General features: G+C 66.9%; 50 protein-coding genes and 1 tRNA gene (2 of these 51 cut by a window edge). 26 read left to right on the top strand and 25 right to left on the bottom strand.

Features of this window, described 5'->3' with window-relative positions; genetic code table 11:
- The 5 genes from phoU to BLQ77_RS17775 form a co-directional block, all read right to left on the bottom strand.
- On the bottom strand, nt 1-625 hold the 5' portion of the coding sequence (phoU, locus tag BLQ77_RS17795; RefSeq protein ID WP_089961638.1) for a phosphate signaling complex protein PhoU. Its footprint begins 110 nt before the window's first position; 625 of the gene's 735 nt are visible here — the first part of the coding sequence; its start codon is at nt 623-625; the stop codon falls past the left edge of the window.
- 5 nt (nt 626-630) lie between these two features.
- The gene (gene pstB, locus BLQ77_RS17790; protein ID WP_089961636.1) at nt 631-1,428 is read right to left on the bottom strand and encodes a phosphate ABC transporter ATP-binding protein PstB; all 798 of its coding nucleotides are present in this window, start codon (nt 1,426-1,428) and stop codon (nt 631-633) included.
- 35 nt (nt 1,429-1,463) lie between these two features.
- Nucleotides 1,464-2,816, bottom strand: coding sequence for a phosphate ABC transporter permease PstA (pstA, locus tag BLQ77_RS17785; protein WP_089961634.1), 1,353 nt, complete (start codon nt 2,814-2,816; stop codon nt 1,464-1,466).
- Entirely contained in the window at nt 2,816-4,270 is a 1,455-nt protein-coding gene (gene pstC, locus BLQ77_RS17780; protein WP_008885653.1) for a phosphate ABC transporter permease subunit PstC, read from the bottom strand. Before pstC ends, pstA begins: the two co-directional genes overlap by 1 nt.
- 89 nt (nt 4,271-4,359) lie before the next feature.
- The gene (locus BLQ77_RS17775) at nt 4,360-5,400 is read right to left on the bottom strand and encodes a substrate-binding domain-containing protein (RefSeq protein WP_008885405.1); all 1,041 of its coding nucleotides are present in this window, start codon (nt 5,398-5,400) and stop codon (nt 4,360-4,362) included.
- 216 nt (nt 5,401-5,616) lie between these two features.
- Here BLQ77_RS17775 and BLQ77_RS17770 point away from each other — a divergent pair, with 216 nt between their 5' ends.
- Nucleotides 5,617-6,408, top strand: coding sequence for a hypothetical protein (locus BLQ77_RS17770; RefSeq protein WP_089961632.1), 792 nt, complete (start codon nt 5,617-5,619; stop codon nt 6,406-6,408).
- Here BLQ77_RS17770 and BLQ77_RS17765 read toward each other — a convergent pair.
- From BLQ77_RS17765 to BLQ77_RS17750, 4 genes are all read right to left on the bottom strand, one after another.
- Nucleotides 6,323-7,363: an ATP-binding protein gene (locus tag BLQ77_RS17765; RefSeq protein ID WP_008884465.1), complete on the bottom strand. Its 1,041-nt coding sequence runs from the start codon at nt 7,361-7,363 to the stop codon at nt 6,323-6,325. The genes BLQ77_RS17770 and BLQ77_RS17765 overlap by 86 nt on opposite strands.
- A gap of 213 nt (nt 7,364-7,576) precedes the next feature.
- Nucleotides 7,577-8,098 (bottom strand): gamma carbonic anhydrase family protein, encoded by a 522-nt coding sequence (locus BLQ77_RS17760; RefSeq protein WP_008886091.1) that lies wholly within the window; start codon nt 8,096-8,098, stop codon nt 7,577-7,579.
- On the bottom strand, nt 8,098-8,736 hold the full coding sequence (gene gmk / locus BLQ77_RS17755) for a guanylate kinase (RefSeq protein WP_008886142.1): 639 nt from the start codon (nt 8,734-8,736) through the stop codon (nt 8,098-8,100). Before gmk ends, BLQ77_RS17760 begins: the two co-directional genes overlap by 1 nt.
- A gap of 4 nt (nt 8,737-8,740) precedes the next feature.
- The gene (locus BLQ77_RS17750; protein ID WP_311135903.1) at nt 8,741-9,619 is read right to left on the bottom strand and encodes a YicC/YloC family endoribonuclease; all 879 of its coding nucleotides are present in this window, start codon (nt 9,617-9,619) and stop codon (nt 8,741-8,743) included.
- Nucleotides 9,620-9,876: 257 nt separating this feature from the next.
- Here BLQ77_RS17750 and BLQ77_RS17745 point away from each other — a divergent pair, with 257 nt between their 5' ends.
- Nucleotides 9,877-10,584, top strand: coding sequence for a PAS domain-containing protein (locus BLQ77_RS17745; RefSeq protein WP_089961626.1), 708 nt, complete (start codon nt 9,877-9,879; stop codon nt 10,582-10,584).
- Between the two features lie 179 nt (nt 10,585-10,763).
- Here BLQ77_RS17745 and BLQ77_RS17740 read toward each other — a convergent pair whose 3' ends face one another.
- Entirely contained in the window at nt 10,764-11,663 is a 900-nt protein-coding gene (locus tag BLQ77_RS17740; protein ID WP_089961623.1) for a UTP--glucose-1-phosphate uridylyltransferase, read from the bottom strand.
- 472 nt (nt 11,664-12,135) lie between these two features.
- Between BLQ77_RS17740 and BLQ77_RS17735 the strand changes: the two genes are divergently transcribed.
- From BLQ77_RS17735 to ggpS, 3 genes are read left to right on the top strand one after another with little or no spacing between them, the layout of a single operon-like run.
- Entirely contained in the window at nt 12,136-13,224 is a 1,089-nt protein-coding gene (locus BLQ77_RS17735; protein WP_089961663.1) for an NAD(P)H-dependent glycerol-3-phosphate dehydrogenase, read from the top strand.
- On the top strand, nt 13,221-13,997 hold the full coding sequence (locus BLQ77_RS17730) for an HAD-IIB family hydrolase (protein WP_089961621.1): 777 nt from the start codon (nt 13,221-13,223) through the stop codon (nt 13,995-13,997). The genes BLQ77_RS17735 and BLQ77_RS17730 overlap by 4 nt, the downstream gene beginning before the upstream one ends.
- A gap of 3 nt (nt 13,998-14,000) precedes the next feature.
- The gene (gene ggpS, locus BLQ77_RS17725; RefSeq protein ID WP_008885062.1) at nt 14,001-15,512 is read left to right on the top strand and encodes a glucosylglycerol-phosphate synthase; all 1,512 of its coding nucleotides are present in this window, start codon (nt 14,001-14,003) and stop codon (nt 15,510-15,512) included.
- Between the two features lie 94 nt (nt 15,513-15,606).
- Here ggpS and BLQ77_RS17720 read toward each other — a convergent pair whose 3' ends face one another.
- Both BLQ77_RS17720 and BLQ77_RS17715 read right to left on the bottom strand, forming a co-directional pair.
- The gene (locus BLQ77_RS17720; RefSeq protein ID WP_089961618.1) at nt 15,607-16,041 is read right to left on the bottom strand and encodes a DUF4174 domain-containing protein; all 435 of its coding nucleotides are present in this window, start codon (nt 16,039-16,041) and stop codon (nt 15,607-15,609) included.
- Nucleotides 16,042-16,222: 181 nt separating this feature from the next.
- Entirely contained in the window at nt 16,223-17,599 is a 1,377-nt protein-coding gene (locus BLQ77_RS17715) for a class II 3-deoxy-7-phosphoheptulonate synthase (RefSeq protein WP_008884200.1), read from the bottom strand.
- A 206-nt stretch (nt 17,600-17,805) separates the two neighbouring features.
- Between BLQ77_RS17715 and BLQ77_RS17710 the strand changes: the two genes are divergently transcribed.
- Nucleotides 17,806-18,804 carry a GlxA family transcriptional regulator gene (locus tag BLQ77_RS17710; RefSeq protein ID WP_008886066.1) on the top strand — a complete coding sequence of 333 codons (999 nt, stop codon included), beginning with the start codon at nt 17,806-17,808 and terminating at the stop codon, nt 18,802-18,804.
- Between the two features lie 23 nt (nt 18,805-18,827).
- Here the strand turns inward: BLQ77_RS17710 and BLQ77_RS17705 are convergent, their stop codons facing one another.
- Complete coding sequence (locus tag BLQ77_RS17705; protein WP_089961615.1) at nt 18,828-19,919, bottom strand: PQQ-dependent sugar dehydrogenase; 1,092 nt, start codon at nt 19,917-19,919, stop codon at nt 18,828-18,830.
- 151 nt (nt 19,920-20,070) lie between these two features.
- On the opposite strand from BLQ77_RS17705, the gene BLQ77_RS17700 reads away from it, so the two are divergent.
- The 7 genes from BLQ77_RS17700 (at nt 20,071) to BLQ77_RS17670 (ending at nt 26,156) form a co-directional block, all read left to right on the top strand.
- Nucleotides 20,071-21,258 carry an ABC transporter substrate-binding protein gene (locus tag BLQ77_RS17700; protein WP_008884027.1) on the top strand — a complete coding sequence of 396 codons (1,188 nt, stop codon included), beginning with the start codon at nt 20,071-20,073 and terminating at the stop codon, nt 21,256-21,258.
- A gap of 97 nt (nt 21,259-21,355) precedes the next feature.
- Nucleotides 21,356-22,147, top strand: a complete 792-nt coding sequence (locus BLQ77_RS17695; RefSeq protein WP_089961612.1) for an ABC transporter ATP-binding protein — start codon at nt 21,356-21,358, stop codon at nt 22,145-22,147.
- 88 nt (nt 22,148-22,235) lie between these two features.
- Complete coding sequence (locus tag BLQ77_RS17690) at nt 22,236-23,060, top strand: ABC transporter ATP-binding protein (protein ID WP_089961609.1); 825 nt, start codon at nt 22,236-22,238, stop codon at nt 23,058-23,060.
- A gap of 94 nt (nt 23,061-23,154) precedes the next feature.
- Nucleotides 23,155-24,165, top strand: coding sequence for a branched-chain amino acid ABC transporter permease (locus BLQ77_RS17685; protein WP_008883932.1), 1,011 nt, complete (start codon nt 23,155-23,157; stop codon nt 24,163-24,165).
- Entirely contained in the window at nt 24,162-25,451 is a 1,290-nt protein-coding gene (locus BLQ77_RS17680; RefSeq protein WP_089961605.1) for a branched-chain amino acid ABC transporter permease, read from the top strand. The genes BLQ77_RS17685 and BLQ77_RS17680 overlap by 4 nt, the downstream gene beginning before the upstream one ends.
- Before the next feature lie 125 nt (nt 25,452-25,576).
- Nucleotides 25,577-25,807 (top strand): hypothetical protein, encoded by a 231-nt coding sequence (locus BLQ77_RS17675; protein WP_008885574.1) that lies wholly within the window; start codon nt 25,577-25,579, stop codon nt 25,805-25,807.
- Nucleotides 25,808-25,970: 163 nt separating this feature from the next.
- Nucleotides 25,971-26,156, top strand: a complete 186-nt coding sequence (locus tag BLQ77_RS17670; RefSeq protein ID WP_089961602.1) for a PNPOx family protein — start codon at nt 25,971-25,973, stop codon at nt 26,154-26,156.
- Between the two features lie 23 nt (nt 26,157-26,179).
- On the opposite strand, the gene BLQ77_RS17665 is transcribed toward BLQ77_RS17670, so the two are convergent.
- Nucleotides 26,180-26,800 carry a helix-turn-helix domain-containing protein gene (locus tag BLQ77_RS17665; RefSeq protein ID WP_040384015.1) on the bottom strand — a complete coding sequence of 207 codons (621 nt, stop codon included), beginning with the start codon at nt 26,798-26,800 and terminating at the stop codon, nt 26,180-26,182.
- A 64-nt stretch (nt 26,801-26,864) separates the two neighbouring features.
- On the opposite strand from BLQ77_RS17665, the gene BLQ77_RS17660 reads away from it, so the two are divergent.
- Entirely contained in the window at nt 26,865-28,376 is a 1,512-nt protein-coding gene (locus BLQ77_RS17660; protein WP_089961599.1) for a class I adenylate-forming enzyme family protein, read from the top strand.
- A gap of 200 nt (nt 28,377-28,576) precedes the next feature.
- Here BLQ77_RS17660 and BLQ77_RS17655 read toward each other — a convergent pair whose 3' ends face one another.
- From BLQ77_RS17655 to pdxH, 5 genes are all read right to left on the bottom strand, one after another.
- Complete coding sequence (locus tag BLQ77_RS17655; protein ID WP_089961597.1) at nt 28,577-32,218, bottom strand: vitamin B12-dependent ribonucleotide reductase; 3,642 nt, start codon at nt 32,216-32,218, stop codon at nt 28,577-28,579.
- Nucleotides 32,219-32,750: 532 nt separating this feature from the next.
- Nucleotides 32,751-32,827 (bottom strand) — tRNA-Pro (locus BLQ77_RS17650).
- 45 nt (nt 32,828-32,872) lie between these two features.
- Nucleotides 32,873-33,349: a DUF192 domain-containing protein gene (locus BLQ77_RS17645; protein ID WP_089961594.1), complete on the bottom strand. Its 477-nt coding sequence runs from the start codon at nt 33,347-33,349 to the stop codon at nt 32,873-32,875.
- Nucleotides 33,322-33,864, bottom strand: coding sequence for a cold-shock protein (locus BLQ77_RS17640; protein ID WP_008886245.1), 543 nt, complete (start codon nt 33,862-33,864; stop codon nt 33,322-33,324). The genes BLQ77_RS17645 and BLQ77_RS17640 overlap by 28 nt, the downstream gene beginning before the upstream one ends.
- A 107-nt stretch (nt 33,865-33,971) precedes the next feature.
- Entirely contained in the window at nt 33,972-34,580 is a 609-nt protein-coding gene (gene pdxH / locus BLQ77_RS17635; RefSeq protein WP_278184708.1) for a pyridoxamine 5'-phosphate oxidase, read from the bottom strand.
- 99 nt (nt 34,581-34,679) lie between these two features.
- Here pdxH and fabI point away from each other — a divergent pair, with 99 nt between their 5' ends.
- Together fabI and gpt are read left to right on the top strand one after the other, a co-directional pair.
- Nucleotides 34,680-35,486: an enoyl-ACP reductase FabI gene (gene fabI, locus BLQ77_RS17630; protein WP_008884069.1), complete on the top strand. Its 807-nt coding sequence runs from the start codon at nt 34,680-34,682 to the stop codon at nt 35,484-35,486.
- A gap of 14 nt (nt 35,487-35,500) precedes the next feature.
- Nucleotides 35,501-36,001 carry a xanthine phosphoribosyltransferase gene (gene gpt, locus BLQ77_RS17625; RefSeq protein ID WP_008884845.1) on the top strand — a complete coding sequence of 167 codons (501 nt, stop codon included), beginning with the start codon at nt 35,501-35,503 and terminating at the stop codon, nt 35,999-36,001.
- A 64-nt stretch (nt 36,002-36,065) separates the two neighbouring features.
- On the opposite strand, the gene BLQ77_RS17620 is transcribed toward gpt, so the two are convergent.
- Nucleotides 36,066-36,935 (bottom strand): SDR family oxidoreductase, encoded by an 870-nt coding sequence (locus BLQ77_RS17620; RefSeq protein ID WP_089961590.1) that lies wholly within the window; start codon nt 36,933-36,935, stop codon nt 36,066-36,068.
- A gap of 96 nt (nt 36,936-37,031) precedes the next feature.
- Between BLQ77_RS17620 and BLQ77_RS17615 the strand changes: the two genes are divergently transcribed.
- The 4 genes from BLQ77_RS17615 (at nt 37,032) to trpE (ending at nt 42,178) form a co-directional block, all read left to right on the top strand.
- Nucleotides 37,032-37,454: a winged helix-turn-helix transcriptional regulator gene (locus BLQ77_RS17615; RefSeq protein ID WP_008883677.1), complete on the top strand. Its 423-nt coding sequence runs from the start codon at nt 37,032-37,034 to the stop codon at nt 37,452-37,454.
- A 117-nt stretch (nt 37,455-37,571) separates the two neighbouring features.
- Nucleotides 37,572-38,774 (top strand): aminotransferase, encoded by a 1,203-nt coding sequence (locus tag BLQ77_RS17610; RefSeq protein ID WP_089961588.1) that lies wholly within the window; start codon nt 37,572-37,574, stop codon nt 38,772-38,774.
- 36 nt (nt 38,775-38,810) lie between these two features.
- Nucleotides 38,811-40,658 carry a peptidyl-prolyl cis-trans isomerase gene (locus BLQ77_RS17605; RefSeq protein ID WP_089961585.1) on the top strand — a complete coding sequence of 616 codons (1,848 nt, stop codon included), beginning with the start codon at nt 38,811-38,813 and terminating at the stop codon, nt 40,656-40,658.
- A gap of 5 nt (nt 40,659-40,663) precedes the next feature.
- On the top strand, nt 40,664-42,178 hold the full coding sequence (trpE, locus tag BLQ77_RS17600) for an anthranilate synthase component I (RefSeq protein ID WP_089961583.1): 1,515 nt from the start codon (nt 40,664-40,666) through the stop codon (nt 42,176-42,178).
- Between the two features lie 201 nt (nt 42,179-42,379).
- On the opposite strand, the gene BLQ77_RS17595 is transcribed toward trpE, so the two are convergent.
- The 5 genes from BLQ77_RS17595 to fabD all read right to left on the bottom strand — a co-directional run bounded on the left by BLQ77_RS17595 (nt 42,380) and on the right by fabD (nt 49,654).
- Entirely contained in the window at nt 42,380-44,485 is a 2,106-nt protein-coding gene (locus tag BLQ77_RS17595; protein ID WP_089961579.1) for an Ig-like domain-containing protein, read from the bottom strand.
- 734 nt (nt 44,486-45,219) lie between these two features.
- Complete coding sequence (locus tag BLQ77_RS17590; protein ID WP_089961577.1) at nt 45,220-46,953, bottom strand: sugar phosphorylase; 1,734 nt, start codon at nt 46,951-46,953, stop codon at nt 45,220-45,222.
- 448 nt (nt 46,954-47,401) lie between these two features.
- On the bottom strand, nt 47,402-47,635 hold the full coding sequence (locus BLQ77_RS17585) for an acyl carrier protein (RefSeq protein WP_007800270.1): 234 nt from the start codon (nt 47,633-47,635) through the stop codon (nt 47,402-47,404).
- Between the two features lie 228 nt (nt 47,636-47,863).
- Nucleotides 47,864-48,601 carry a 3-oxoacyl-ACP reductase FabG gene (gene fabG, locus BLQ77_RS17580; protein WP_089961573.1) on the bottom strand — a complete coding sequence of 246 codons (738 nt, stop codon included), beginning with the start codon at nt 48,599-48,601 and terminating at the stop codon, nt 47,864-47,866.
- 108 nt (nt 48,602-48,709) lie between these two features.
- Nucleotides 48,710-49,654: an ACP S-malonyltransferase gene (gene fabD / locus BLQ77_RS17575; protein WP_008885324.1), complete on the bottom strand. Its 945-nt coding sequence runs from the start codon at nt 49,652-49,654 to the stop codon at nt 48,710-48,712.
- Between the two features lie 175 nt (nt 49,655-49,829).
- On the opposite strand from fabD, the gene BLQ77_RS17570 reads away from it, so the two are divergent.
- The 6 genes from BLQ77_RS17570 to alr all read left to right on the top strand — a co-directional run.
- Entirely contained in the window at nt 49,830-51,029 is a 1,200-nt protein-coding gene (locus tag BLQ77_RS17570) for a bifunctional cytochrome b/YceI family protein (protein ID WP_089961569.1), read from the top strand.
- Between the two features lie 142 nt (nt 51,030-51,171).
- A complete protein-coding gene (pyrC, locus tag BLQ77_RS17565) occupies nt 51,172-52,206 on the top strand; it encodes a dihydroorotase (RefSeq protein WP_040384369.1) in 1,035 nt (344 codons plus the stop codon).
- 195 nt (nt 52,207-52,401) lie between these two features.
- On the top strand, nt 52,402-52,803 hold the full coding sequence (locus BLQ77_RS17560) for a hypothetical protein (RefSeq protein WP_089961566.1): 402 nt from the start codon (nt 52,402-52,404) through the stop codon (nt 52,801-52,803).
- Between the two features lie 159 nt (nt 52,804-52,962).
- Complete coding sequence (locus BLQ77_RS17555) at nt 52,963-53,640, top strand: orotate phosphoribosyltransferase (RefSeq protein ID WP_089961563.1); 678 nt, start codon at nt 52,963-52,965, stop codon at nt 53,638-53,640.
- A 224-nt stretch (nt 53,641-53,864) separates the two neighbouring features.
- Complete coding sequence (locus BLQ77_RS17550; protein ID WP_040384014.1) at nt 53,865-55,349, top strand: replicative DNA helicase; 1,485 nt, start codon at nt 53,865-53,867, stop codon at nt 55,347-55,349.
- An 81-nt stretch (nt 55,350-55,430) separates the two neighbouring features.
- A protein-coding gene (alr, locus tag BLQ77_RS17545) for an alanine racemase (RefSeq protein ID WP_089961561.1) crosses the window boundary here: on the top strand, nt 55,431-55,925 show its 5' portion. Its footprint extends 543 nt past the window's final position; the window shows 495 of its 1,038 coding nt (coding positions 1-495); its start codon is at nt 55,431-55,433; the stop codon falls past the right edge of the window.

Genomic DNA, 55,925 nt, shown 5'->3' with positions numbered 1-55,925 from the left:
CGATCGAGGTCACGTGGTCGCCCATGCGCTCGATGTTCTTGGCGATGAAATGCAGGTGCATGCACGAGGTGATGTTGCGCGGATCCTCGAGCATGAAGGTCAGGAACTCGCGGAACAGCGTGTTGTACATCTGGTCCACGTCGGCGTCGCGCTCGATCACGTCGCGGGCCAGCGCCTCGTCGCGCTTGATGTAGGCGTCGAGCGCGTCCTTCAGCATCATCTCGACGTCGCGGGCCATGCGGCGCAGCGCCGAGGTCGAGCCGTTGATCGGCGCCATCTGGGCCAGCACGCCGGTGCGCTTGGCGAGGTTCTTGCTGAGGTCGCCGATGCGCTCGAGGTTGCCCGACATGCGCATCACCGCAAGCACGACGCGCAGGTCCGAGGCGATCGGCTGGCGCAGCGCGATGAGGCGCGCGACCTCCTCGTTCAGGGCCTCGTCCATCGCATCGATGGCGCTGTCGCCGAGGCGCACGCGCTCGGCCAGCTCCTCGTCGCGGGCCTCGAGCGCCTTGGCGGCGTCGTGGATCGCGACCTCGACGAGACCGCCCATCTTGAGGATCTGGGCCTGGACGCCCTCGAGATCCCTGTCAAACGCCGAGGCGATGTGTTGCTTCAGTTCGCTCATGACGATTATCCGATCCGGCCAGTGATGTAGGATTCCGTGCGCGGGTCCACGGGGTTGGTGAAGATCTGGCTGGTCTCGCCGTACTCGACGAGGTTGCCGAGGTGGAAGAAGGCCGTCTTCTGGCTCACGCGTGCGGCCTGCTGCATCGAGTGCGTCACGATCACCACGCTGTAGTTCTCGCGCAGTTCGTCGATCAGTTCCTCGACCTGGGCGGTGGCGATGGGGTCGAGCGCCGAGCAGGGCTCGTCCATCAGCAGCACCTCGGGCTCGGTGGCCACGGCGCGGGCGATGCACAGACGCTGCTGCTGACCACCCGAGAGGCCGGTGCCCGGCGAGTCCAGGCGGTCCTTCACCTCGTTCCAGATGGCGCCGCGGCGCAGGGCCCTCTCGACGATCTCATCGAGCTCGGCCTTGTTGCGGGCGAGACCGTGGATGCGCGGGCCGTAGGCCACGTTGTCGTAGATCGACTTGGGGAACGGGTTCGGCTTCTGGAACACCATGCCCACCTTGGCGCGCAGCTGCACCGGGTCGACGCGCTTGTCGTAGATGTCCTCGCCGTCGAGCGCGATGAGCCCCTCGACGCGGCAGCTGTCGATGGTGTCGTTCATCCGGTTGAGGCAGCGCAGGAAGGTCGACTTTCCGCAGCCCGACGGGCCGATGAACGCGGTCACGGTCTTGTCGAGGATGTCGACCGAGACGTCCTTGATGGCGTGGGTCTCGCCGTAATAGACCTGAACGTCCTTCGCCGAGATCTTGTTTTCGTTGACGTCCACGGCGGCCTTCCTCATCGGTGCGTCGTACATCGGTACATTCCCTTTAGCGTTTGTCGCGTCCATCGTCACCATCTCCGCTCGAACTTGCGGCGCAGGACAATGGCGATCACGTTCATGATGAGCAGGAACACCAGCAGGATGATGATCCCGCCCCAGGCGCGCTCGTAATAGGCGGGGTCGGCCCGCTTGGCCCATTCGTAGATCTGGGCCGGCATCGCCGAGTTCGGCGACATGAAGCCCGAGACCAGGCCGTCGGGATAGTTGGTCGCGATGTAGCCGACCATGCCGATCAGCAGCAGCGGCGCGGTTTCGCCGAGCGCCTGCGCGAGGCCGATGATGGTCCCGGTCAGGATCCCCGGCATGGCGAGCGGCAGCACGTGGTGGAACACCGCCTGCATCTTCGAGGCGCCCACGCCCAGTGCCGCGTCACGGATCGACGGCGGCACCGCCTTGAGCGAGGCACGGGTCGAGATGATGATCGTCGGCAGGGTCATCAGCGTCAGCACGAGGCCGCCGACGATGGGCGCCGACTGCGGCAGGTGCGCGAACTGGATGAAGGCCGCGAGGCCGAGGATGCCGAAGACGATCGACGGCACCGCCGCGAGGTTCGAGATGTTCACCTCAATGAAGTCGGTGAACTTGTTCTGCGACGCGAATTCCTCGAGGTAGATCGACGCGGCGACGCCGATGGGCAGCGCCAGGAACAGCACCACCAGCATCATGAAGAACGAGCCCAACATCGAGACGCCCAGACCGGCCTGCTCGGCGCGGCTCTCCGAGGCATCCGAGCCGAAGATGAACTCGGCGTTGAAGCTCTTGTGCAGGGCGCCGCTCTCGCGGAGCGCGTCGGTCAGGTCGAGGTGGCCCGCATCGATGTTGCGGTCCTCGGCGATGCTCTCGCGGGTCACGCGGCCCTTGAGGTAGCCGTCGACGCGGCTCGAGGCGAGAATCTCGAACTCCACCGTGTCGCCGATGCGGTCGGGGTGGGCGAGCGTCCAGTCACGCACCTTGGCCGCAGCCGAGGCCGAGATCAGCGCCTTCATGTCGCCCGCGTCCTCGTAGTCGGTCTCGATGCCGGCGTCGCGCACCAGCTGGTAGAGACCGGTCTGGATCAGCGGCGTGTAGCCGAAGGTCGAGACCTTGGCGAGGTCGGCCGGGTCGCGGTTGCCGTTCTTGTCGAGCGTCGCCGGGTCCAGGTAGACGGGCACCTGGATGAAGGTCTGCTGGAAGGCACCGATGCCGTTGCTGATGATCGCGCTCAGCAGCACGACCAGGAAGAACAGACCTGCGCCGATGGCGGCGAGCCCGTAGATGCGGAAGCGTTTCTCGGAGGCGTTGCGGCGCTTGGTCCGCGCATCCGATGCGGTGAGCGAGCCGTGGCGTTTCGGGCTCTCGCCGGTAAAGGTCGCGTCGGTCATCAGTCGTACTGCTCCCGGTATTTGCGCACGATGTAGAGTGCGAAGATGTTGAGCCCCAGCGTCATGACGAATAGCGTCATGCCGAGGGCGAAGGCCACCAGCGCCTCGGGCGAGGCGAAGTCCGCGTCACCGGTCAGCTGCGACACGATCTTGGCGGTCACGGTGGTCATGGCGTCGAAGGGGTTGAGCGAGAGCCGGGCCGCGGCCCCTGCCCCCATCACAACGATCATCGTCTCGCCGATGGCGCGGCTGGCAGCGAGCAGGATGGCGCCGACGATGCCCGGAAGCGCCGCAGGCAGGATCACCTGCTTGATGGTCTCGGAATGTGTCGCACCAAGGCCGTAGGAGCCATCGCGCAGCGACTGCGGCACCGCGTTGATGATGTCGTCCGACAGCGAGCTGACGAAGGGGATGAGCATGATGCCCATGACCACGCCCGCGGTCATCACGGCGGTGCCCGCCTGCATCCAGCCCAGCCCGTCGCGGCCGAAGACCGTGAGAAGCAGCGGACCGACGGTGAGCAGCGCGAAGAGACCGTAGACGATGGTCGGGATGCCCGCGAGCACCTCGAGCAGCGGCTTGGCCCAGGCCCGCATCCGGGGACTGGCGTATTCCGACAGGTAGACCGCCGCGAAGAGCCCGATCGGCACCGCCACGATGAGCGCGATGATCGAGATGTAGAACGTGCCCCAGAGCAGCGGCCAGATGCCAAGCTCGGATCCGCCGCCGAAGGACGGCGACCATGTGAAGGAGCCGAAGAACTTCGAGACCGAGTAGAGGTCGAAGAAGCGCACGGTATTGCCGATCAGCGACAGCACGATGCCGATGGTGGTCAGGATCGCGATCGAGGCGGCGGCCAGCAGCAGGATGCGCACCCCACCCTCGACCGCGTTGCGGGCGCGGAACTCGAGAGTGGTCTCGCGAACGGCCCAGGCAAGGCCGCCGAGCGCCAGCGCCAGCACCACGACGGTCATCCACAGGTTGCCGGTGTGGTTCATCCCGCGATAGGCCTGCGCCGCCTCCAGCACCTGCGGGCTGACGTTCGAGCCAAGCGCCACGCCGGCGTTGGCCAGCAGGTCGCGCACGTCGGTGGACTCGGTCCGGATCGAGCTTGCGGAGTCGGCGGTCATCAGGCCGCGGCTGACGGCAAGGTCGAGCCCGTCGGCCACGCGGCGCACGTCCGACATCACCAGCCCGAGGGTCGAGCCCTCGGGAATGGCGGCCTCGTCGATCATGCCGGTGACCTTGCCGTCCACCACGAAGGGCTGAACGAGAAGCCAGATCACGAGCGCGAGGAAGGCCGGCACCATCACCTTCATGGCGACGTTCCAGCCGTAATAGTTCGGCAGAGAGTGCGGGCGCGCCCCGCCGGCGGTGGTCACGCGCATGCGGCCGGCGATGAAGCCAAGCACGGCCAGCACGAGCACGATCAGGATGAGCCAGACAACAGGCATGACGCCCCCCAGGTCGTTTCGGAAAATGTCCTAAAAGCAGCGTTGGGGCGGCGCGGAACGCCGCCCCTCGGCAATCGGAGAAATTCCGATTACATGTTCGAGCCCATGGTCTCTTCTTCCGACACCTGCGCCTGGGTGGCGGCCAGCTCGGGGTCGGACACGAGGCCGTAGTTGGCGAGCGGGCCGGACGGGCCTGCGATCTCGTCGGAGACGAAGAATTCAGCGAATTCCTTCAGGCCGGGGATCACGCCGATGTGGGCCTTCTTGATGTAGAAGAACAGCGGACGCGACACCGGGTACTCGCCTTCGGCGATCGTCTCGGTGGTCGGCTGGACGCCCGACATGGTCGCCACTTTCAGCTTGTCGGTGTTGTTCTCGTAGAACGCGAGGCCGAAGACGCCGACGCCGTTGGCGTTCGAGTCGATGCGGGCCAGGGTCTCGGTGTAGTCGCCGTCGATGTCGACCGACTTGCCGTCGGTGCGGACCGCCATGCAGGCGCCCTCGGCGTCGTCTTCCGACATCCCGCCGTCGATCATGGCCTGCATCGCGCCGGTGTCTTCACAGCCCTGCAGCAGGACCTTCTCTTCAAAGACTTCGCGGGTGCCGTGCTTGGTGCCCGGGATGAAGGCGGCGATTTCGACGTCCGGAAGCTCGGAGTTGAACTCGGCCCAGGTGTTGTAGGGGTTCGGCTTCATTTCGCCGTCGACGAGCACCTGCTCGGCGAGCGCGTTATAAAGGTCGGCCGGCTCGAACGCGGTGAACTCGGGGCCGGTCTTCTGCGACGCGAAGACGATGCCGTCATAGCCGATGCGGACCTGGATGATGTCGGTCACGCCGGCGTCGGCACAGGCTGCGATTTCCTTTTCGCGGATGGCGCGCGATGCGTTCGCGATGTCGATGGTGTTCTCACCGACACCTTCGCAGAAGCGCTTCAGGCCAGCCGACGAACCGCCGGATTCGACCACCGGGGTCGGGAAGTCGAAGTTCTCGCCGAAGGCCTCGGCGACGATCGACGCATAGGGCAGAACGGTCGACGAGCCGGCGATCTGGACGTTGTCGCGGGCAGCTGCGGCGGAGGCCGAGACGGCGGCAATGGCCAGTGCCGATGCGGCGAGTTTCACGGATTGCATAGGAATGCTCCTGTCACTGGTTTCTGGCTCCTTCCCCTTCCGGAGCCTCGCCGCAGCCCTAGGCCCGACGCGCAATGCTTTTGTGACACCCGCGTAACAGTTTGATGACAGCAGCCAGAGAAAGTAAGATGACACCATCTAGAGGAGAATACCTATCCATCCCACAATTCACAGGCGCGAAAACCGCGCCACACCGCGTCAGGGGGACAGCCAGCGATGAGAGGCCTCAAGCAACGGCAATTCCTGAAGGATCCACGATATCGCTCGGTCATCTGGATCGACCCGACTCAGGTTCGCCTGCAACTGGGCTCCAAGTGGCCCGTCGGGAGAGAGCGGCTCAACCGACTCGAGAGATTTGTCCCGGGCGCGCTGCTTGGCCCGCTGAGAGCCCCGATCAAGCACGCGGAACCCTTCGCGATTCCCGCCCACCACTTCAGTGCCGCGATGCTCGTGCGCGAGACCCAGCGTTACCGGCGCATCGCCGATGCGCTCGACCACGCCGACGCGCTGCAGGACAGCCTCTGGTTCCACCAGATGCGCACCCAGCTCCGCGACACCGGCGCAGCCTATTACAAGACCCGCGCGCTCCGCAGCGAGGCCGAGATCCTCGCCTTCCTGCGCGAGGACCTGCTCGGGCTGGTCGAGAGCATGCGTGAGAACGGCTTCGACGGCTCGCGGACGGGCTATGAATCCACCGCGGTGATCATGGCGGACGGGAGCCTCTGCAAGACCGGCTCGGGCAACCATCGCTTCTGCATCGCCAAGCTCATCGGCCTCGACCGCTTTCCGCTACAGGTGGTGGGCGCACACGAGGGCTGGGTGAAGACGCACCTGCCGCCCTCGCCCACGGTCGAGGACGTGCTGGCGCTGCTGCCCGCGGTCGAGGCGCACAACAGCGCCCCGGCCCCGGCTGGCGACCACGTCACACCCGCGCCGGAAGCACCACACGGAACTGCGCGCCCGCGCCGGGCCGGCTCTCGATCCGCAAACGGCCACGGTGCCGGTTGATGATGTGCTTGACGATGGCGAGGCCAAGCCCGGTCCCGCCCATCTCGCGCGAGCGGTGGTTGTCGACCCGGTAGAAGCGCTCGGTCAGGCGCGGGATGTGCAGCGGATCGAAGCCCGGACCGGTATCCGAGACGGTGATCACCACCGCGTCGCCGCGCAGCCGCGAATGATACTCGGGACCGCTCACCGAGACCTTCACCTCGGCGCCACGGCCCGAGTATTTCACCCCGTTCTCGACGAGGTTCACCACCACCTGCCGCAGCTGGTCGGGATCGCCCGGCACCTCGAGCGCGCCCTCGGGCAGTTCGAACGCCAGCTCGACTCCGGCCTCTTCGGCCAGCGGGGCCAGCCCGCTCAGCACCGAGCGCACCATCGACGGCAGATCCACCGGCTCGGTCGGGCGCACCCGCTCGTCGGCCTCGACACGGCTGAGCGACAGCAGGTCGCCCACCAGCCGCTCCATCCGGCCGGCCTCGGCCTCCATGATGCCGAGGAAGCGGTCGCGCGCCAGCGCATCCTCGCGCGCCGGGCCCTTGAGCGTCTCGATGAAGCCAAGCAGCGCGGTCAGCGGCGTGCGCAGCTCGTGGCTGACGTTGGCCACGAAGTCGCGGCGCATCTGGCCCACCTGCTCGAGATGGGTCACGTCCTGGAATGTCAGCAGCACGCCCGGCCCGTTGCCCAGCGGCACCGCGCGGCAGGAGACCTCGAAAGTGGTGTCCTGGCGGTCGTCGCTGGTCAGGTAGCGCGTGAGCCGCGGCGCACCGTCACGGAAGGTGCCCTCGATGGCGTCCAGGAGCGTCGGCTGGCGCAGCGCGGTGATGAAGTGGCGCCCCTCGATGCCCTCGCCCAGAAGCGCCTGCGCCTCGGAGTTGGCGGCAGCGATGCGCTCGTCCCATCGGATCAGCACCGAGGGCAGCGGCACGGCCGCGACGATGTCGCGGGCGTCGGCCTTCATCGGCCCGGTCTCGTGGCGACGCTGGATGACGAGCAGCCGCCGCCCGGCGCGCCCCCCTTGCGGCCTGTCGGTTCGAGTGCTGTCATCTGGCTCGTTCCTCCGTGCCTTCTCCGGGGCGGCGCTTGCCGGTTTGGCGGACGGAGACTCCGTCTCCGCCCTCCCGGATCCGCCGGCCAAAGAAGGGACGCTCCGCAACGATTTCATGACGCTTTCTTATTTTGCCACCAACCCGGCCGCGAAACGTCGTGCATTGGCCTGATAGCCGAGCGCGGACTTTCTCAGCCCCTCGATCGCCGCCTCGTCGAGAGCGCGCACCACCTTGCCCGGCACGCCCATCACGAGGCTGCCGTCGGGAATCTCCTTGCCTTCGGTGATCAGCGCACCGGCCCCGATCAGGCAGTTGCGGCCGATCTTGGCGCCGTTGAGGATCGTGGCGCCCATGCCGATCAACGAGTTTTCCCCGATGGTGCAGCCGTGCAGCATGACCTTGTGGCCGATGGTGCAGCCCGGCCCGATGACCAGCGGATAGCCCATGTCGGTGTGGCACACGACGTTCTCCTGAACGTTGCTGCCGGCGCCGACGCGGATCTCTTCATTGTCGCCGCGCAGGGTGCTGCCAAACCAGACCGAGGCGGCCTCTTCCAGCACCACCTTGCCGATCAGGTTGGCATCGGGCGCCACCCAGGCGCTGTCGTCTATGGTCGGTTCGATTCCGTCCAGGGCATAAAGCGTCATTATTCCGTCTCCTCGAATTCGGCCTGCAATCCACGCACGTGGTCCAGAAGCCCAGGCTGCTGCGTGCGCCGCAGCCGCGCCGCAGTCACGATGCTCTTGAGCCGGGCCTCGGTCTCGTCGAGATCCTCGTTCACCAGCACGAAGTCGTATGACCCCCAGTGCGAGATCTCGTCCCAGCTCTTCTGCATGCGTCGGGTGATGACGTCGTCGCCGTCCTGTCCGCGCGCGATCAGCCGGCGCTTGAGTTCAGCGATGGAGGGCGGCAGCAGGAAGATCGACAGCGTGTGGAGCGCCAGCTCGGAATTCGTCATCTGCTGGGCGCCCTGCCAGTCGATGTCGAAGAGCACGTCCTTGCCGTCGATGATGGCGTCCCGCACCGGACCCTTGGGCGAGCCGTAGAAATTTCCGAAGACGTGGGCGTGCTCCAGCATCTCGCCGTTGTTCACCGCCTTCTTGAAGGCGGTCTCGGACATGAAGTGGTAGTCCTGCCCGTCGACCTCACCCGGGCGCGGCGCCCGGGTGGTGGCCGAGACCGAGAAGATGATCGAGGGATCCCACGCCCGCATCCGCTTGGCCAGCGTCGATTTGCCCGCACCCGAGGGCGAGGAAAGGATGATGAGAAGACCGCGTCGGTTCATCGGTTTACTCCACGTTCTGGACCTGCTCGCGCATCTGGTCGATCACCGTCTTGAGGGCCAGACCGATCTGCGTCAACGCCGAAGACCCCGATTTCGAGCAAAGCGTGTTGGCTTCCCGATTGAATTCCTGCATCAGGAAGTCGAGCTTGCGACCCACAGCGCCCTTGTCGCGCATGAGATCCCGCGCCGCCGCCACGTGGGCGGTCAGCCGGTCGAGCTCTTCCGTCACGTCCGATTTCACCGCGATCAGCGCCAGCTCCTGCGCCACCCGCGTGGCGTCGGCGCCGTCGGAGTTCTCGAGGACGCGTGCCAGAGCCGCGCGCAGCTTCTCGGATTGTTCCTCGCGCCGCGCCTCCACCGCTTCGGCGGCCCGGGTCACCAGTTCCTCGATCTGCGTGAGCTGGCCCTCGAGCACGCCGCTCAGCGCCTGGCCCTCGCGGCCGCGCATCTCGGTGAACTCGGCCAGCGCCGCCTCGAAGCTCTCCATCAGCCGTGCGCGCAGGGCGGTCACGTCGCGGCTGGCCTGCCCGGTGGCCATGACCCCCCGCAGCGCCACGATCTGCGCCGCCGTCGCCGGGGCAAGCACCAGCCCGCGGCGCCCCGCCTCGGCCTCGATCCGGCCCATGGCCTCGAGCACGCGGGCGAGCGCCGCCTCGTCGAGCTCTGCCGCCGCCTCGTCGTCGCCGCCGGAGATCCGCAGCGACACCTGCACGTTGCCCCGCGCCAGCCGCTTGCCCGCCGCCGCGCGCACCAGGGGCTCGAGCCCCTCGACCCAATCCGGCAGCCGCAGCCGAAGCTCGAGTCCCTTGCCGTTCACCCCGCGCAGATCCCAGGTCCAGCGGAGCCCCTCCGCCTCGTCGCTGCGCGACGCAAATCCGGTCATGGATTGCCGCATTTCCGCCTCCGTGTCTTAAGACCGGGCGTTTTTCTTCAAACAGCCCGATTTTCAAGGCCCTACAGTCTGGGCTCTGGCATGGCAAGCGTCGGGATATCCCGGGATCTGTTAACCTTTGAGCCACAATTGGGGCGAAATCCCGTCGCATTTGAGATAACTTCAGACTCAAGGCGATGATAAAGGCTAGCAAGTTGGAACGGGGGCTCCGACCGCGCAGCGCGACGCAAGACCAAGGAGTGCGCGAGATGTTCGGTAAGGGCGGTAACGGACGGGACGTGGTGTCGATGACCGATCGTGACAAACAGAAGCGGCTGGCACCGCTGCGGCTGCTCGAGAGCTACTGGCAGGGATTGGCCGGTCACAGCGGCGAGGTGCCGCTGCGCAGCCAGATCGACCCGCGCGGGATCGAGAGCGTTCTCGAATACGCCTTCCTCGCCGAGCGCATCGCCCCGACGCTGGCCAAGCTGCGGGTTTCCGGCACCCACCTGAACGAGCTCATGGGCATGGAGACCGGCGGCATGCCGCTCTCGGCGCTGTTCACCCCCGAGGCGCGCGAACAGCTCGGTGTCGCCGTGGGTCAGGTGTTCTCTGACGGGGCCATGGTGAAGATGGAGCTGCGCGCCGAGGAAGGCTTTGGCAAGGGCGCGCTCGAGGCGCATCTGCTGATGCTGCCGCTGCGCTCGGACATGGGCGACATGACGCGGATGATCGGCGTGCTGGTCAGCAACGGCAAGATCGGCCGCACCCCGCGCCGTTTCACCGTCGTCTCGGTCGACGCCCGCCCCGCGCTCAACATGATCCCCGTCGACCCGGTGGCCGAGTACATCGACACGCCCCCGAAGAAGCGCCCGAGCGAACTCGCCGAGCCCGCGGCAAGTTTCGATCACGGCAGCAAGAAGGACGGCAAGCCGCGCAGGCCGCCGCACCTGAGGCTGATCGTCTCGAACGACTGATCCGCATACATCATGAGATATAGGCAGGTCTCGCCCACCGGGCCGGGCCAACAGGAACCTGCGGCGTCCTTACAGGCCGTGGGCTCCTGATCGAGCACGCCCCGCACGGTGAAACCAGCGGGGCGTTTTTTCGTCCAGTGCTCCGCCGGTTGGACGGCGGAGCGGATCTGCTCAGAAGCTCACTCTGCCGCCATCGGCAGGCTCGTCTCTTCCTGCAGCACCGGGTGGAATTCCTCGCGGCTGCCGGCATAGGCGAGGGTCGCGCGCAGCATACCGGCCTTCGATCCGCAGTCGAAGCGCTGGCCGCTGAAGCGGAAGCCGCAGAGGCCCACGCGCTCGATGCCCTTGGCGATGGCGTCGGTCAGCTGGATCTCACCGCCCAGCCCCGGCTCCTGGTTGCGCAGGTCGTCGAAGATCGATGCGTCGAGCACGTAGCGGCCGACAACCGCGTGCAGCGACGGCGCCTTGTCGGCATCGGGCTTCTCGACCATGCCCGAGGCATTCACGCACTGGCCCTCGGGCTCGCCGATCGGGTCGAGCACGCCATAGGCGCTGACCTCGTCGCGGCCCACTTCCATGGTGGCGACCATGTGGCCCGCATCGCCGGCCTCGTAGGCCTCAATCATTTCCGAGATACAGCCCTTCTGCCCCATGATCAGGTCGTCGGGCAGGATGATGGCGACCGGCCCCGGCAGCACCTCATCGGCGGCGCAGAGCACCGCGTGGCCCAGACCAAGCGCTTCGGGCTGCATGACGAAATGCGCCTGTTCCTCGGCCGGGTTGATGGCGAAGCTGTCGAGCGTATCGGCGATGCCATGCTTGCCCTTCTCGCGCAGCTTGGCGCAGAGTTCTTCATCCTGGTGGACGTAGCGCTCGATGGCCGACTTGGAGGGGTGCGAGACGAAGACCATGCGCTCGATGCCGGCCTCGCGGGCCTCGTCGATGGCGAACTGCAGCAGCGGGCGATCCAGCACCGGCAGCAACTCCTTGGGGGTTGCCTTGGTTGCGGGAAGGAAGCGCGTTCCGAGCCCTGCCACCGGGAAGATCGCGGTGCGCACTTTCTGGCTGGTCTTGGTCACGTCGGTATCTCCTTGAACCTGTGGATGCCGCCGCACTGCGGCAATTGCGTAAGAGCTTATGCCCTTTCTGCCGAACGTCAAAACAACGCGAGCCTCCGGTTAAGGTTCCGGCGAGATTTCTCTTATTACAAGGCGGCTCTCAAAAGCCCCGGAATTCAATAACTTGCAAAGAGCGGCATTGCGCCGACCTGAAAAACCGTTGTTTTATGGTGAAATCGCCCATGCGGCGCCCGGCAATCGCTCATAGGCGGTAAAATGCCGCCCAAAAATCAGGCAATCCCTGTCCGGCCCTCGCTTGCGCAGAAAAATCGCCCCCAGATCTTGGGTTCCGGGAACCCAAAGCCTACCCTTGCGTTATCTGCGTAGCACAACAGGAGTGAGCCACATTGGCCTGCCATCCCGTGACGGGTGGCACAGGCACATCGTTATGGACGGACTGACATTTGACATCCCGCCATCGCGCGCGGCCGGCATGAGCCCGAGACGCGCTGAACCTTACACTCGCCTGGCCGTGATCGGCATGGGCAGCTGGGGCACCGCCCTCGCCGCCGTTGCCGCCTCCGCCGGATGCGAAGCGCGCCTCTGGGGCCGCCGCGAGACGCTCGCCGCCGCCATTGCCGAGACGCGGCAGAACCCCGACCACCTGCCGGGGATCGACCTTCCGGCAGGGCTCTACCCCACTTCGGATCTGGCAGAGGCGCTCGACGGCGCCGAGGCCGTCCTGATCGTTACCCCGTCGCACACGCTTCGCGACATGACCCGGGCGATGAAGCCGCACCTGCCCGACGGCGTGCCCATCGCGCTCTGCTGCAAGGGCATCGAGCGCGGCACCGGGTTCCTGCTGAGCCACGTGGTCGAAGAAGAGCTTCCCGGCCACCCGGTCGGCGCCCTCTCCGGCCCGACCTTCGCCCGCGAGACCGCGCTGGGCCATCCCACCGCCGCCACCGTGGCCTTCCCCTTCCGCCATCATGACCGCATCGTCCCCGAGCGCGCCCCCGCGGCGCGGCTTGCGCTGACCATGCAGACGCAGGCCTTCCGGCCCTACGTCTCGGACGACCTTGTCGGTGTCGAGGTCGGCGGCGCGGTGAAGAACGTCATCGCCATCGCCTGTGGCATGATGACCGGCGCGGGCTTCGCCGAGAATACCCGCGCGGCGCTGATCACCCGGGGCATGGACGAGATGAAGCACCTCGCCGAGGCGCTGGGCGGCAAGCGCGAGACCGTGACCGGTCTTGCCGGCGCGGGCGATCTCACGCTCACCTGCTCGTCCACCACGTCACGCAACATGTCGCTGGGCACGCAGCTCGGTCAGGGCATCGCGCGCGAGGCCTGCTTCGACGGCAAACCCACCGTGGTCGAGGGCGAAACCAACGCCATTTCGGTGGTCGACCTGGCGCGCCGCGTCGGGGTCGAGATGCCGATCTGTGAGGCGGTCCACGCCATCCTGCACGAGGGCGCGCCGCTCACCGAAACCTTCCAGGCGCTGTGGTCCCGTCCCATCGAGGGCGAGCCGCGCGCGCTCGACATCATCCTGCACCCCCACGAGGGAGACCCCGCATGAGCTTCGATCACCCCCACAACCGCGACATCGCCAGCTGCCGCTTCGTTCTGGCGACGGACCTCGACGGCACCTTCCTCGGCGGCTCCGAGGAGGACCGCGCCCGGCTCTACGACTGGATCGAGGCGAACCGCGACACCATCGGCCTGATCTTCGTCACCGGCCGCGACCCCAAGTTCATCGGCGAGCTTTGCGACGGCGGCGTGCCGTGGCCCGAGTACGTCGTGGGCGACGTCGGCACCACCATCGCCCGCGTTCAGGATGGCACCATCCATCCCATCGAGCCGCTCGAGGTCGAGATCGCCGAGACCTGGGGCAACGCCGGCGACAAGGTGCGCGACGCGCTGCACGGCCACCCCGGCCTGACGCTGCAGCCCACCGATTTCCGCTACCGCGTGAGCTACGATCTCGATGCCGAGGCCTTCGACCCCAGCGCCCATGACAAGGTGCGCGACATGGGCCACGACCCGCTGGTCTCGGACGACCGCTATTTCGACGTCCTGCCCCGCGGCATCTCGAAGGGCCCGTCGCTGCGCCGCCTCGTCACCCATCTGGGCATCGAGGAAGGCCGCGTGCTCGCCGCCGGCGACACGCTGAACGATCTCTCGATGCTGCAATGCGGGCTTCAGGCCGTCGCCGTGGGCGGCGCCGAGGAAGCGCTGCTCAACGAGGTCTCGGGCCTGCCTCATGTCCACACCGCCGAAGCCATCGGCGCTGCGGGCATTCTCGAGGCGGTCGAGGCCTTCAACCTCCACCCCCTTCCGAAAGGAGCGTGAGCCATGTCCAGCGATCTGGTTATCGTCTATCACCGCCAGCCCTATGAAGAGGTTGAGGTAAACGGCAAGACCGAGTTCCGTGAGAACAAGAGCCCGAACGGCATCGTGCCCACGCTGAAGAGCTTCTTCGGCAAGGTCGAAAACGCCGCATGGGTGGCCTGGAAAGAGGCAGAGGACACCTCGAACCCCGGTTTCGACCGCGTCGTCGAGATCGAGGACAGCTTCGGCAAGTACACGGTCTCGCGCCTGCCGCTGACCAAGGAGCAGGTGCGCAGCTTCTACCACATCACCTCGAAAGAAGCGTTCTGGCCGATCCTGCACGGGTTCAAGGAAAAGTATAACTACGACCCCGTGGACTGGCCGACCTTCAAGGAAGTGAACTGGGCTTTCGCCGAGGCCGCCGCCGCCGAGGCCGCGCATGGTGCGTCGGTCTGGGTGCACGACTACAACCTGTGGCTCGTCCCCGGCTACCTGCGCCAGCTCCGCCCCGATCTGCGCATCTCGTTCTATCACCACACGCCCTTCCCCAACGCCGACATGTTCAACGTGCTGCCGTGGCGGGGCGAGATCATCGACTCGCTGCTTTCGGCGGACGTGGTGGGCTTCCACATCCCGCGCTATGCCTCGAACTTCGTGGGCTGCGTGCGCTCGCTCCGCGATGTCGGCAACGTGCCGCGGGTCAAGGTGACCGAGGACCTGATCGCCGAGGGCTCGGCGCTGTCGGACCGCACGGTCCCGACAGAGATCCACACCGACGATCGCGTGGTGCAGCTGGGCGTGACGCCGGTGGGTGTCGACGTCGGCTACATCAGCCAGCTCGCCGAGACCGAGGAGACCAAGGCGCTGGCCAAGCGCTTCCGGGCCGAGGTCGGTGACAGCACCATGATCCTCTCGGTCGGGCGCACCGACTACACCAAGGGCGGCGCCGACCAGCTGCTGGCCTTCGAGCGCCTGCTCGAGCGGCGGCCCGAATTGCGCGGCACCGTCCGGCTGCTGCACGTCTCGGTGTCTGCCAACCGCAACATGACGGTCTACGAACCGATCCAGCGCGAGTTGGAAGAGATCGCCGGCCGCATCAACGGCCGCTTCGGCAGCTTCACCTTTCAGCCCATCGCGCTGATCTCGCGGGCGATCCCGTTCAACGAGCTTGTGGCCTGGTACCAGGTGGCGGACGTGGCATGGATCACCCCGCTCGCGGATGGCATGAACCTCGTCTGCAAGGAGTATGCCTCGGCCCGCAGCGACGGCGATGGCGTGCTGGTCCTGTCGGAATTCGCCGGCGCCGCGGTGGAACTGGGTGCGGCCGTGCTCACCAACCCGTTCTCGACCCGGGCCATGGATTTCGCCATCGACCTTGCGCTCGACATGCCCGAGAACGAGCGCCGCGCCCGGATGGAACTGCTGCGCGCAGCGGTCGCCAAGCGTGACACCCATCACTGGGCCAAGGATCAGCTGGCGATGCTGTCGCCGAAGAACTTTGGCGACGGTACGGGCGGGTCGGTCGAAGCGGCCTGACCCCCGCACCCTCGCGCAGACAAAAGAACGGGCCGCCAATCTGGCGGCCCGCCTGCGTTGCGACCCCTGACAGAAGGTCGTCCGCGTGGTCACTTCACTCTGCGGCTTCGCGCATCCGCATCGGCATCCGGTCGATCACCGCGAACAGCTCGTCCGGCGAGAGCACACTGTCCTGTTCGAGCTTCACGCCACCGTCCTTGCCGACCAGCACCAGCTTGAAGCCGCCGGGCTGGAACCCCTGCCGCAGCGGCGAGGGGGAGCGCGGGTCGAGATCGCTCAGGACCACGATGTCCCGCTCGACCAGCGCCTGCGAGGCTTGCTGCAGCAGAGTCATCTGGCGGCGATAGTCGGGATCCTCGCCCGAGCTCGCGAAGATCAGCACCGGACGCTTTTCCCAGCGCATCCCGGCAAGGTCGCGGGCCTCGGGAGAGAGCCGCTGGAAGAGCTCGGTGGCGGCAGCGGCCTGCGTGGCGATGGCACCCGCCATCACGGCCACGCCCATCTTCGTCATCATTCGAATGCGGCCCATGCGGGTGATCTCCTCCTTGACGCCGGCTTCGAACGTCTACGCGCGGGCGAGCCTCCGGGTTCCCGCCGAGACACACAATCGCCCTGCCCCACGGTCACGGCTGCGTCAGGACCGGCCCAAAGCGAAACGGCCGCCCCCGGAGGGACGGCCGCTGCAGTCTGTCGTGAAGGCCTGAGAGCGCTCAGCCGTGGGCGGCGACCTGCGGCTGGGCACCGCCGCGCAGCGCGGTCAGTTCCTCGGCCACGAGGAAGGCCAGCTCCAGCGACTGCGAGGCGTTGAGACGCGGGTCGCAGGCGGTGTGGTAGCGGTCGCTCAGGTTCTCTTCCGAGACCGCGAAGACGCCGCCGGTGCATTCGGTCACGTCCTGGCCGGTCATCTCGAAATGCACGCCGCCCGGGATGGTGCCCTGCTCGCGGTGCACGGCGAAGAACTCGCGCACTTCGCTCAGCACCGAGTCGAAGGGACGGGTCTTGTAGCCGCTCGCCGACTTGATGGTGTTGCCGTGCATCGGATCGCAGACCCAGAGCACGTTGGCGCCTTCCGAACGCACGGTCTCGATGAGACGCGGCAGGTGGTCGGCGGCCTTGCCCGCGCCGAAGCGGGTGATCAGCGTCAGCCGGCCCGGATCGTTCAGCGGGTTCAGCTTGGCCATCAGCACCTTGAGGTCCTCGGAGGTCATCGAGGGGCCGCACTTCAGACCGATCGGGTTCATCACGCCGCGGGCGAATTCCACGTGCGCGCCGTCGGGCTGACGGGTGCGGTCGCCGATCCAGATCATGTGGCCCGAGCCCGCGATCCACTTGCCCGAGGTCGAGTCGATACGGGTCAGCGCCTCTTCGTACTCGAGCAGCAGAGATTCATGGCTGGTGTAGAAGTGAACCTGGTGCAGCGACGCCGAGGTGTTGCTGTCGACACCCGCCGCCTTGATGAAGTCCAGCGTGTCCGAGATGCGGTTGGCCATGTCGCGGTAGCGCGCGGCCTTCTCGCCCTCGGTGAAGCCCAGCGTCCACTGGTGCACCTGATGCACGTCGGCATAGCCGCCGGTCGAGAACGCGCGGATCAGGTTCAGCGTGGCAGCCGCCTGCGTGTAGGCCTGCAGCATCTTCTGCGGGTTGGGCTTGCGCGCCTCGGGCGTGAAGGCCAGCTCGTTGATGATGTCGCCTCGGAAGCTCGGCAGCTCGATGCCGTCCACCGTCTCGGTGGGCGCAGAGCGCGGCTTGGCGAACTGGCCTGCCATGCGGCCGACCTTCACCACAGGCACCTTGGCGCCGTAGGTCAACACCATGGCCATCTGCAGCATCACCTTGAAGGTGTCCCGGATGGCGTTGGCCGAGAACTGGTCGAACGCCTCGGCGCAGTCGCCGCCCTGCAGGAGGAATGCTTCGCCGCGCGAAGCTTTGCCGAGCTCGGTCCGCAGCCGGCGCGCCTCACCTGCAAAAACCAGCGGGGGAAACTTCGAAAGCTGTGCCTCCACGGCCTCCAGCTCTGCCTGATCCTGATAATCGGGCATCTGGATCCGGGGCTTGTTTCTCCAGCTCGATTTGGTCCACTCGCTCATAGGCTTTCTCCCAGAAGTCTCCGTTAGCGAAAACGTCCTGCGCGTATAACGAACGAGCCCGTCCAAGGCCATAGCAAATTGGCTTCCCGGCTTGACCCTTCCCTGCAGTTCTGACCATTTGGAAGGATCATCCTGCAGGCACCTTAAGGGCGAAGCCCCCAAAGCCTTTGGAATGGTTCAGGAAACATCAATCGGGACGAGGTCGGATGCCGGTGCCGCGCAATGTCGTTGATGGGGAGCCGCCCGCCAGACCCCGCCGCTTCGTCTTTGTGCTGCTGCCCGAGTTCACCCTGCTGAGCTTTTCGGCCGCCATCGAGGCGCTGCGCATCGCCAACCGTATGGCGGGGCGCAGGCTCTATGACTGGGTGATCACCGGCGAGGGCGGCGGCACGGTGCAATGCTCGGCGGGGCCGGCCTTTGCGCTCGACTGCGACCTGCCGGATCTGGCGCGCGATGACGTGGTGCTGGTCTGCGGCGGGCTCGACGTGGCCGGGGCCACCACCCGCAAGCTTCTGAACTGGTTGCGGCGCGAGGCGCGGCGCGGGCTCACCATGGGCGGGCTCTGCACCGCGAGCTGGGCGCTGGCCGAGGCCGGACTGCTCGACGGGCGCCGCGCCACCATTCATTGGGAGAACCAGGACAGCTTCGAAGAGGAATTCCCCGAAGTCCAGCTGACGAAGTCGGTCTTCGTGCTCGACGGCAACCGGCTCTCGACCGCGGGCGGCACCGCCTCCATCGACCTGATGCTCAAGCTGATCGCCGACCACCACGGCGAGGAGCTCGCCAACGCGGTGGCCGACCAGCTGGTCTATTCCTCGATCCGCACCGATCAGGACACGCAGCGGCTGTCCACGCCCACCCGCATCGGCGTGCGCCACCCGAAGCTGTCGCAGGTCATCAAGAAGATGGAGACCAGCATCGAGGAGCCGATCTCGCCCGCGCTGCTGGCCCGGGACGTCGGCATGTCGACGCGCCAGCTCGAGCGGCTGTTCCGGCGCTATCTCAACCGCAGCCCCAAGCGCTACTACATGGAGCTGCGGCTGCAGAAGGCTCGCAACCTGCTGATGCAGACCGACATGAGCGTGATCAACGTGGCGCTCGCCTGCGGCTTCACCAGCCCCTCGCACTTCTCCAAATGCTATCGGGCGCATTACCAGACCACACCCTATCGCGAACGCGGATCGCAGGGCGAAAAGGGCGCCTGAGCGCGCGTCGGGTCAGCCGCGGCTCAGCGCGGCGGGCTCGCGCGGAAAAGCGTTCCCCGGGTCTCGGAGAGAAACCAGATCGCGCCGTCCGGCCCCTGCGCCACGTCGCGGATCCGCTGGGTGGCGTCTGACGAGAGCTTCTCGGCCTCCCTGAGGGGATCGCCGGAAAGCCTTGAGATGTAATCGAATTTCAACGATCCCACGAGGGCATCTCCATCCCAGCGACCGCCCGACAGGAAGGTCATGCCCGAGGGCGCGATCGAGGGGTCCCAGTAGAACACCGGCTGTTCCATCCCGGGCTTCGACGTGCCCTCGCCGATCTTCGCGCCCGAGTAGTGGCGACCGTAGGAGATCACCGGCCAGCCGTAGTTGGCGCCCTTCTCGATCCGGTTCACCTCGTCGCCGCCTTTCGCGCCGTGCTCGGCCACCCAGAGCCGCCCGCGCCGGTCGAGCGCCGCGCCCTGCGCGTTTCGGTGGCCATAGGACCAGATCTCGGGCCGCGCACCGGAGGTACCGACGAAGGGGTTGTCGCCGGGCACCTTCCCCGTGCGGGTGATGCGCACCACGGTGCCGTTGTGCCGCGCAAGGTCCTGCGCCGCGTCCGCATCGCCGCGCTCGCCGATGGTGACGAAGAGCGTGCCGTCCGGAGCCTCCACGAGGCGCGAGCCGAAGTGCCGCCCGCCGCCCGAGCCGCGGCTCATCTCGAAGATGGTCTCCGCCGCCTCGAGCCGGCTGCCGTCCTCGGACAGCCGGGCGCGCAGCACTGCAGTGCCGGCACCGCCGCGCATCGGCTTGGCGTAGCTGAAGAAGAGCTCGCGGCTGCTGGCGAAATCGCGTGGGACGAGGATGTCAAGCAGGCCGCCCTGCCCGCCGTCATAGACCTCGGGCACTCCGCCGACGCGCTTCGCGGCCCCGTCCCTGACCGCGACCAGGCGGCCGTCGCGCTCGGTCACGAGGATGGTGCCGTCGGGCAGGAAACCGAACGCCCACGGGCTGTCGAGCCCCTGCACCACAGGCGTCACCGACAACGTACCGATCTCCGAGGAGATGTCCTCGGCAGCGGCAAGGCTCAGCGGGCAAAGCGCGAGGATCCCGGAAAAGACGAGTTTTTTCATTGCGGCACCTCCTTTGGCCGATATGGGGCCGTACCACCGGGGAGCAACCCGTATTCCGCAGCGGCAGGCGGTTTGTCGCCCCTTCCATTTCAGCAAAGGCGCGCTTAGGCTTTCCTCCGGACAAAGCGTTCCAAGATGGGAGAACATGACAATGAAAAAGTGGCTTCTGGCTTCTGCTGCCACCACGCTGCTTGCTGCTGGCGCCGTGCACGCCGAGGACGCCAAGATCGGCGTCATCCTCGGCTTCACCGGCCCGATTGAATCGCTCACCCCGTCGATGGGGGCCAGCGCCGAGCTCGCGCTGAAGGAGGTCAATGACAGCGGTGCGTTCCTCGAGGGTGTCACGCTGACCCCGCTGCGCGCCGACAGCACCTGCGTCGACTCCGCTGCAGCAAGTGCCGCCGCAGAGCGCCTCATCACCACCGACGGTATCGTCGCGATCATGGGCGCCGACTGCTCGGGCGTGACCGGTGCGATCCTGTCGAACGTCGCCGTGCCGAACGGCGTGCCGATGATCTCGCCCTCCGCGACCTCGCCGGCCCTGTCCTCGGCCGAGGACAACGGCCTGTTCTTCCGCACCTCGCCGTCCGATGCGCGCCAGGGCGAAGTGCTCGCCAACATCCTGGGCGAGCGCGGCATTTCCTCGGTCGCGGTGACCTACACCAACAACGACTACGGCAAGGGCTTCGCCGACAGCTTCGCGGCGGCCTTCGAGGCAGCCGGTGGCGAGATCACCCTCTCGGCGCCCCACGAGGACGGCAAGGGCGACTACTCGGCCGAGATCGGCGCGCTGGCCTCGGCCGGCGGTGACGTGCTCGTGGTGCTGGGCTACTCGGACCAGGGCGGCAAGGGCATGATCCAGGCCGCGCTCGACACCGGCGCCTTCGACACCTTCGCCATGGGCGACGGCATGTACTCGGACGCGCTGCTGGCCGATCTCGGCACCGACATCGACGGCAGCTTCGGCTCGGTTCCGTGGGCGGAAGGCGAAGGCGCCGAGGCGTTCAGCGCGCTCGCGACCGAAGCCGGCGTGACCGCCGAGAGCTCCTACACCCGCGAGAGCTACGACGCCGCGGCCCTCATCGCGCTGGCGATGATGAAGGGCGGCGAAGTGTCTTCGGCAGCGGTGGCGGCAAACGTGCTCGACGTGGCCAACGCCCCGGGCGAGCCGATCCTGCCGGGCGAGCTGGGCAAGGCGCTCAAGATCATCGCCGACGGCGGCGACGTCGACTACGTCGGCGCGACCAACGTGGAGCTGGTGGGCCCGGGCGAAGCCGCAGGCACCTACCGCTACTACGAGATCAAGGACGGCGCCTTCGAGACCGTCTCCTTCCAGTAAGGCGGTCGCACCACGACACCAAGCAGCCCGGGACCCTCTCCCGGGCTGTTTCAAATAGAAGACAGGCGCCGCAAAAGGCGCGAACGGGGATGACATCTTGATACGGGTGGAGAACCTTCACCGCCATTTCGGCGGTTTCCGGGCCGTTGACGGCGCCTCGCTCGAGATCGCGAAGGGCTCGATCACCGGGCTGGTCGGTCCGAACGGCGCGGGCAAGTCGACGCTCTTCAACGTGATTGCGGGCGCGCTGCCCCCGACCTCGGGGACGGTGACCATGGACGGCGAGGACATCACCGGCCTGCCGCCGCACGCGCTGTTTCACAAGGGGCTGCTGCGCACCTTCCAGATCGCCCACGAGTTCTCGTCGATGAGCTGCCGCGAGAACCTGATGATGGTGCCGGGCGGCCAGACCGGCGAGAGCCTGTGGTCGGCGTGGTTCGGCCGCGGCCGCATCGCGCAGGAAGAGGCCTCACTGCTGAAGAAAGCCGACGAGGTGCTTGAGTTCCTGACGATTTCTCACCTCAGGGACGAGAAGGCCGGCAATCTCTCGGGCGGGCAGAAGAAGCTGCTCGAGCTCGGGCGCACAATGATGGTGGACGCCAAGATCGTGTTCCTCGACGAGGTCGGCGCCGGGGTGAACCGCACCCTGCTCAACACCATCGCCGACACCATCGTGCGGCTCAACCGGGAGCGCGGCTACACCTTCTGCGTGATCGAGCACGACATGGATTTCATCGGCCGCATCTGCGACCCGGTCATCGTCATGGCCGAGGGCAAGAAGCTGGCCGAGGGCACGCTCGACCAGATCAAGGCCAATGACGCGGTGATCGAGGCCTATCTCGGCACCGGGCTCAAGAACGCCGCGAAGACCGGGGAGACCACCGCATGACCGGCACCATTGCAGGGGGCGCTGCCCCCGTCGCCATGCGGCGACTCCCCCGGAGTTTGCCGGGCAAGATGAAGACACGGGGGCGGTCATGAGCGGCGGCGACTACGGCGACCGGGGCAACCGGGATCTGTCCATCGCGAAACCCGGGGGCATGGGCGAGGCGCGCCCCGTCCGCGAGGGCGGCCACGAGCACGCGGCGCCGGGCGGGCCCTTCCTGATCGGCGAGGCGATGACCGGCGGCTACGGCCGCGGCGCGGACATCCTGCACAGCTGCACCATCGCGGTGGAGCGCGGCGAGATCGCGGTCATCGTGGGGCCCAACGGCGCCGGCAAGTCGACCGCAATGAAGGCGGTCTTCGGCATGCTGAACCTGCGCGAGGGCTCGGTGCGGCTCGATGGCGAGGACATCACAGAGCTGAGCCCGCAGGCGCGGGTGCGCAAGGGCATGGGCTTCGTGCCGCAGACCCACAACATCTTCACCTCGATGACGGTGGAGGAGAACCTCGAGATGGGCGCCTTCATCCGCGACGACGATTTCCGGGGGACGATGGCACAGGTCTACGACCTGTTCCCGATCCTGAAGGAAAAGCGCCGTCAGGCGGCCGGCGAGCTTTCGGGCGGTCAGCGCCAGCAGGTGGCCGTGGGCCGGGCGCTGATGACGCAGCCCAAGGTGCTGATGCTGGACGAGCCGACCGCGGGCGTGAGCCCCATCGTGATGGACGAGCTCTTCGACCGGATCATCGAGGTCGCGCGCACCGGGCTGCCGGTGCTGATGGTGGAACAGAACGCGCGTCAGGCGCTGGAGATCGCCGACAAGGCCTATGTGCTGGTGCAGGGGCGCAATGCCCACACCGGCACGGGCAAGGAGCTGCTGGCCGACGACGAAGTCCGGCGCAGCTTCCTCGGCGGATGAGCGGGTGGAGACCTGAGGTGAGTATTTTCGGAAAGACGGAACCGGCGGGATGCGTCCCGCCGCGCGGTCCGGAACAGAACGGGGGGCGGATCCGATGGACGCTCTGAACGCACTGGTGGCGCTTGCGAATTTCGTGCTCATCCCGGCCATGGCCTATGGCAGCCAGCTCGCGCTGGGGGCGCTCGGGGTGACGCTGATCTACGGCATCCTGCGCTTCTCGAACTTCGCCCATGGCGACACCATGGCCATCGGCACGATGATCACCATCCTGGTGACCTGGGGGCTGCAGGCGCTGGGCGTGAGCCTGTCGCCGCTGCCGACCGCGCTGCTGGCCATTCCCTTCGGCATCGCGGGCACCGCGCTTCTGGTGCTGGGCACCGACCGGCTGATCTATCGCTTCTACCGCGAGCAGAAGGCCAAACCGGTGATCCTCGTGATCGTGTCGATGGGTGTCATGTTCATCTACAACGGCCTCACCCGCTTCGTCATCGGGCCCAACGACCAGGATTTCGACGACGGCACGCGGTTCCTGATCTCGGCCCGTGACTTCAAGGCGATGACCGGCCTCGACGAGGGGCTGGCGCTGAAATCCACGCAGGCGATCACCGTGGTGACCGCCGTCATCGTCGTCGCGCTGCTGTTCTGGTTCCTCAACCGCACCCGCACCGGCAAGTCGATGCGGGCCTATTCCGACAACGAGGACCTCGCGCTGCTCTCGGGCATCAACCCCGAGCGGGTGGTGACGGTGACCTGGATCATCGTCTCGGCGCTGGCGGTGGTGGCGGGCACGCTCTACGGGCTCGACAAGAGCTTCAAGCCCTTCACCTACTTCCAGCTGCTGCTGCCGATCTTCGCCAGCGCCATCGTCGGCGGGCTCGGCTCGCCGCTGGGCGCCATCGCGGGCGGCTTCATCATCGCCTTCTCCGAGGTCGGCATCACCTACGCGTGGAAGAAGGTGGCAACCTACCTGCTGCCCGAGGCGCTCGAGCCCTCGGGGCTCGTGCAGCTCATGTCCACCGACTACAAGTTCGCCGTCAGCTTCGTGATCCTGATCATCGTTCTGCTGTTCCGGCCCACGGGTCTCTTCAAGGGGAAATCGGTATGAGGACGCTCGGTCTCTTCGCGCTCGTCGCGGCGCTCATCATCGCGACCGGGGTCCTGCAGAGCTGGAACTCGGCGCTGATCATCCTGAACATGGGGCTGGTGAGCGCGATCATGGCGCTCGGGGTCAACCTGCAATGGGGGCTCGCAGGGCTCTTCAACGTCGGCGTCATGGGCTTCGTGGCGCTGGGCGGGCTCGCGGTGGTGCTGACCTCGGTCGCGCCGGTGCCCGAGGCCTGGGCCGCGGGCGGCTGGCGCGTCCTCGCGGCCCTCGCGCTGGGACTCGTGGCCATCGTGCTGAGCGTCGTCGCGTGGAAGCGCCTGCCGCGCGGGCGTCGCGGCCTTGCCGTGGCGCTGATCGCGGTGGGCGGCTTCTTCCTCTACCGCGCCGTGCTCGATCCGGGCGTCGATGCGGTGGAGGCGGTCAACCCCGCTGCCACCGGCTTCCTCGGCGGCCTCGGGCTGCCGGTGCTGCTGGCCTGGCCGGTGGGCGGGCTGCTTGCGGCGGGCGTCGCCTGGGTGATCGGCAAGACCGCGCTGGGGCTGCGGTCGGACTACCTCGCCATCGCGACGCTGGGCATCGCCGAGATCATCATCGCGGTGATGAAGAACGAGGACTGGCTGGCGCGCGGCGTGAAGAACGTCATCGGCCTGCCCCGTCCCGTACCCTACGAGGTCGACCTGCAGGCCAGCTCCTCCTTCGTCGAGACCGCCGGCTCGCTGGGGCTCGACGCCACCACCGCCTCGACGCTCTACGTCAAGCTCGGCTACTCGGTGCTTTTCACCGTCGTGCTGGTGGTGCTTCTGGTGCTGGCGCAGCTGGCGCTGAACTCGCCGTGGGGGCGCATGATGCGCGCCATCCGCGACAACGAGGAGGCGGCGGAGGCCATGGGCAAGGACGTCACCGCGCGGCACCTGCAAATCTTCATCTTGGGCTCGGCGCTCTGCGGCATCGCGGGCGCGATGATGACCACGCTCGACGGGCAGCTCACGCCCTCGAGCTACCAGCCGCTGCGCTACACCTTCCTGGTCTGGGTGATGGTCATCGTCGGCGGCTCGGGCAACAACTTGGGCGCGGTGCTCGGCGGGTTCCTGATCTGGTTCCTCTGGGTGCAGGTCGAACCCATCGGCCAGTGGGTCATGGGGATCGTCACCTCGGGCATGGCGGACGGCTCGGCGATCAAGGCGCACCTGCTGGACTCGGTTCAGCACATGCGGCTGCTCACCATGGGCGTGATCCTGCTGCTGGTCCTGCGCTTCGCGCCACGGGGGCTGCTGCCCGAACGCTAAGCAGATGTTAGCATCTGCACCGGCATCCTCTGTGCAACGTTCCAAAGCGTTGCGCAGAGCTTTGCCGACCGGCGCGGGGCTTCGGAACGGAAGGACGAGTGTCACGTTTCGGAGGTATGAGACAGATGCAATGGACCCGTGTCGCCCAGAACTGGAACAGCGCCCGCCAGCGGCTTCAGGCGCATTTCACCGAGCTGGCCCCCGAAACCCTGGACCAGCCGCCCGCGCGGATGGAGACGCTGGTGGCCCAGGTGGCCGCGTGTCATGACCTCACGGTGTTCGAGGCGCGTGACGCGCTCGAGGCTCTGCTCTTCACCGACAGTCTGCCCTGCGAGATCCGCCGCCGCGTCGGCTGAGGGGCGTTTGACCGCCCGTGACACAAGCCCCTGCAGTCCGGTCCTTGCCGGATGCCTCGTGGCGATCAACCCTCGTGACGATCAGATGAAATTTCAGCAGCGGACGGGCCGCGCGGGAACCGCGCAGCCTGCCTCGGGGTTATGCGCACAGGAGGACCCCGTGATGCTGAATTTTCTCAAGAAGCGCAATGCCTTGTCCCCGAAGATCGTGGCGCCTGCGACCGTGGGCATCCGACCGTCCGGCCAGATGCCTGCAGTCGAGCCCTCGACGCCCGAGGAACTGACCTACTGGCATGCCGAGGACGAGCTCGCGCGGCTTGCGGCCCTCGCCCGCGACGGTCAGTGCTGAACGCTTGCTTCGCCGGTCGTAACCTAGCCGAGTGAGGTGACCCAGAGGATCGTCGCGTCCTCGGGGCTGGTCGAGACCACGTTGTGCCCCATGGTCGCGTCGTAATAGGCGCTGTCGCCGCGGCGCATCTCGATGGGCTCGTAGAACTCGGTGTAGAGCCGGATGATACCGGTCAGCACGTAGAGGAATTCCTCGCCGTCGTGGCGCACCCATCCGTCGAACTCGCCCATATCGCGAGCCCGGACGCGGGCGCGGTACGGCAGCATCTTCTTCTTGGTGAGCGTCTCGGCCAGCAGTTCGTGCTCGTAGGTCACCGTGGCCTGATGCAGCCCCTCGCCGTCGCGCGTATGCACCATGCGGCCCGAGACCTGGTCTTTCTTCGGCGGCGTGAACAGCTGCGGCACGCCGATCCCCAGCCCGACCGCAAGCTTCTTGAGCGCGTCGTAGGTGGGCGACATCTGGCCGTTCTCGATCTTGGATAGCGTCGAGCGGGCAAGCCCCGCCTGCTTCGCCGCCTGCTCGAGCGTCCAATCCCGCTCCTTGCGCAGTTCGCGGACGCGCGCGCCAAGGTCAAGCGGCTCGGCCATGGCGTCTTCGCCAGTCTCGCGGGCAAGGCGAATAAGGGTCTTTGGGTCGCGCATCATGGTCATGCTATAGGGCCCGCGCAGCACGCTTGCAACAATGGCGACAGGGCCCTAATCCCTGAGCATGACCTCGCTTTTCGACGAAGGCGCCTTCGCGCCCTGCCCCTCGCCCTTCAACCTCGCCGCGCATGTGCTCGCCGCGGGACAGGCGACGCCCGACAAGATCGCGCTGGCCATCGTCAAGCCGACGGGCGCCGAGCGCTGGTCCTACGCGCGGCTCACGGCGGCGGTGCTAAGCACCGCGACGGGGTTGCTCGAGGCCGGGCTGGTGCCTGGCGACGTGCTGCTTATGCGGCTCGGGAACACCGTCGATTTCCCCATCGCCTACCTCGGGGCCATCGCCGCGGGCATCGTGCCGGTGCCCACCTCGTCGCAGCTTACCGCCCGCGAGGTCGCACCGATGATCACGCATCTGCGCCCGGCGGCGATCCTGCGCGGTGACGGCATCGCCTGCCCCGAGACCGATGTTCCGATCTTCGGTCGCGAGGTCTTCGAGGGCTGGCACGGCCTGCCGCCCGCATCCTGGCACATGGGCGACCCGGAGCGACTGGCCTACATCATCTACACCTCCGGCACCTCGGGCGTGCCGCGCGCCGTAGGCCACGCGCATCGGGCGATCTGGGCGCGGCAGATGATGATGCAGGGCTGGTACGGGCTCGGCGCCTCGGACCGGCTGCTGCATGCGGGCGCGTTCAACTGGACCTACACGCTGGGCACCGGGCTCATGGATCCATGGACCATGGGCGCCACCGCGCTGATCCCCGCGGCGGGCACCGATCCGGCCCAGCTCGCGCTTCTTCTCAAGCGCAATGATGTGACGATTTTCGCAGCAGCTCCGGGCGTTTACAGGCAGTTTCTGAAGTATCCCGTGCCGCCGTTCCCAAAGCTCCGGCACGGGCTCGCTGCGGGCGAAAAGCTGGCCGAGCCGATCCGCATCGCATGGCACGAGGCCACGGGGACCGCCATCTACGAGGCCTTCGGCATGTCCGAATGCTCGACCTTCATCTCGTCCTCGCCCACGCATCCCGGCACCTCCGGCGCATTGGGGCGTCCGCAGGCCGGGCGCCGGGTCTCGATCCTCGGCGAGGCCGGAGCGCCGGTCCCCTTCGGAGAGCCCGGCACCATCGCGGTGCACCGCTCGGACCCCGGGCTGATGCTGGGCTATGTCGGCGCTCCCGAGGAGACCGCCGAGCGCTTTGCCGGTGACTGGTTCCTGACCGGCGATCAGGGTGCCATGGCCGAGGATGGCGAGATCCGCTACCTCGGCCGCGGCGACGACATGATGAACGCGGGCGGCTACCGGGTCTCGCCCATCGAGGTCGAGAGTGCGCTCGCCGATCTGCCGGGCATCACCGAGGTCGGCGTCACCGATGTGGCGGTCAAGGAAGGCGTCAACGTCATCGCGGCCTTCTACGTCGCCGCCGAGCCGCTCGACGAGACCCTGCTTCAGGCCCGCGCGGCCGAACGTCTCGCCCGCTACAAGCAGCCGCGCGCCTATGTCCGCGTCGATGCCCTGCCCCGCAATGCCAACGGAAAACTTGTCCGCAAAGCATTGAAAGACCGCGCGATTAGCTGATCCACCCTGCCTTTCGGGATAGCCCGAAAGGCGCGCTGGCAAAAAGAAGGGCCCCGCGACGGGGCCCTTTTTCAGTCTGGCTGGCAAGGCTCGGCTTTCGTACCGCCCGAGGTATTCCGCCTGCGACCTTGTCCGCACGGAACCGGCGCACCCGTCCCGGAAGGCACGGCAGCGCGCGTCGCCGCACCCTGCCCGTTTCCTCAGCTGCAGCCGCTTGTGGAGCCGCAGGTGTTGCACTTCATGCAGGTGCCGTTGCGCACCAGCGTGTAGTTGCCGCATTCGCCGCACGGGTCGCCCTCGTAGCCCTGCATCCGGGCCTTGACGCGGGCATCCATCGCCACCGCCGAGGTCGTGGTCGACAGCGTCGCCACCGTGCTCGACGCGGCTTCGGCCACGTTGCCCACCGACATCACCGGACCGGTGCCGGTCTGGCCGCCCTGCAGCACCACCAGCTCCTGCGGGAGACGCTTGCGGAGGTAGCCGGTCGACGAGATCTGCTTGAGCATCTCGAGCGAGCGCGCGGCGGTGGTCTCGGAAAGCTCCGAGACGTTCGACACGCCCTCTTCCTCACCGCGCCCGAGGTCGTCGAAGCTTGCGCCGGACGGCTTCACATGGGCGAGATCGGTGCGGTCGAGGTAGGACACGGCCAGTTCGCGGAAGATGTAGTCGAGGATCGACGTCGCGTTCTTGATGCTGTCGTTGCCCTGCACCATGCCAGCGGGCTCGAACTTGGTGAAGGTGAAGGCATCGACGAATTCTTCAAGCGGAACACCGTATTGCAGGCCGACGCTCACAGCGATGGCGAAGTTGTTCATCATCGCACGGAAGCCGGCGCCTTCCTTGTGCATATCGATGAAGATCTCGCCGAGCGCCCCGTCCTGGTACTCGCCGGTGCGCAGGTAGACCTTGTGCCCGCCGACGACCGCCTTCTGAGTGTAGCCCTTGCGGCGCTCGGGCATCTTGGTGCGGCCGGCACGGACCACTTCCTTGATGACCACCTTCTCAACGATCTTCTCGGCGATGACCTGGGCCTTCTCCTGCGGAGTACCGGATTCCAGCACCTCGAGCGCGTCGTCGTCATCCTCGACCAGCGCAGCGGCCAGCGGCTGCGACAGTTTCGAACCGTCGCGATAGAGCGCGTTGGCCTTTACCCCCAGAGACCACGACAGCTCGTAGGCCTTCTGGCAATCCTCGACCGTGGCCGAGTTCGGCATGTTGATGGTCTTGGAAATCGCACCGGAAATAAAGCTTTGCGCGGCGGCCATCATGTGGATGTGGCTGTTGACGGAGAGGTACCGCTTGCCCTTCTTTCCACAGGGGTTTGCACAGTCGAAGACCGCGAGGTGCTCGTCCTTGAGGAAGGGCGCGCCTTCGAGCGTCATGGTCCCGCAGACGTGGTCGTTGGCGGCGTCGATCTCGGCCTTGGAGAAGCCGAGGTGCCTCAGCAGGTCGAAGGTCGGATCGCTCAGCTTGTCGGCGGGGATGCCGAGGGTCTCGCGGCAGAACTCCTCGCCCAGGGTCCACTGGTTGAACACGAAGCGGATGTCGAAGGCGGTGGCAAGCGACCGCTCCACCTTGTCGATCTGCGACGGGCCGAATCCGTGGCCGATCAGCGCGGTGTGGTTGATGCCGGGCGCGTTGCCGAGCGTGCCGTGCCCGACCGCGTGGCCCACGATCTCTTCGACCTGGCTCGACGAGTAGCCGAGCTTGGCCAGCGCCGAGGGCACCGAGCGGTTGATGATCTTGAAATAGCCGCCGCCGGCGAGCTTCTTGAACTTCACCAGCGCAAAGTCGGGCTCGATGCCGGTGGTGTCGCAGTCCATCACGAGGCCGATGGTGCCGGTGGGGGCGATCACCGAGACCTGCGCGTTGCGGTAACCGTGCTGCTCGCCCAGACGCAGTGCCTCGTCCCATGCAGACTTTGCCAGAGCCACCAGCGCCTTGTCGGGGCAGTTGCCGTGATCCAGCGCGACCGGCTTCACCTGGAGGCCCTCGTAGCCGTCGGTGCGGCCGTAGGCGGCGGTGCGGTGGTTGCGGATGACGCGCAGCATGTGCTCGGCGTTGCGCTCGTAGCCCGGGAAGGCGCCGAGCTCGCCGGCGATCTCGGCCGAAGTGGCGTAGCTCACACCGGTCATGATCGCGGTCAGCGCGCCGCAGAGCGCCCGGCCCTCGTCGCTGTCGTAGCTGTAGCCCATGTTCATCAGCAGGCCGCCGATGTTGGCGTAGCCGAGGCCGAGGGTGCGGAAGTCATAGGACAGCTGGGCGATTTCCTTGGACGGGAACTGCGCCATCAGCACCGAGATTTCCAGCGTCAGAGTCCACAGACGCGTGGCGTGCATGTAGGTCTCGGCGTCGAAGCTGCCGTCCTTGAGGAAGGTGAGCAGGTTCATGGACGCGAGGTTGCAGGCCGTGTCGTCGAGGAACATGTACTCCGAGCACGGGTTCGAGCCACGGATCTCGCCGTCCGCCGGGCAGGTGTGCCAGGCGTTTACGGTGTCGTGGAACTGAATGCCCGGGTCGGCGCAGGCCCATGCGGCGTGGCCGATCTGCTCCCACAGCTCGCGGGCGTCGACGGTCTTGGCGACCGAGCCGTCGGTGCGGCGCACGAGTTCCCACGGCGCGCCGGTGCGGACCGCTTCGAGGAAGGCGTCGGTGACGCGGATCGAGTTGTTCGAATTCTGGCCCGAGACGGTGGCGTAGGCCTCGCTGTCCCAGTCGGTGTCGTAGGTCGGGAACTCGATCGAGGCGTAGCCCTGCCGTGCGTAGTCGAGCACGCGTTTGATGTAGGTCTCGGGGATGGCGAGCTTCTTGGCCTCGCGAATGGCCTTTTTCAGCGCGGTGTTGGCGCTGGCCTCGTAGGCGTCGCTCTCGAGCCCGTCCCACGCGCGGATGGCGTCGAAGATGGCGTTGAGCATCTGCTCGTGCATCTTGGAGCCGGCCACGATGCTCGCAACCTTCTGCTCTTCCTTGACCTTCCAGTTGATGAATTCCTCGATGTCCGGGTGGTCGGCATCGACGATCACCATCTTGGCGGCCCGGCGCGTGGTGCCGCCCGACTTGATGGCGCCGGCTGCGCGGTCACCGATCTTGAGGAAGCCCATCAGGCCCGAGGACTTGCCGCCGCCCGACAGGCGCTCGCCTTCGGCGCGCAGCGACGAGAAGTTGGTGCCGGTGCCCGAGCCGTACTTGAAAAGCCGCGCCTCGCGGACCCAGAGGTCCATGATGCCGCCGTCGCTTACCAGGTCGTCGGCGACGGACTGGATGAAGCAGGCGTGGGGCTGCGGGTGTTCGTAAGCGGACTTGGAGCGGGTCAGCTTGCCGGTCTTGTGGTCGACGTAATAATGGCCCTGGCCCGGGCCGTCGATGCCGTAGGCCCAGTGCAGGCCGGTGTTGAACCACTGCGGCGAGTTCGGCGCGGCGGTCTGGCTGGCGAGCATGTGGCGCATCTCGTCGTAGTAGGCGCGCGCATCCTCTTCGGTGGTGAAGTAGCCGCCCTTCCAGCCCCAGTAGGCCCATGCGCCGGCGAGCCGGTCGAAGACCTGCTTGGCCGAGGTCTCACCGCCGCGCGGGGTGTCGGAATTGGCCGGCACCGAGCGCCAGAGGAACTCGGGTACGTCCTTCTCGGACACCTTCTTCAGCGCGTCCGGGACACCGGCCTTGCGAAAGTATTTCTGTGCGATGACGTCCGAGGCAACCTGGCTCCACCTGGCCGGAACCTCGAGTTTCTCGAGCTTGAACACCGTGCTGCCGTCGGGATTGCGAATCTCGGAGCTGGTGGTGACGAATTCGATACCCGCGTAAGCGTCCTGCCCGGCCTTGGTGTATTTTCTCTCGATCTTCATCTCTGCCTCTGCTCCAGCCTGTCCCAAATCACCACCGGCGGACGGATAGACAGGTTCTGCAGAGGCCGGCCGAGCCTGCCTCCGGGCGCCATCAAGATGGTCTGATCCACGATGGTGTTGGTGCTGTCCCCGCCGAAAGCCACTATATGTTGTGTCTTGTTGTCCGGCTCATACAAACTGGCGCAGAATCCCGGAAATGGTCAACGGCTTTTTTCGGAAACTCCGCATATATTTTGCGTTGACCACTTGGCTCGGCACAAGGTCTATGCGATGTCCACGATTCATCCACATAGATGCGCACTGGCCTCCCCCCCGGCTTACCGGGAAAATCACCGGAGGCGCGCAAGTTATCCACAGACGGTGAGAAACCGGCTGAACTCGGGCCTGTGGGTTGCCGCGTGTCGGGCCGCGTTGCAGGCAGAACACGGTCAAATCGCGGCCACGACACGGAAAATGCCCGCAAGCCCGCAATCACGGCCGACATGGCTGCGCCGCGGGGCTTCGGGAGATTCGCAAGTTGGGGAGGAGGAAGTGGTCGGGGCGGCGAGATTCGAACTCACGGCCTTCTGTACCCAAAACAGACGCGCTACCAGGCTGCGCTACGCCCCGACACGGACCGCATACTAGCGGGCCGCAGGTTTGAAAAGGGTCAAATCACTCGCAGGGCCAGGCGGCGCCCCGGATTGCCGGGTGCATCATCTCGCTGCCCACGTCGATGCCGAGCTGGCGCGCCAGCCCGCCGTTGATTTCAAGCACATATTGCGCCGGAGTTCCGCTGGGGATCGGCGTCTCGTCATGCGGCACAGCGTTGGAATGCACCTTCACCACCTGCCCCTTGCCGTCGGCAAAGATCATGTCGAGCGGAATGAGCGTGTTCTTCATCCAGAACGCCGTCTTGCTGGCGTGGCCGTAGACGAAAAGCATACCCGCCGTGGCGGGCATCTTCTCGACAAACATGAGCCCGCGCGAGCGTTCCTCGGCGCTGTCGGCCACGTCGACGTGGAACCGTGCCGTGCCCCAGTCGCCCCGGAGCCAGACGGTGTCGTCACGGCATTGCTGCGCGGCCGCCGGAGCGGCCGTCACGATTGCAGATGCCAGAAAGATCAGGAGTGCCCGAGCGCCGCTTCCCATGCCGAAACCTCGGTGGCCATGAGACCACGCTTACCATCTATCAAACGAATTGCGAGGGCCTCGCCCGGCTGCAGGTCGGCAAGGCCCGAGCGCCGCAGCACCTCGATATGGATGAACACGTCGTCGGAGCGGCCGAAGACATTGGCGAAGCCGAAGCCCTTTGCCTTGTCGAACCACTTCACCCGTGCCGGTTCGAGCGGTGCCGCACGCATCACCTCGGGGTCGATGCCCTCGAAATCCGCGAGCGGGACGCCGGCCGGAGCGACCGGCGGCTCGATATGATGAACTTCCGTTGCCTGGATCCCCCTGTCGGTGCGCTGCACCGCCACTTCGATCCTCGCGCCATCGGCGACCGAACTCTGTCCGAAATTGCGAAGCACGTTCGCATGCAGCAGAATATCCGGGCCGCCCTCGTCGGCGACTACGAAGCCAAATCCTTTTACAGGATCAAACCACTTTACCTTACCGAGTACGTGGTGGGCCTCTTCTTGGTACTGTGTCAACTGGGTTTCCATTGGTCGTCTTGCGTTTCCCCGCGCGTCAATTGCTTTAAGGGGACAAGTAAACGCAAGTCATTGCAAACTGTATTTTGTGTCCGAATCCCGTTCATGTAACATGAAATTCAAGGGTTCAGGCGACAAACTGTCCAGGCCTCGGCAAGGTTCCGCCGCCTCCAGACAAACCGGTCGTGCAACCGGAAGGCACCATCGGCCCAGAACTCGATTTCCACCGGCGCGATGCGGAATCCACCCCAGAACGGCGGCCGTTTCGGCATCGGTCCATGCGTCGCGGTGACCTTCGCGACCTCGGCCATCAGCGCCGCGCGCGAGGCCAGCGGCTGGCTCTGCTGCGAGGCCCAGGCCCCGAGCCGGGACTTCAGCGAGCGCGATTGATAATAGGCATCCGCCTGCGGCCCCTCTTCGCGGGTGACGGTTCCGCGGACCCGGATCTGGCGGCGCAGCGACTTCCAGTGCATCACGAAAGCGGCCTTGCCGGCGGCCTCGATCTCCTGCGCCTTGGCGCTTCCGTAGTTGGTGTAGAAGACGAAGGCCGCGTCCTCTATCTCTTTCAGGAGGACCATGCGCACATTCGGCAGGCCGTCGCCGTCCACGGTCGAGAGCGCCATGGCATTGGCGTCGTTGATCTCGGTTTTTTCGGCCTCTGCCAACCAGTTACGCGCTATGATGAACGGGTCTTCGCCGGCGAAGATTCCGGTACGGTCGGACATGATCTGCTTCCTTCGTGAGCGCTGACAGGCGCGAACCCTTGAAGCCCCCGGGACCTTGCCCTAAAGGGTTTCGGAAACAGCAATGCCGGTTGGAGGAAGGGAATGTCAAACACTCTGATGGCGGGCAAGCGTGGCCTGATCATGGGTCTCGCCAACGACAAGTCGATCGCCTGGGGCATCGCGAAGGCCCTGCATGGCGCAGGCGCCGAGCTTGCCTTTTCCTATCAGGGTGACGCCCTGAAGAAGCGTGTCGATCCGCTGGCCCAACAGCTTGGCTCCGATATCGTGCTGCCCTGCGACGTGGGCGACGAGGCCTCGATCGATGGTCTCTTCGACGGTCTCAAGCAGCGCTGGGACAGCCTCGATTTCGTGGTTCACGCGATCGGCTTCTCGGACAAGAACGAGCTGCGCGGTCGCTATGTCGACACCAGCCGGGACAACTTCAAGCTGACGATGGACATCTCCGTCTACTCGTTCACGGCCGTGATGAAGCGCGCAGAAAAAATGATGGTGAACGGGGGGTCGGCGCTGACGCTGACCTACTACGGCGCCGAGCGGATCATGCCGCATTACAATGTCATGGGCGTGGCCAAGGCGGCGCTCGAGGCATCGGTGCGCTACCTTGCCGAGGACCTCGGCAAGGACGGCATCCGGGTCAACGCGATCTCGGCCGGCCCGATCAAGACGCTGGCGGCCTCGGGCATCGGCGACTTCCGCTACATCATGAAGTGGAACGAGTATAACTCGCCTCTGCGCCGCAACGTGACCATTGACGATGTGGGCGGGTCGGCGCTCTACCTTCTGTCCGACCTCGGCGCCGGCGTGACCGGCGAGACGCACCACGTCGACGCGGGGTATCATGTGGTCGGGATGAAGGCGGTGGACGCCCCCGACATCACCCGAGGCTGAGAAGGAGCACGGCCATGGATCGACTGCCGCACGAAAAGGGGTTCCACGTCAGCTGGGACCAGATCCACCGCGACAGCCGTGCGCTGGCGTGGCGTCTGCAGGGGCATGGCCCCGAAGACGGCGAGTGGCGGGCCGTGGTCGCGATCACCCGGGGCGGCATGGCCCCGGCGATGATCATCGCGCGCGAGCTGAACATCCGGCTCGTCGACACGATCTCGGTCAAGAGCTACGACAACCAGACCCAGAGCGCGCCGCGCGTCATCAAGTTCCCGGACATGGACGTCATGGGGGACGGCACCGGCGTGCTGATCATCGACGACCTCGTGGACACCGGGCGCACGCTCGAAGTGGTGCGCGCGCACCTGCCAAAGGCGCATGTGGCAACGGTCTACGCCAAGCCCAAGGGCAAGCCGATGGTCGACAGCTACATCACCGAGGTGAGCCAGGACACGTGGATCTTCTTCCCGTGGGACATGGCCCTGCAATACGTGGAGCCCTATCGCGGCACCCACTGACGGCACCTTGCCTCAGAGCATGTGATCCGCCCCGCGCAAGGCTCTTGCGCGGGGCGTTTCGTTTTCAGAGCGCCGCCTTCAGCGTCTCGCGCCACGGGGTGGTCGGACGGCCTATGAGCCGCGACAGGGTCTTGTCGTCGCTGTAGAGCCCACCCTGCGCCGCGCCCTTCTCACTGTCTGCGAGCATCGCGGCCACCGGCTCGGGCAGGCCTGCGCCCTCGAGCGCCGCGGCATAGTCCTCGGGCGGGAGGTTGGTGTAGCCGACGGTCTTGCCCGAGAGCTCCGACAGCGCTGCGGCGAAGTCGGTCAGCGTAAAGGCGTCGTCGCCCGCAAGCTCGTAGATCGTGCCAGAGGGCGGCAGCTCGCCGGTCAGCACGGCTGCGGCGGCAGCGGCATAGTCGGCGCGGGTAGCGCTGGCGATGCGGCCCTCGCCGGCGGCGCCGATCATGCCGCCATGCTCGAGCGAGGTCGCCACGCCCATGGTGTAGTTCTCGGTGTACCAGCCGTTGCGCAGCACCGCGTAGGCCAGCCCCGAGGCGGCCAGCGCGCGCTCGGTCGCGACGTGTTCGCCCGGCAGCACCGTGAGCGGCGAACCTTCGGCGCCGAGGATCGAGGTATAGGCGACGAAGCCCACGCCAGCCGCCCTGGCCGCGTCGATGACGTTGGCGTGCTGCGCCGCGCGCTTGCCGACCTCGCTCGAGGACACCAGCAGCAGCCGCTCGACACCCTCGAGGGCCGCGTTGAGGGCGGCGGGATCGTCATAGGAGGCGACGCGCACCGTCACGCCCTTGGCCTCGAGCGGCGCCGCCGCTTCCGCGCGACGCACCAGCGCACCGACCTCGGCCGCGGGCACCTTTGCCAGCAGCTCGTCGACCGCCAGCGCTCCAAGCTGCCCGGAGGCGCCCGTCACCATGTATTTGAGAGTTCCGGCCATGGGATGTCCTTTCCTTTGGTCTCTGCAAAGGCTATCTTTGCAACATGGTCTCGGATGTAGACCGCCAATCCGCAGCCGTAAAGGAGGCACTTTTTCATGACCAGGGAACATGAGGGTAACCCCGCCGCCCACGGGATCCTGTTGCAGATGGCAGCCTATGGCGGCGCGCCCGAGGATCCCGGCATGTGCCCGATCCGCGACGTGCTCGACCGCGTGGGCCAGAAGTGGACGCTGCTGATCCTGATCGCGCTGATCTCGGGGCCGCAGCGGTTCTCGGCGCTGCAGCGGCAGGTGGGCGACATCTCGAAGCGGATGCTGACCCAGACCCTGCGCCAGCTCGAGCGCGACGGGCTGATCACCCGCGAGGTGTTTCCGACCAAGCCGCCCTCGGTGGAATACGCGCTGACCCCGCTCGGGGGCTCGGCGCTCGATCCCATCGCCGCGCTGACGGACTGGGCCGACCGCAACCACGGCCATATCCGCGCCGCGCGCGAGGCCTTCGATGCGACCGCCGCCTGACCGTCCCCGGGAACGGGACGTGACCGCGGGTCGCGGCCCGGGATTTCGCCGGCGGGCTCTTTCCCTTGCCCCGCCGCGCTGTTAGCGTGCCGCGGCAACGCAGACCGGAAAGACCAGATGCCCCATTTCAGCCGCACCGAGTCCACCTTCACCCCGCCCGTCCCGGAGGCGAAACGCTGGATCGAAGGCATCGACTTCCCGGCCGACCGGCCGCTGATCAACGTGAGCCAGGCCGCCCCCGTGGACCCACCGCCGCCGGCGCTCCGCCGCGCCATGGCAGAGGCCATGGAAGTGCCCGAGACCCATCTTTACGGGCCGGTGCTGGGCCTGCCGAAACTGCGCGCGGCACTGGCGAAAAGCTGGGGGGCGCATTACGACGCCGAGGTCCCAGCCGAGAGCGTCGCGATCACCGCCGGCTGCAACCAGGCCTTCGCCGCGACGCTGGCCGCGATCTGCGGAGAAGGGGATGAAGTTCTTCTCCCAACACCCTGGTATTTCAATCACAAAATGTGGCTCGACATGCAGGGCGTCCGGACCGTCCCGCTGCCGACCGACGACCGGCTCCTGCCCGAGGCAGAGACCGCGCGCACACTGATCACCGAGCGCACCCGCGCCATCGTGCTGGTCACGCCCAACAACCCCGGCGGCGTGGAATACCCCGCCGAGACGCTCTCTGCGCTCTACGAGCTGGCGCGCGAGAAAGGCCTATGGCTGATCGTCGACGAGACCTACAAGGATTTCGACAGCCGCACCGGCGCCCCGCACGACCTGCTCAAGCGTGAGGGCCACGAGGACACGCTGATCCAGCTCTACAGCTTCTCCAAGGCCTACCGCCTCACCGGGCACCGCGTCGGCGCGATCATCGCCAAGCCGGCGCTGCTGACCGAGGTCGAGAAGTTTCAGGACACCGTCGCCATCTGCGCCCCTCAACTGGGGCAGGTCGCGGCGCTCTGGGGGCTCGAGAACCTCTCGCAATGGGTGTCCGGCGAGCGCGACGAGATCCTCGCCCGCGGCCGCGCCATCGCCGAGCAGTTCCCGCGGCTCGCGGCCAAAGGATGGGTGCTCAAGGGGCTCGGCGCCTACTTCGCCTATGTCGAGCATCCGTTCGCGGCGCCGTCGAGCGAGCTCGGCCCGAAACTGGTGCGGGACGCGGGCATCCTTGCCCTGCCCGGCACCATGTTCATGCCCGAGGGCGACACCACCGGCGAGAGGCATTTCCGCTTCGCCTTCGCCAATCTCGACACACAAGGGATCACGACCCTGTTCGACCGGCTTTGCGAGCTGGACTGGCCCCTTGCGGGCAAGGACAGCGCGGCGTAGAGACGGGCCCCAAGCAATAGCGGGGAAGAGGCAGCCATGGCGCGCGGCAAGAGTGGCATCACGAAATACATCGTCTGGGGGGTGCTTATCGCCTCGTTCGTGGGCTTCGGCGCGTTCGGCACGGTGAATTTCACCGGCGGCGCCGGCAGCATCGGGTCGGTGGGCGACACCACCATCGAGACGACCGATTACGCGCGCGCCCTGCAGAACGAGATGCGCGCCGTCGAGGCGCAGACCGGCCAGCCGGTGACGCTCGAGCAGGCGCGGCAGTTCGGCCTCACCGACCAGGTGCTTGCGCAGGTCGTGACCAACGCCGCGCTCGACGAAGAGACCCGCCAGCTTGGCATCTCGGTCGGTGACGAACGCGTCGCCGAAGATCTTCGCAACGTGCAGGCCTTCCACGGCCCCGACGGCAATTTCGACCGCAGCGCCTATTCCTATGCTCTGCAGAACGCCGGGCTCAAGGAAGCGGAGTTCGAGGACAGCCTGCGGCAGGAAAGCGCCCGCTCGATCCTGCAGGCGGCGGTGCTCTCGGGAACCACCCTGCCCGACACCTATGTCAACACGCTGCTGGGCTGGGTCGGCGAGACCCGCGACTTCACCTGGGCGACGCTCGACCGCGACGCGCTGACCACCGGCCTGCCGGTTCCCACGGACGAAGAGCTGCAGGCCTGGTACGACGAGAACATCGACCAGTTCACCCTGCCCGAGACCAAGGTCATCACCTATGCCTGGCTGACGCCGGACATGATCGTGGACACGGTCGAGGTCGACGAGCAGGCCCTGCGCGACGCCTATGAAGAGCGCCACGCCGAGTTCAACATGCCCGAGCGCCGCCTCGTGGAACGGCTGGTGTTCAGCTCCGAGGACGAGGCACAGGCCGCGGCCGACCGCATCGCCAGCGGCGAGACCGATTTCGAGGGCGTCGTGGCCGAGCGTGGCCTTGCCATCATCGACACCGACATGGGCGACGTGACCCGTGCCTCGCTCGGCGAGGCCGGTGACGCCGTCTTCGGCGCCGAAGTCGGTGCCGTCGTGGGGCCGGAACCGTCCAACCTCGGGCCGGCGCTGTTCCGCGTGAACGGCGTGCTGGCCGAGCAGGTCACCCCCTTCGAGGAGGCCGTGCCCGACCTGCGCGACGCGCTGGTGCTCGACCGCGCCCGCCGGGTGATCGAGGGCATGTCGCAGGATCTCGACGACGAGCTTGCCGGGGGCGCGACACTCGAGGAGCTGAGCCAGGACACCGACATGGAGCTCGGCCAGATCGAATGGTCCGAGACCTCGGACACCGGCATCGCGGGCTACGAGGCCTTCCGCGAGGCCGCGCAGGCGCTGCAGGACGGCGACTACCCCGCGATTGACGATCTCGGGGACGGCGGCGTCTTCGCCCTGCGTCTCGACGAGCAGCGCGATCCCGCACCCGCGCCCTTCGGGGACTTGCGCGACGAGGTTGCCCAGCTCTGGGAGCAGGATCAGGCCACCGAGGCGCTGGTCGCCCAGGCCGGAGAACTCGCCACGGCGATCTCCGGCGGCGGCAGCTTCGAGGACAGCGGACTGTCCCCGACGCAGGAAAGCGGTCTCACCCGCAACCAGCCCATCGAGGGGCTGCCCGCGGCGATCCTCGAGGCCGTCTTCACCATGAAGCCCGGAGAGGCCCGCGCCCTGCCCGGCAACGGTGCCGCGCTGGTGGTCCGGCTCGACGGCGTGACGCCGGTGGACATGGACGCTCCGCAGGTCACGCAGGTCGGCGATCAGCTTCGCGATCAGGCCGCCAACAGCGTCGCGAACGACATCTTCCGCGCGCTCAACACCGATATCCAGTCCCGTGCGGGCGTCAGCGTCGACCAGTCGGCGGTGAATGCCGTGCTCAGCAATCTCCGGTAAGTTCCATGGCCACGCTCATCCCCTCCTTCGAGACCTTCGCACCGGCCTACGAGGCGGGGAAGAACCAGGTGGTCTATGCGCGACTGGCGGCGGATCTCGACACGCCGGTGTCGCTGATGCTGAAGCTCACCGGAGCCGCCAAGGACGCCTTCATGCTCGAGTCGGTGACCGGCGGCGAAGTCCGCGGTCGCTACTCGATCATCGGGATGAAGCCGGACGTGGTCTGGAAATGTCACGGCGAAAGCGCGCAGATCAACCGTCAGGCCCGGTTCGATCCCGACGCCTTCATGCCGCTGGAGACCGAGCCGCTGACCGCGCTGCGGGCCCTGATCGAGGAAAGCCGCATCGAGCTGCCCGAGGACCTGCCGCAGGCCTCCGCCGGGCTGTTCGGCTATCTCGGCTATGACATGATCCGGCTGGTCGAGCGCCTGCCCGACGTCAACCCCGACCCTCTCGGCCTGCCGGACGCCTTGATGCTGCGGCCCTCGGTGGTGGCGGTGCTCGACGGGGTCAAGGGAGAGGTCACCGTGGTGGCGCCCGCATGGGTGCAGGACGGCGTCTCGGCCCGCGCCGCCTATGCCCGCGCCGCCGAGCGCGTGATGGATGCGGTGCGCGACCTGGAGCGCGCGCTGCCGCAGGCGAGCCGCGATCTGGGCGAGGCGCACGAGGCCGGCGAGCCGGTGTCGAACTTCACCCGCGAGAGCTACAAGGCGGCGGTCGAGACGGCCAAGGACTACATCCGCAAGGGCGACATCTTCCAGGTGGTGCCCGCGCAGCGCTGGACGCAGGACTTCCCGCTGCCGCCCTTCGCGCTCTACCGCTCGCTGCGCCGGACCAACCCGTCGCCCTTCATGTTCTACTTCAACTTCGGCGGCTTCCAGGTGATCGGCGCCTCGCCCGAGATCCTCGTGCGGGTCTTCGGCCGCGAGGTCACCATCCGTCCGATCGCCGGCACCCGCCCGCGCGGTGCCACGCCCGAGGAAGACCGTGCGCTCGAGGCCGACCTGCTGGCGGACAGGAAGGAGCTGGCCGAGCATCTCATGCTGCTCGATCTCGGCCGCAACGACGTAGGCCGGGTGTCGAAGATCGGCACCGTCAAGCCCACCGAGAAGTTCATCATCGAGCGCTACAGCCACGTGATGCACATCGTCTCCAACGTCATCGGCGAACTGGCCGAGGGTCAGGACGCGCTGTCGGCCTTCTTCGCGGGGATGCCCGCGGGCACCGTTTCGGGCGCGCCCAAGGTCCGCGCCATGGAGATAATCGACGAGCTCGAGCCCGAGAAGCGCGGCGTCTACGGCGGAGGCGTGGGCTATTTCTCGGCCGGTGGCGACATGGACATGTGCATCGCCCTGCGCACCGCCATCGTGAAGGACGAGAAGCTCTACATCCAGGCCGGCGGCGGTGTCGTCTACGACAGCGATCCCGATGCCGAGTACATGGAGACCGTGCACAAGTCGAACGCCATCCGCCGCGCAGCGGCGGATGCGGCGCGGTTCACCGGCTCGGGCAACAGCTGAGCCGTCGACCGGCCAACGCGACTGAAGCCGACCCAAGGCGCAGAACAAAAACGCCCGTTCCGTTCCGCGGGGCGGGCGGTTTCATGTATGGGGGCCGGCCCAAACGAAAGTCGCAGGGCTGGTGCCGCCCCGTCTTTCGTATCGTCCCGGTGCCGGACCGAGGGCCACCGGAACGCAGTCCTCGCATCCCGTGCCTCGGTCTCAGCTGGTGAGAAGCGCCGCCTCGTGCTTCCTGAGCGAGCGCCGCGCCGCGCCATAGGCCCGGAGCCCCTCGGCGTGCTTCAGCTCGGGGAACAGTTCGAAGATCTCCTGCCGCTGCTCCTCGCCGATGCCGCGAAGCGACAGGTCGCCGGGCTGGAAGCTCTCGGTCCAGGCGCCGTTCGAAAGCACCACCTCGTGGTTGTCGAACATCATGTGGATGTAGGTCACGCCCAGCGTGTCGACCTCGTCCACGCCGGCGAGCCCGGTCAGGTGCTTGGCCGCCGCCAGAACCTCGCGCTCCTCGAAGTAGAGCGCGGTCTTGTCGTTGGCGACGAGCACCCGGTGGTTCGGCGACACCAGCAGGTCGTGCTCGGGCAGGTTCTTGCCCAGCGAGCCCTGCTGGATCAACACCGGACGCAGGTGCGGCTTGCGCGCCAGCTCGTGGCCGGTCAGCTCCTTGCGGCCGATCCAGCGGATCTCCTGCATGCCGTTGTCGCGGGTGATGACCCGGTCGCCGACGACCAGATCCTCGACCAGCCGCTCGCCCTGCGGCGTCGCGATCAGCGTACCGGGGGTGAAGCAGGGCAGCACCTCGACAGTGACATAGGCCGAGCTCTCGCCGCCGTTGCCGTCCGCTACGGTGTAGGAAAAGCTGTCGTAGCCGGTGAAACCCTCGTCCGCCACGAAGGTCACGGTGCCGTCGTCGTTGAGCGTCACGGTGCCGTTCGGCGCCTCGCCGAGCGAGGTGATGGTCAGCGTATCGCCGTCCGGGTCGCTGTCGTTCAGCGTCGGGTTGAAGGTCGCGGGCGAGGTCAGCGTCGTGGCGTAGAGGTCATTCGCGGCCACAGGGTCCGAGTTCACCGGATTCTCGCAGCCAGTCGGATCGGTGGGCTGGCCGTCGTTCGACACGGTGACGACGATGGTGCCCTGATCGGTGCCGCCGTTGCCGTCATCGACCGTGTAGGTAATCGTGTCGTCGCCGGTGAAGCCCTCGTCCGGCGTGTAGGTGACGGTGCCGTCCCCGTTGATCGCGACGGTGCCGTTCTCCGGATCGCTGACATCGGTGACGGTGAGCGGATCGCCGTCCAGGTCGGTGTCGTTCTCGGTCGGATCGAAGGTCACCGGCGTGTCGCCCGGCGTGCTCTCGGTGTCGTCGTTGGCGACCGGCGCGTCGTTGACCGGCTCCACGGTGATATCGACGTGGCCGGTGGCCTCGTTGCCGTCGGGGTCCTCGACCGTGTAGGTAATCTCGGCCGGGCCGTTGTAATCCTGCTCGGGCGTGAAGGTCAGCGTGCCGTCACTATTCACCACAACGGTGCCGTTGGTGGCGGTGGCCGAGGTCACGGTCAGGGTGCCGCCGTCCGGGTCGCCGTCGTTCTCGAGCACGTCGATGGTGACCGCCACGTCCTCGTCGGTGATCGCGCTGTCATCCTCGGCGACGGGACCGAGGTCGTCGATGACCGGGTCGGTGGTCGAGAAGGACACGTCCGAGATCAGCACACCCTGGGTCGAGGTGCCGCCGTTCTCGTAGATGACCTCGATGCGCGACACCGGCCCCACGATCGAGACCTGCACCGTGCCGTTCTGCTCGGCAAAGGCGGTGACGTCGCTGATCGTCGTGGTGCTGCCGAGCGCGGTCATGGTGACCTCGCAGGGATTGCCCTCTGCGTCATAGGCGAGGATCGTCACGTTGTCCTGGAAGCTGCCGCCCGAGGTGTCCGGGTACTCGAGCAGGTCGCCGAGATCGCTGCCGCTGCCGCCGTCGACGTCGTTGAGCAGGAACGAGACGTTCTGGACCTCGTCGCCGTAGTCGGCGTTGCTCGAGCTGAAGTTGAGCACCGTGGTCGAGGTCGGCGACACTCCGTCGCCGTCGCCACCGAGGCCAAAGAGCTTGAGATGAGAGTTCGCGTCGACGTCCGAGCCCTCGGGGACGTAGCCGTCGAAGTTGACGGTGGAGGCCTGCGCCTCGTCGTCCTGCGCGGTAAATGTGATGTCGACGGAGACGCCGCCGGTCTCGACCGTGGTGGTGACCGCATCGGTCGCCGCATCATCCAGGCTGGTGCCGTAGGCGCCGAGAGCGCTCCAATCCAGAACCAGATCTGCCATTCTTTCGACCCTCGTTGCATCCGACCGGGACACCGAGTCCCGAACCGCTTAACTGGCTGCGGCGCCGGAAGGCGCCGCCTTGTTTGCTCACTCGACCTGCCTTCAGGATCTGCGCCGAACGCACATGCTTCGCACCATGCTCCTGCCGTGAACGCAGACCGTCCGGGGCAGCGGATGTCTCCGCACATACGTGTCGCGGCGCACCCTTGCGGAGGTCGGACAGGTCTGCGGCCGCCCCCGTGGCCTGATGCCTTCACTCCCTCTGTCGGGCTTGGGAAATCAATATTCCGAGGGCGTGGGTGCAGAAAGAAAAAACTGTCCGCACCGCGGGCGTGGGTGCGCCGAGCCCGGCGCAACCCTTACAGATTTATAACAATTTTTCCGTTACTTAATAGTTAACTGTTTCCAGCCCTCGACGAGCCCACGCGGGAAGGTCCAGCATTTCAAGGCCCTTCATGTAAGCTGATCCTTCAACCTCGCAGCCACTGTTCTTGGATCAGAAACAGTCCATCAGAGGGCTGGACCAAAGACCATACCCGGCCTGCGGCCCCAAAATATTGCAGGCGTTGTTCCGCCTTCGTGTCCAATGCCCGCAGCGTGCGAGGATTGGTCAGGGACTTCTTGGAAACAAGCTAAATGCCTCGCGAATCATTTGTGTCGAATGCGGCGAAAAGCCGACGTATCCGCCGGCCCGCCACATTCCCGCGAAAGCTGTCCCGACGGGTCGCCTGCCCTCAGGACAGGTTGGTGATCCAGCGGCACTGGTAGGGCGCCATCTCGACCGCACCGGACGCGATCTCCTCACCGCTGAGAAGGTCGACCCAGGTTTCGTCTGCGATGAGGTTGAGCTCGCCCGCCGGGATCTCGACGGTCTCGCCGCTGACGTTGTGCAGGGCGAAGATCGACTGCGCCCGGTCCAGCGACTGCCGCCAGAGCCCGAAGATCCGCTGGTCGAGGTTCAGCGTGAACTGCGTGGCGTTGGGGTGGAACCCGGGCTGCTCGGCCCGCAGCCGAAGCCGGTCCGACAGCGCCTTGAGCACGCGCGCATGGATTGTCCCCTCGTCGCCCAGCGTCGAGAGCAGCGTCGGGTAGTCCCAGCGGTGGCGGTTGATCGCCCGGTTCATGCCACGCCGCTCCACCGCCTCAAGATCGTTCGGCGTTGCCAGCATCGAGTGGATGTAGAGCGCCGGAATGCCCTCGAGCGACATGGGGATGGTCTGCGAGCACATGAAGCGCTCGAAATGCAGATCGTCGCGGCCCTCGAAGGTCCGCCCCATGGCCTCGAAATAGGTGCAGTTGAGCTCGTAGGGCGCCTCGCCGCCGCCCGGCAGCGAGCGCATCGAGACAAGCCCGCCGATTTCCCGGATGGTGTCGATCACCTGCCCGATCTCGGGCGGCGGCAGCAGACCCTCGGCCGGGCGCATGCCGATGCCGTCGTGGCTGGCGGTGAAGTTGAGATAGGCACAGCCCAGCGGTGCGGGCGGCATGGTGCGCTGCCACTCGATCAGGTAGCGCGCAGATCCGGACATCATCGCGTGCAGGATCAGCGGCGGCAGCGGGAAGTTGTAGACGACATGCGCCTCGTTGCGATGACCGAAATAGGACAGGTTTTCGGCCTTGGGAACGTTGGTCTCGGTCAGCAGGATGACGGTCTCGGTGGCGTAGTCCATTAGCAGCCGCATCAGCTGGATCACCGCATGGGTCTGCGGCAGGTGGATGCAGTTGGTGCCGAGCTGCTTCCACAGGAACGCCACCGCGTCGAGCCGGATGATCCGCACGCCTCTGTCGATGTGCAGGCGGATGATGCGCAGGATCTCGAGCAGCACCTCGGGGTTGCGAAAGTCGAGGTCGATCTGGTCGTGGCTGAAGGTGCACCAGACGTGGCGGGTGCCCATCGCGGTCTCGACCTCCTGCAAGAGCGGCGTGGTGCGCGGCCGCACCACCATCGAGACGTCGTCCGCGGGATCGGCCTCGAAGAAGAACCCGTCGTAGGGCTTCTGCCCCTGCCGGTAGGCGTTGAACCAGACGCCCTGGCTCGAAACATGGTTGAGCACCAGGTCCGACATCAGGTGGAACTCGCTGCCGATGCGGGTGATGTCCGCCCATTCGCCAAGCTGAGGGTTCACCTTGCGATAATCGGTGACCGCGAACCCGTCGTCCGAGGTGAAGGGGAAGAACGGCAGGATGTGCACGCCGTTCACCACGCCCTTCATGCGGGTGAGCAGGAAATCGTTCAGCAGATCCAGCGGCTTGTGGGTGCCGTCGATCAGGCTGTCGCCGTAGGTGATCAGCACTGCGTCGTTCTGGGTCCAGAGATTGTTGCCGGGTTTTCGCGGCTTCTTCCGCCGGTGCTTCTCTTCGGGCCAGAACGCCTCGACCACCTGGCTTGCGAGGATATGGGCGTCCACGTCCGGGTAGATGAAGTGGAGCAGTTCGGACAATCTGGCGCTGAAGGAGCTCTCGGTCATGAAATCCCTTGGTTTCCTGGATCCGATGTAGGCCCGCCGAGGGCCCGGCTTGAACGCGGAATGACGCCCCGCGCGTGCCACGGATATGGCACTCTCCCTTCGGTTAAGCCGTTCAAAGCGCTTTCACAAGTCAAATGTCGCCACGACCCCGGCACCGCCCCGCTCCCCCCGAAGCCCTGCCGGTCAGGCGCCCGTTCCTTCATCTTGCCAGACAAACTCCCGCCGGAGGCGTCACCGCGCCAACCGCAGGCGCCACGCCGGGGCAAGCGCACGCCTCCCGGGCATCGTCCGCAACCACGACCGCGCCGACGCCCTGCCCGAACCACGGTCCACGGGACGGTGGGCGGGGCGATGCTCCGCAGGAGCGAGCGGCGTCCCCGTCCCCACAAAAGAAAAGCGGCGCCCCTGGGGGACGCCGCCTGGAAATCCGGTGGTCCGGAAGCCGGTCTTACGACGCTTCCTTGATGAACTTCACCGCGTCGCCGAAGGTCTGGATGGTCTCGGCGGCGTCGTCCGGGATCTCGATGCCGAACTCTTCCTCGAAGGCCATGACCAGCTCGACGGTGTCGAGGCTGTCGGCACCCAGGTCGTCGATGAACGACGCGCTCTCGGTGACCTTGTCCTCTTCAACGCCAAGATGCTCAACGACGATCTTGCGCACGCGATCAGGAATATCGCTCATTCTTCCGTCCTCACATTTTTGCGGGCCAGCGGCCCCTTCTCTGCCCTCGCCCCACCGGGGTAGCGGCTGCTCGTGCCCGTCACGGGCGGCTCATTCCGGAGCACCTTGACAGGCGTCCGGTCCGGCCATGCAACGCGGTTTCCCACGCCCCCCGGCCACATTCTTTGCGCGCCTATATCACACGCGCGAGAGATGGCAAATGCTTTCCGCCCCTGCAAATCCGCAGGGTCAGAGCATTGCCATACCACCGTTCACATGCAGCGTGGTACCGGTCACATAAGAGGCCTCAGGGCTCGCCAGATAGAGCACCGCGGCAGCGATTTCCTCGGGCGTTCCCATGCGGCCCGCGGGGATCTGCCCCATGATGCCGGCCTTCTGGTCGTCGGTCAGCTTGTCGGTCATCGCGGTCTCGATGAAGCCCGGCGCGACCGCGTTCACGGTGATCCCGCGCGAGGCCACTTCGTAGGCCAGCGACTTCGACATGCCGACCATGCCGGCCTTGGCTGCGGCGTAGTTGCCCTGCCCCGGGTTGCCGGTCGCGCCGACCACCGACGAGATGTTCACGATGCGGCCCCAGCGGGACTTCATCATGCCGCGCAGCACGCCCTTGCAGAGCTTGAAGGTGGCGGTGAGGTTGACGTCGATCACCGACTGCCATTCCTCGTCGGACATGCGCATGAACAGGTTGTCGCGGGTGATGCCCGCGTTGTTCACGAGGATATCGACGCTGCCCATGGCCTCGGCCGCCTGCTTCGGCAGCGCCGCGACCGCCTCGGGGTCCGAGAGGTTGCAGGGCAGCACGAAGGCGCGCTCGCCCAGTTCATCGGCCAGCGCCTGAAGCGGCGCCTCGCGGGTGCCTGACAGGCCGACGGTGGCGCCGGCGGCGTGCAGCGACCGGGCGATGGATCCGCCGATGCCGCCCGAAGCGCCGGTCACCAGCGCGCATTTTCCCGTAAGATCGAACATGGCTCGCCTTGTCCCTCTCTCTTATTCGTTATGGTTGAAATCCTGCGCCCGCGTATCGCACCGACGCCCGCACGGGGCAACCGCCGGGCGACCGGTTCGCAGCGGCGCTCAGACGGCAGCCTGCTCGGTCACCTTGGCCACGTCCTCCGGCGTGCCGATGGCCGCGACCGAGGCGCTGCGGTCGATGCGGCGCACCATTCCCGAGAGCGCCTTGCCCGCGCCGATTTCCCAGAACTCGCTCACGCCGTTGCCGATCATGTATTCCACAGACTCGCGCCAGCGCACCGCGCCGGTCACCTGCTCGACCAACAGCGCGCGGATGGTGTCGGGATCGGTCACCGCCTCGACGCTCACGTTGGCGACGAGCGGCACCTTGGGGGCCGAGATCGAGACCTCGGCCAGTGCCTCGGCCATCGCCTCGGCGGCGGGCGCCATCAGGGCGCAGTGGAAGGGCGCGCTCACCGGCAGCATCACCGCGCGCTTGGCACCGAGCGCCTTGGCGAGCTCCACCGCCCGCGCCACCGCGGCCTTGTGCCCCGAGATCACCACCTGCCCCGGGTCGTTGTCGTTGGCGGCGGCACAGACCTCGCCGTCGCTCGCGGCCTCGGCGGCAACCGCCTTGGCGCGCACCAGATCGAGCCCGAGCAGCGCCGCCATGGCGCCCACGCCCACCGGCACCGCGTTCTGCATCGCCCGGCCGCGGGTCCGCAACAGACGTGCCGCATCGGCCACGCTCAGCGCGCCGGCGGCGGTCAGGGCCGAGTATTCGCCCAGCGAGTGGCCGGCGACGAAGCTGGCGTCGGTCACCGACACGCCCTCGGCCTCGAGCGCCCGCAGCGCCGCCATCGAGGTCGCCATCAGCGCGGGCTGGGCGTTTTCGGTCAGGGTCAGAGTGTCGGCGTCGCCTTCCCAGATCAGCGCCGAGAGCTTCTCGCCAAGCGCCTCGTCGACTTCGTCATAGATCGCGCGGGCGGCCGGGAAGGCCTCTGCAAGCGCCTTGCCCATGCCGATGGCCTGCGCCCCCTGGCCGGGGAAAATGAATGCTCGGGACATGGCGCGGTCTCCTGTCATCTGCGCTCTCTCAATGAGGTATTGGGCGCTTCACATAACGTCCGCGAGGGTGTTTCGCAACGGCTGTGCACGGATGCTGTGCGCAGGACCACGATTGCGCTCCGTGCGGCAGCGCAGCATTTTGGGCGCAGCAATCGCCAACCCTTCCGGAGCCCCCATGCCCCTCGCGAACACCGAAACCTCCTACGGCACGCTTGCGCGGGCCTTTCACTGGCTGATAGCGCTCGGCATCCTGATCATGGTGCCGCTGGGATGGATCGCCCATCTTGCGCCGATGCAGGACGCCGGGCAGATCGGGCTGAAGTCTGCGCTGTTCTCGGCCCACAAGACGCTGGGCGTGGCGCTGTTCTTCCTCGCGCTGCTGCGCATCGTCTGGATGATCGCGCAGCCCAAGCCCGCGCCGCTGCACCCCGACCGCGTCGCCGAGCGGCTGTTGGCCGACACCGTTCACTGGGGGCTCTACGCGGCGCTGGTCATCGTGCCGCTCTCGGGCTGGGTCGAACATGCCGCCACCGACGGCTTTGCGCCGATCCTCTGGCCCTTCGGGCAGGACCTGCCGCTGGTGCCGAATTCGCCCGAGCTGGCCGAGACCGCGGCCGCGGTCCACTTCCTCGCGCAGTGGCTGCTGGTGGGCATCGTGGCGCTGCACATCCTCGGCGCGGTGAAACACGCGGTCATCGACCGCGACCCGACGCTGGCGCGCATGGTGCGCGGCGCCCACGCTGGCACGCCGGGCCGTCACCATGGCCATGTCGCGCCGCTGGTGCTGGCCTCGGCCGCGTGGATCGCGGTGCTGGGCGGGGCCGCCGCGGCGGGCTACTTCGCGCAGGAGCCCGGGGCCGAGGCTCCGACGCTCGAGGCCGCCGCCTCGGACTGGGAGGTGCAGGAGGGCACGCTGTCCATCAGCCTCGTGCAGATGGGCTCCGAGGTCACCGGCAGCTTCGCCGACTGGACCGCCGCCATCGCCTTCGAGCAGCAAGACGCGCCCGGCAAGTCCGGCGAGGTCACGGTGCAGATCGCGATCCCCTCGCTGACGCTGGGCTCGGTCACCAAGCAGGCCCTGGGCAAGGACTTCTTCGACGCCGAGGGCTTCCCCACGGCCACCTTCCAGGCCGACATCCTGAGCGCCGCGGACGGCTACGTGGCCGAAGGCACGCTGTCGATGAAGGGCGCCGAGGTGCCGGTCTCGCTGCCCTTCCAGCTGCGCATCGACGGCGACACCGCCCGGATGCAGGGCCGTACCACGCTCGACCGCCGCAACTATGCGATCGGCGACAACATGGGCGACCCGGGCCAGCTGAGCTTCGAGGTTGACGTGATCGTGGAGCTAACGGCAACGCGCGCCCCGGGTCAGTGAGGCGATCTTCGCGCCGACCTCCGGAGCCGCGCCCGGCGTCGCTGTCGGGCGTGCCTCCGGCGGGAGTTTATCCGGCAAGATGAAGACGCTGGTGCGCCCTTGCCTCTGGCGGGGACTGCGGGCGCGTGCTATCGGCGAGGCCATGACCCAGATCACGCTTCGCCGCCCCGACGACTGGCACCTGCACCTGCGCGATGGCGCGATGCTTCGTGCCGTGGCCCCCGAATCCGCCCGGCATTTCGGCCGCGCGATCATCATGCCGAACCTCGTGCCGCCGGTGGTGACCGGCGCGCAGGCCTCGGAGTACCGCGAGCGCATCCTCGCCGCCCTGCCCGAGGGCAGCGACTTCACCCCGCTCATGACGCTCTACCTCACCGAGGAGACCGATCCCGCGGACGTGGTGGCCGCCAAGCAGGCCGGCATCATCACCGCGGTGAAGCTCTACCCGGCGGGCGCCACCACCAACTCGGCCTCGGGCGTGCGCGATTTCGACAAGGTCCGCCCGGTGCTCGAGGCGATGGCCGAGCACGGCGTGCCGCTCTGCGTGCATGGTGAAGTTGTGGACGGCGACGTCGACATCTTCGACCGCGAGGCGGTGTTCATCGACCGCGTGCTTGACCCGATCCGCCGCGCCACCCCCGGGCTGCGCCTGGTGATGGAGCACATCACCACCAAGGACGGCGCCGATTACGCGCGCTCGGGCGGCGACAACCTGGGCGCCACGATCACCACGCACCACCTGGTCATCAACCGCAACCACATCCTCGTGGGCGGGATCAAGCCGCATTACTACTGCCTGCCCGTCGCCAAGCGCGAGAGCCACCGGCAGGCGCTGCTCGAGGCGGCGACCTCGGGCGATGCGAGCTTCTTCCTCGGCACCGACAGCGCCCCGCACACCGATCCCAACAAGGAAAGCGCCTGCGGCTGCGCCGGCTGCTTCACCGCGACCAACACCATGTCGGTGCTGGCCGAGGTGTTCGAGGCGGCGGGTGCGCTCGACCGGCTCGAGGCCTTCACCTCGCTCAACGGGCCGGCCTTCTACGGGCTGCCCGCCAACGAGGCGACGCTGACCCTCGTGAAAGGCGATCCGGTGCAGTACCCGCCGAAGATCCTCACCGACGAGGGCGCGGTCACCGTGTTCGAGCCGGGCTTCCCGCTGCACTGGCGCGTCGACTGACAGGCGTTTCGCCGGTTGCACAGACCGCTTGGCACTGCCTGCGCTGCGGCAACGACGCTGCGTCAATCCCTGCTTGAGACCTTGTCTGGCACGCTTAGGTCCGGGAGGAGCCGGAAAGGAGGCCTGCCGGATGGATGCCCTGATCGATCTCTTGCTGGACTGAGTGGCGCAGCCCCCCCCTAAGAGACCGCCGCCATGCCGCGCCCCGCGGGCGTCGAACCCGGCCCCGAGCCGCGGACGCGGGAGGTCTGCAGCGGCATCGCGAGCCTCGTGTCCGAGGATGGCGTCGCCGAGCGGCCGAACGCGCTCTTTGCCGCCACCGACGGGCCGCATGGCACCATCTACATCCTCGATGCCGATACCATCGACGGCGCGTCGCATTACGACGACGCGCATGAGAACCCGCTCTGGCGCGAGATCCTGCTGCACGAGCTCGTGCACCATGCACAGGCGCAGCACGGCGCCGTCGCGGGCTGGGAGTGCCAGCGCGGAGGTCTGCCGACTTGGCGGGCGCGATCTCGACGAGGCGCGGATCGAGGATCCGGTGCAGAGCCGGATGTTCTGGACGCATGCCCATTCGCGGTGTTGTGTGACTGAGGTTGCCCGCGCCGGGGACGTTGGATGGGGGCGCTGCCCCCCTTGGCGCGTTCCGCGCCAATTCCCCCCGGAGTTTGTCGGGCAAGATGAAGATCATTGGGGTTCAAGCGGCGCGGATTTCGGGCTAGAGCAAGCCGAAACCTGCATGGAGTGCGCCTCATGATCCCGACGTCCTACCCCTCGCCCGAAGAGATGGCCCGCCTCACCGCCAAGATGCTCTGGGAGATCGAAGCGGTGCACTTCATGGGCGACGAGCCGTTCACGCTGTCCTCGGGGCTGCCCTCGCCGGTCTACATCGACTGCCGCAAGCTGATCTCCTTCCCGCGCATCCGCTCGACGCTGATGGACTTCCTGACCGTCACCGTGATGCGCAACGCGGGTTTCGAGGCCTTCGACAACGTGGCCGGCGGCGAGACCGCGGGCATCCCCTTTGCAGCGCTGGTGGCCGAGCGCATGGCGCTGCCGATGACCTACGTGCGCAAGAAGCCCAAGGGCCACGGCCGCGGCGCGCGCATCGAGGGGGCGATGTCCGAGGTCGAGCGGGTTCTGCTGGTCGAGGATCTGACCACCGACGGCGGCTCGAAGCTGAACTTCGTCGACGCCATCCGCGAGACCGGTGCCAGCTGCGGCCACACCGCGGTGATCTTCTATTACGGCATCTTCCCCGAGACCACGAAAACGCTGGGCGACCACGGCGTCGACCTGCACTACCTCTGCACCTGGCACGACGTCCTGGCCGAGGCCAAGGCGCGCGGCGGCTTCGATGCGGGCACGCTGGCACAGGTCGAGGCCTTCCTGTCCGACCCGCGCAAGTGGCAGGCGGAAAACGGCGCATGACTGTGCATCGGTCGCGGGGATAACCCGCGCCGAATCGCAACGCCGCATCCAGATGTTGCGGCGTGAGCGCAATTTGCTACAATATGCGCACGATCCCGGGATACCCCCGGGTTCTCCACCGCCTTTTCCCGGCGGTTTTCCACACACTTATCCAGATTGGTTCGCAAGGGCGCGCAGGCTATGACGCTCGAACCGCGGGGCAGACGGGAAGCAGAGGCAGAGCAATGAACGACCAAAGCGTGTTCAACCCGGCAGGGCTCGAAGTCGAGCAGCCCGAGACCATGCCGCACTCCATCGAGGCCGAACAGCAGCTTCTGGGGGCGATCCTAACCAACAACGACGTCTACGACCGGGTCGCCGCGATCCTGGGCGCGGGCCATTTCTTCGAGCCGGTGCACGCGCGGATCTTCGAGATCGCCGCCGCCCGGATCGCCAAGAACAACCTTGCCTCGCCGGTGACGCTGAAGGCCTTCATGGAGGACGACGACGGGCTCAAGGAACTGGGCGGTCCGGCCTATCTCGCGCGCCTCGCCGGTGCCGCCGTGTCGAGCTTCGCCGTGCGCGACTATGCGCAGATGATCTACGATCTCGCGGTGCGCCGCGACCTGATCCGGCTCGGCCGCGACATCTCGGCCCGGGCCGCCAAGGTAGACGTGAAATCCGAGCCCCGAGAGCAGATCGTCGAGGCCGAACAGGCGCTCTACAAGCTCGCCGAGCAGGGCCATACCGAAGGCGGTTTCCAGAGCTTTCTCAGGGCTGTAACGGACGCGGTTAATGTCGCGAACGCAGCCTACCAGCGCGAGGGCGGGCTTGCCGGCATCTCGACCGGGCTCATCGACATGGACAAGAAGCTCGGCGGCCTGCACCCGTCGGACCTTTTGATCCTCGCCGGTCGCCCCTCGATGGGGAAGACCTCGCTGGCCACCAACATCGCCTTCAACATCGCCAAGGCCTACAAGCGCGGCATGAAGCACGACGGCACCGAGGGCGCCATCGATGGCGGCGTCGTGGGCTTCTTCTCGCTCGAGATGAGCGCCGAACAGCTCGCCAGCCGGATCCTCGCCGAGGCCTCGGAGATCTCGTCCCACAAGATCCGCCAGGGCGACATGGACGAGAAGGAGTTCCGCCGCTTCGTGGACGCCGCGAAGGAGCTCGAGGCCTGCCCGCTCTACATCGACGACACACCGGCGCTGCCGATCAGCCAGGTTGCGGCGCGCTCGCGGCGCCTGAAGCGGACCCACGGGCTCGACCTCATCATCGTCGACTACCTGCAGCTGCTGCGCGGCACCGCCGACAACCGGGTGCAGGAGATCGCGGAAATCTCCATGGGTCTCAAGGCGATCGCCAAGGAACTTAACATCCCCGTCATCGCCCTGTCGCAGCTCTCGCGTCAGGTGGAAAGCCGGGACGACAAGCGGCCGCAGCTCTCGGACCTTCGGGAATCGGGCTCGATCGAACAGGACGCCGACGTGGTGATGTTCGTGTTCCGCGAAGAATACTACGTCGAGCGGGAAAAGCCCTCGGACGACCGGCTCGACGAGATGGCCGCCTGGCAGGAGCGCATGAGCCGCCTGCACGCCAAGGCAGAGGTCATCATCGGCAAGCAGCGTCACGGCCCCATCGGCACGGTCGAGCTGTCCTTCGAGAGCCAGTTCACCCGCTTCGGCAATCTCGTCAAACCCTGGCAGCAGGACGGCGAAGGCTACTGATCCGGCAGCGGCATGGCGGCCTTGCGGCCCCGTGCCGCTTTGCCTCTTGACGCTCCGGCGGGCTTGGGCTCCAAGCGGGGCATGGCACAGGCACAGCTCACAATCGACCTCGCCGCGATCCGCGCCAACTGGCGCGCACTCGCCAACGCAACCACCGGCGAGGCCGGCGCCGTCGTGAAGGCGGATGGCTACGGGCTCGGCGTCGCGCGGGTTGCCCCGGCGCTGGCCGCGGAAGGCGCCCGGCGCTTCTTCGTCGCAACCGCGCACGAGGGCATCGCGGTGCGCCGCGCGCTGGGGGCCGGCCCCGAGATCTGCGTGTTTTCCGGCCACATGAACGGCGACGCCGAGATCATCCGCGACCACCGCCTGACGCCGATGCTGAATTCCATCGACCAGATGCTGCGCCACGTCGAGGCCCTGCCCGGCCACAGCTTCGGCATCCAGCTCGACAGCGGCATGAACCGGCTCGGGATGGAGCCGGCGGAATGGTCGGCGCTGCGCGAGATCGCGCTGGCGCAGAAGCCCGTGCTGATCATGTCGCACCTCGCCTGCGCCGACGAGCCGTCGCACGGCATG

This window comes from Salipiger thiooxidans, assembly GCF_900102075.1.
Lineage (GTDB): Bacteria > Pseudomonadota > Alphaproteobacteria > Rhodobacterales > Rhodobacteraceae > Salipiger > Salipiger thiooxidans.
The sequence above is the reverse complement of the archived record's forward strand: the minus strand, read 5'-3'. Positions and strand labels throughout refer to the sequence as shown.

What these genes read in the sequence shown, in the direction of transcription:
- BLQ77_RS17680 (WP_089961605.1), top strand. Translation starts at nt 24,162, where the DNA reads ATGAGGACGCTCGGTCTCTTCGCGCTCGTCGCGGCGCTCATCATCGCG.
- BLQ77_RS17675 (WP_008885574.1), top strand. Translation starts at nt 25,577, where the DNA reads ATGCAATGGACCCGTGTCGCCCAGAACTGGAACAGCGCCCGCCAGCGG.
- pyrC (WP_040384369.1), top strand. Translation starts at nt 51,172, where the DNA reads ATGACCCAGATCACGCTTCGCCGCCCCGACGACTGGCACCTGCACCTG.
- BLQ77_RS17670 (WP_089961602.1), top strand. Translation starts at nt 25,971, where the DNA reads ATGCTGAATTTTCTCAAGAAGCGCAATGCCTTGTCCCCGAAGATCGTG.
- BLQ77_RS17715 (WP_008884200.1), bottom strand. Translation starts at nt 17,599, where the DNA reads ATGAGCGAGTGGACCAAATCGAGCTGGAGAAACAAGCCCCGGATCCAG.
- BLQ77_RS17595 (WP_089961579.1), bottom strand. Translation starts at nt 44,485, where the DNA reads ATGGCAGATCTGGTTCTGGATTGGAGCGCTCTCGGCGCCTACGGCACC.
- gpt (WP_008884845.1), top strand. Translation starts at nt 35,501, where the DNA reads ATGGATCGACTGCCGCACGAAAAGGGGTTCCACGTCAGCTGGGACCAG.
- BLQ77_RS17710 (WP_008886066.1), top strand. Translation starts at nt 17,806, where the DNA reads ATGCCGGTGCCGCGCAATGTCGTTGATGGGGAGCCGCCCGCCAGACCC.
- BLQ77_RS17660 (WP_089961599.1), top strand. Translation starts at nt 26,865, where the DNA reads ATGACCTCGCTTTTCGACGAAGGCGCCTTCGCGCCCTGCCCCTCGCCC.
- BLQ77_RS17690 (WP_089961609.1), top strand. Translation starts at nt 22,236, where the DNA reads ATGAGCGGCGGCGACTACGGCGACCGGGGCAACCGGGATCTGTCCATC.
- BLQ77_RS17750 (WP_311135903.1), bottom strand. Translation starts at nt 9,619, where the DNA reads ATGACCGGATTTGCGTCGCGCAGCGACGAGGCGGAGGGGCTCCGCTGG.
- BLQ77_RS17665 (WP_040384015.1), bottom strand. Translation starts at nt 26,800, where the DNA reads ATGATGCGCGACCCAAAGACCCTTATTCGCCTTGCCCGCGAGACTGGC.
- BLQ77_RS17655 (WP_089961597.1), bottom strand. Translation starts at nt 32,218, where the DNA reads ATGAAGATCGAGAGAAAATACACCAAGGCCGGGCAGGACGCTTACGCG.
- trpE (WP_089961583.1), top strand. Translation starts at nt 40,664, where the DNA reads ATGGCCACGCTCATCCCCTCCTTCGAGACCTTCGCACCGGCCTACGAG.
- BLQ77_RS17620 (WP_089961590.1), bottom strand. Translation starts at nt 36,935, where the DNA reads ATGGCCGGAACTCTCAAATACATGGTGACGGGCGCCTCCGGGCAGCTT.
- BLQ77_RS17730 (WP_089961621.1), top strand. Translation starts at nt 13,221, where the DNA reads ATGAGCTTCGATCACCCCCACAACCGCGACATCGCCAGCTGCCGCTTC.
- fabI (WP_008884069.1), top strand. Translation starts at nt 34,680, where the DNA reads ATGTCAAACACTCTGATGGCGGGCAAGCGTGGCCTGATCATGGGTCTC.
- pstA (WP_089961634.1), bottom strand. Translation starts at nt 2,816, where the DNA reads ATGACCGACGCGACCTTTACCGGCGAGAGCCCGAAACGCCACGGCTCG.
- BLQ77_RS17640 (WP_008886245.1), bottom strand. Translation starts at nt 33,864, where the DNA reads ATGGAAACCCAGTTGACACAGTACCAAGAAGAGGCCCACCACGTACTC.
- BLQ77_RS17590 (WP_089961577.1), bottom strand. Translation starts at nt 46,953, where the DNA reads ATGACCGAGAGCTCCTTCAGCGCCAGATTGTCCGAACTGCTCCACTTC.
- BLQ77_RS17555 (WP_089961563.1), top strand. Translation starts at nt 52,963, where the DNA reads ATGATCCCGACGTCCTACCCCTCGCCCGAAGAGATGGCCCGCCTCACC.
- BLQ77_RS17760 (WP_008886091.1), bottom strand. Translation starts at nt 8,098, where the DNA reads ATGACGCTTTATGCCCTGGACGGAATCGAACCGACCATAGACGACAGC.
- fabD (WP_008885324.1), bottom strand. Translation starts at nt 49,654, where the DNA reads ATGTCCCGAGCATTCATTTTCCCCGGCCAGGGGGCGCAGGCCATCGGC.
- BLQ77_RS17645 (WP_089961594.1), bottom strand. Translation starts at nt 33,349, where the DNA reads ATGGGAAGCGGCGCTCGGGCACTCCTGATCTTTCTGGCATCTGCAATC.
- BLQ77_RS17745 (WP_089961626.1), top strand. Translation starts at nt 9,877, where the DNA reads ATGTTCGGTAAGGGCGGTAACGGACGGGACGTGGTGTCGATGACCGAT.
- BLQ77_RS17700 (WP_008884027.1), top strand. Translation starts at nt 20,071, where the DNA reads ATGAAAAAGTGGCTTCTGGCTTCTGCTGCCACCACGCTGCTTGCTGCT.
- BLQ77_RS17610 (WP_089961588.1), top strand. Translation starts at nt 37,572, where the DNA reads ATGCCCCATTTCAGCCGCACCGAGTCCACCTTCACCCCGCCCGTCCCG.
- gmk (WP_008886142.1), bottom strand. Translation starts at nt 8,736, where the DNA reads ATGAACCGACGCGGTCTTCTCATCATCCTTTCCTCGCCCTCGGGTGCG.
- pstC (WP_008885653.1), bottom strand. Translation starts at nt 4,270, where the DNA reads ATGCCTGTTGTCTGGCTCATCCTGATCGTGCTCGTGCTGGCCGTGCTT.
- BLQ77_RS17585 (WP_007800270.1), bottom strand. Translation starts at nt 47,635, where the DNA reads ATGAGCGATATTCCTGATCGCGTGCGCAAGATCGTCGTTGAGCATCTT.
- BLQ77_RS17550 (WP_040384014.1), top strand. Translation starts at nt 53,865, where the DNA reads ATGAACGACCAAAGCGTGTTCAACCCGGCAGGGCTCGAAGTCGAGCAG.
- BLQ77_RS17570 (WP_089961569.1), top strand. Translation starts at nt 49,830, where the DNA reads ATGCCCCTCGCGAACACCGAAACCTCCTACGGCACGCTTGCGCGGGCC.
- fabG (WP_089961573.1), bottom strand. Translation starts at nt 48,601, where the DNA reads ATGTTCGATCTTACGGGAAAATGCGCGCTGGTGACCGGCGCTTCGGGC.
- BLQ77_RS17685 (WP_008883932.1), top strand. Translation starts at nt 23,155, where the DNA reads ATGGACGCTCTGAACGCACTGGTGGCGCTTGCGAATTTCGTGCTCATC.
- BLQ77_RS17720 (WP_089961618.1), bottom strand. Translation starts at nt 16,041, where the DNA reads ATGGGCCGCATTCGAATGATGACGAAGATGGGCGTGGCCGTGATGGCG.
- BLQ77_RS17765 (WP_008884465.1), bottom strand. Translation starts at nt 7,363, where the DNA reads ATGAAGGCCGACGCCCGCGACATCGTCGCGGCCGTGCCGCTGCCCTCG.
- BLQ77_RS17705 (WP_089961615.1), bottom strand. Translation starts at nt 19,919, where the DNA reads ATGAAAAAACTCGTCTTTTCCGGGATCCTCGCGCTTTGCCCGCTGAGC.
- BLQ77_RS17615 (WP_008883677.1), top strand. Translation starts at nt 37,032, where the DNA reads ATGACCAGGGAACATGAGGGTAACCCCGCCGCCCACGGGATCCTGTTG.
- BLQ77_RS17770 (WP_089961632.1), top strand. Translation starts at nt 5,617, where the DNA reads ATGAGAGGCCTCAAGCAACGGCAATTCCTGAAGGATCCACGATATCGC.
- BLQ77_RS17560 (WP_089961566.1), top strand. Translation starts at nt 52,402, where the DNA reads ATGCCGCGCCCCGCGGGCGTCGAACCCGGCCCCGAGCCGCGGACGCGG.
- BLQ77_RS17735 (WP_089961663.1), top strand. Translation starts at nt 12,136, where the DNA reads ATGAGCCCGAGACGCGCTGAACCTTACACTCGCCTGGCCGTGATCGGC.
- BLQ77_RS17775 (WP_008885405.1), bottom strand. Translation starts at nt 5,400, where the DNA reads ATGCAATCCGTGAAACTCGCCGCATCGGCACTGGCCATTGCCGCCGTC.
- BLQ77_RS17605 (WP_089961585.1), top strand. Translation starts at nt 38,811, where the DNA reads ATGGCGCGCGGCAAGAGTGGCATCACGAAATACATCGTCTGGGGGGTG.
- pstB (WP_089961636.1), bottom strand. Translation starts at nt 1,428, where the DNA reads ATGTACGACGCACCGATGAGGAAGGCCGCCGTGGACGTCAACGAAAAC.
- ggpS (WP_008885062.1), top strand. Translation starts at nt 14,001, where the DNA reads ATGTCCAGCGATCTGGTTATCGTCTATCACCGCCAGCCCTATGAAGAG.